The 54,954-nt window shown below is 70.6% G+C and carries 55 protein-coding genes and 2 tRNA genes (1 of these 57 running past the window's edge); 23 read left to right on the top strand and 34 right to left on the bottom strand.

What is annotated here, in order from left to right:
- Positions 1-288, bottom strand: the beginning of a protein-coding gene (locus tag ACIHIX_RS11330) for an alpha-ketoacid dehydrogenase subunit beta (protein WP_399953150.1). It extends 717 nt beyond the left edge of the window; 288 of the gene's 1,005 nt are visible here — the first part of the coding sequence; the start codon lies at positions 286-288; the stop codon falls past the left edge of the window.
- The gene (pdhA, locus tag ACIHIX_RS11335) at positions 285-1,415 is read right to left on the bottom strand and encodes a pyruvate dehydrogenase (acetyl-transferring) E1 component subunit alpha (protein WP_399953153.1); all 1,131 of its coding nucleotides are present in this window, start codon (positions 1,413-1,415) and stop codon (positions 285-287) included. The genes ACIHIX_RS11330 and pdhA overlap by 4 nt, the downstream gene beginning before the upstream one ends.
- A gap of 190 nt (positions 1,416-1,605) precedes the next feature.
- On the opposite strand from pdhA, the gene ACIHIX_RS11340 reads away from it, so the two are divergent.
- Entirely contained in the window at positions 1,606-2,091 is a 486-nt protein-coding gene (locus ACIHIX_RS11340; RefSeq protein WP_387773914.1) for an Lrp/AsnC family transcriptional regulator, read from the top strand.
- Positions 2,092-2,108: 17 nt separating this feature from the next.
- Here ACIHIX_RS11340 and ACIHIX_RS11345 read toward each other — a convergent pair whose 3' ends face one another.
- The 3 genes from ACIHIX_RS11345 to ACIHIX_RS11355 all read right to left on the bottom strand — a co-directional run bounded on the left by ACIHIX_RS11345 (position 2,109) and on the right by ACIHIX_RS11355 (position 4,577).
- Positions 2,109-2,402 (bottom strand): hypothetical protein, encoded by a 294-nt coding sequence (locus tag ACIHIX_RS11345; RefSeq protein WP_399953155.1) that lies wholly within the window; start codon positions 2,400-2,402, stop codon positions 2,109-2,111.
- 70 nt (positions 2,403-2,472) lie between these two features.
- A complete protein-coding gene (locus tag ACIHIX_RS11350) occupies positions 2,473-3,063 on the bottom strand; it encodes a TetR/AcrR family transcriptional regulator (RefSeq protein WP_399953158.1) in 591 nt (196 codons plus the stop codon).
- Positions 3,060-4,577, bottom strand: coding sequence for a 3-hydroxyacyl-CoA dehydrogenase (locus ACIHIX_RS11355; protein WP_399953160.1), 1,518 nt, complete (start codon positions 4,575-4,577; stop codon positions 3,060-3,062). Before ACIHIX_RS11355 ends, ACIHIX_RS11350 begins: the two co-directional genes overlap by 4 nt.
- Positions 4,578-4,749: 172 nt before the next feature.
- Between ACIHIX_RS11355 and paaN the strand changes: the two genes are divergently transcribed.
- Positions 4,750-6,441, top strand: coding sequence for a phenylacetic acid degradation protein PaaN (gene paaN, locus ACIHIX_RS11360; protein ID WP_399953163.1), 1,692 nt, complete (start codon positions 4,750-4,752; stop codon positions 6,439-6,441).
- Positions 6,442-6,449: 8 nt separating this feature from the next.
- Here paaN and ACIHIX_RS11365 read toward each other — a convergent pair whose 3' ends face one another.
- Genes ACIHIX_RS11365 through ACIHIX_RS11375 form a run of 3 tightly spaced genes read right to left on the bottom strand, consistent with a single transcriptional unit; the run spans position 6,450 to position 9,171 of the window.
- Positions 6,450-7,211 (bottom strand): TrmH family RNA methyltransferase, encoded by a 762-nt coding sequence (locus ACIHIX_RS11365; RefSeq protein ID WP_399953166.1) that lies wholly within the window; start codon positions 7,209-7,211, stop codon positions 6,450-6,452.
- Entirely contained in the window at positions 7,208-8,404 is a 1,197-nt protein-coding gene (locus ACIHIX_RS11370) for an HTTM domain-containing protein (protein WP_399953169.1), read from the bottom strand. Before ACIHIX_RS11370 ends, ACIHIX_RS11365 begins: the two co-directional genes overlap by 4 nt.
- Complete coding sequence (locus ACIHIX_RS11375) at positions 8,401-9,171, bottom strand: DUF5819 family protein (protein ID WP_399953172.1); 771 nt, start codon at positions 9,169-9,171, stop codon at positions 8,401-8,403. Before ACIHIX_RS11375 ends, ACIHIX_RS11370 begins: the two co-directional genes overlap by 4 nt.
- Positions 9,172-9,439: 268 nt before the next feature.
- Here ACIHIX_RS11375 and paaA point away from each other — a divergent pair, with 268 nt between their 5' ends.
- From paaA to ACIHIX_RS11405, 6 genes are all read left to right on the top strand, one after another.
- Positions 9,440-10,426: a 1,2-phenylacetyl-CoA epoxidase subunit PaaA gene (gene paaA, locus ACIHIX_RS11380; protein WP_399953175.1), complete on the top strand. Its 987-nt coding sequence runs from the start codon at positions 9,440-9,442 to the stop codon at positions 10,424-10,426.
- On the top strand, positions 10,423-10,710 hold the full coding sequence (gene paaB, locus ACIHIX_RS11385; RefSeq protein WP_329337005.1) for a 1,2-phenylacetyl-CoA epoxidase subunit PaaB: 288 nt from the start codon (positions 10,423-10,425) through the stop codon (positions 10,708-10,710). Before paaA ends, paaB begins: the two co-directional genes overlap by 4 nt.
- Positions 10,707-11,441, top strand: a complete 735-nt coding sequence (paaC, locus tag ACIHIX_RS11390; RefSeq protein WP_399953180.1) for a 1,2-phenylacetyl-CoA epoxidase subunit PaaC — start codon at positions 10,707-10,709, stop codon at positions 11,439-11,441. The genes paaB and paaC overlap by 4 nt, the downstream gene beginning before the upstream one ends.
- Positions 11,435-11,956 carry a 1,2-phenylacetyl-CoA epoxidase subunit PaaD gene (gene paaD, locus ACIHIX_RS11395; RefSeq protein WP_399953183.1) on the top strand — a complete coding sequence of 174 codons (522 nt, stop codon included), beginning with the start codon at positions 11,435-11,437 and terminating at the stop codon, positions 11,954-11,956. The genes paaC and paaD overlap by 7 nt, the downstream gene beginning before the upstream one ends.
- Entirely contained in the window at positions 11,956-13,014 is a 1,059-nt protein-coding gene (locus tag ACIHIX_RS11400) for a 2Fe-2S iron-sulfur cluster-binding protein (RefSeq protein WP_399953186.1), read from the top strand. Before paaD ends, ACIHIX_RS11400 begins: the two co-directional genes overlap by 1 nt.
- A gap of 96 nt (positions 13,015-13,110) precedes the next feature.
- Positions 13,111-14,244, top strand: a complete 1,134-nt coding sequence (locus tag ACIHIX_RS11405) for an acyl-CoA dehydrogenase family protein (RefSeq protein ID WP_399953190.1) — start codon at positions 13,111-13,113, stop codon at positions 14,242-14,244.
- Positions 14,245-14,267: 23 nt separating this feature from the next.
- Here ACIHIX_RS11405 and ACIHIX_RS11410 read toward each other — a convergent pair whose 3' ends face one another.
- The 5 genes from ACIHIX_RS11410 to ACIHIX_RS11430 all read right to left on the bottom strand — a co-directional run bounded on the left by ACIHIX_RS11410 (position 14,268) and on the right by ACIHIX_RS11430 (position 18,068).
- Positions 14,268-14,615, bottom strand: a complete 348-nt coding sequence (locus ACIHIX_RS11410) for a rhodanese-like domain-containing protein (protein WP_399953193.1) — start codon at positions 14,613-14,615, stop codon at positions 14,268-14,270.
- Positions 14,616-14,707: 92 nt separating this feature from the next.
- A complete protein-coding gene (locus tag ACIHIX_RS11415; RefSeq protein ID WP_399953196.1) occupies positions 14,708-15,553 on the bottom strand; it encodes a J domain-containing protein in 846 nt (281 codons plus the stop codon).
- A gap of 49 nt (positions 15,554-15,602) precedes the next feature.
- Positions 15,603-16,076: a hypothetical protein gene (locus ACIHIX_RS11420; protein WP_399953199.1), complete on the bottom strand. Its 474-nt coding sequence runs from the start codon at positions 16,074-16,076 to the stop codon at positions 15,603-15,605.
- Between the two features lie 19 nt (positions 16,077-16,095).
- Positions 16,096-17,502 carry a DUF2252 domain-containing protein gene (locus tag ACIHIX_RS11425; RefSeq protein WP_399953202.1) on the bottom strand — a complete coding sequence of 469 codons (1,407 nt, stop codon included), beginning with the start codon at positions 17,500-17,502 and terminating at the stop codon, positions 16,096-16,098.
- A gap of 203 nt (positions 17,503-17,705) precedes the next feature.
- The gene (locus ACIHIX_RS11430; RefSeq protein WP_399953205.1) at positions 17,706-18,068 is read right to left on the bottom strand and encodes a winged helix-turn-helix transcriptional regulator; all 363 of its coding nucleotides are present in this window, start codon (positions 18,066-18,068) and stop codon (positions 17,706-17,708) included.
- 132 nt (positions 18,069-18,200) lie between these two features.
- On the opposite strand from ACIHIX_RS11430, the gene ACIHIX_RS11435 reads away from it, so the two are divergent.
- Positions 18,201-18,854 carry an FMN-dependent NADH-azoreductase gene (locus tag ACIHIX_RS11435; RefSeq protein ID WP_399953208.1) on the top strand — a complete coding sequence of 218 codons (654 nt, stop codon included), beginning with the start codon at positions 18,201-18,203 and terminating at the stop codon, positions 18,852-18,854.
- Positions 18,855-18,940: 86 nt separating this feature from the next.
- Here ACIHIX_RS11435 and ACIHIX_RS11440 read toward each other — a convergent pair.
- A tRNA-Leu gene (locus ACIHIX_RS11440) sits at positions 18,941-19,027 on the bottom strand.
- Between the two features lie 489 nt (positions 19,028-19,516).
- On the opposite strand from ACIHIX_RS11440, the gene ACIHIX_RS11445 reads away from it, so the two are divergent.
- The 7 genes from ACIHIX_RS11445 to ACIHIX_RS11475 all read left to right on the top strand — a co-directional run bounded on the left by ACIHIX_RS11445 (position 19,517) and on the right by ACIHIX_RS11475 (position 28,810).
- Positions 19,517-20,395, top strand: coding sequence for an FhaA domain-containing protein (locus ACIHIX_RS11445; RefSeq protein ID WP_399953211.1), 879 nt, complete (start codon positions 19,517-19,519; stop codon positions 20,393-20,395).
- 10 nt (positions 20,396-20,405) lie between these two features.
- A complete protein-coding gene (locus tag ACIHIX_RS11450) occupies positions 20,406-20,918 on the top strand; it encodes an FHA domain-containing protein (protein WP_399953214.1) in 513 nt (170 codons plus the stop codon).
- A gap of 95 nt (positions 20,919-21,013) precedes the next feature.
- Positions 21,014-22,579, top strand: coding sequence for a Stp1/IreP family PP2C-type Ser/Thr phosphatase (locus ACIHIX_RS11455; protein ID WP_399953787.1), 1,566 nt, complete (start codon positions 21,014-21,016; stop codon positions 22,577-22,579).
- 16 nt (positions 22,580-22,595) lie between these two features.
- Positions 22,596-24,038: an FtsW/RodA/SpoVE family cell cycle protein gene (locus tag ACIHIX_RS11460; RefSeq protein WP_399953217.1), complete on the top strand. Its 1,443-nt coding sequence runs from the start codon at positions 22,596-22,598 to the stop codon at positions 24,036-24,038.
- Entirely contained in the window at positions 24,035-25,510 is a 1,476-nt protein-coding gene (locus tag ACIHIX_RS11465; RefSeq protein WP_399953219.1) for a peptidoglycan D,D-transpeptidase FtsI family protein, read from the top strand. The genes ACIHIX_RS11460 and ACIHIX_RS11465 overlap by 4 nt, the downstream gene beginning before the upstream one ends.
- Before the next feature lie 169 nt (positions 25,511-25,679).
- A complete protein-coding gene (gene pknB, locus ACIHIX_RS11470) occupies positions 25,680-27,659 on the top strand; it encodes a Stk1 family PASTA domain-containing Ser/Thr kinase (protein WP_399953222.1) in 1,980 nt (659 codons plus the stop codon).
- Between the two features lie 119 nt (positions 27,660-27,778).
- Positions 27,779-28,810 carry a restriction endonuclease gene (locus ACIHIX_RS11475; RefSeq protein WP_399953225.1) on the top strand — a complete coding sequence of 344 codons (1,032 nt, stop codon included), beginning with the start codon at positions 27,779-27,781 and terminating at the stop codon, positions 28,808-28,810.
- A gap of 94 nt (positions 28,811-28,904) precedes the next feature.
- Here the strand turns inward: ACIHIX_RS11475 and ACIHIX_RS11480 are convergent, their stop codons facing one another.
- Genes ACIHIX_RS11480 through ACIHIX_RS11505 form a run of 6 tightly spaced genes read right to left on the bottom strand, consistent with a single transcriptional unit; the run spans position 28,905 to position 33,028 of the window.
- Positions 28,905-29,645: a class E sortase gene (locus ACIHIX_RS11480; RefSeq protein WP_399953228.1), complete on the bottom strand. Its 741-nt coding sequence runs from the start codon at positions 29,643-29,645 to the stop codon at positions 28,905-28,907.
- Between the two features lie 14 nt (positions 29,646-29,659).
- Complete coding sequence (locus ACIHIX_RS11485) at positions 29,660-30,682, bottom strand: class E sortase (RefSeq protein ID WP_399953231.1); 1,023 nt, start codon at positions 30,680-30,682, stop codon at positions 29,660-29,662.
- Positions 30,679-31,317, bottom strand: coding sequence for an aminodeoxychorismate/anthranilate synthase component II (locus ACIHIX_RS11490; protein WP_329337028.1), 639 nt, complete (start codon positions 31,315-31,317; stop codon positions 30,679-30,681). The genes ACIHIX_RS11485 and ACIHIX_RS11490 overlap by 4 nt, the downstream gene beginning before the upstream one ends.
- Positions 31,314-31,511 (bottom strand): hypothetical protein, encoded by a 198-nt coding sequence (locus tag ACIHIX_RS11495; protein WP_165951216.1) that lies wholly within the window; start codon positions 31,509-31,511, stop codon positions 31,314-31,316. Before ACIHIX_RS11495 ends, ACIHIX_RS11490 begins: the two co-directional genes overlap by 4 nt.
- 16 nt (positions 31,512-31,527) lie before the next feature.
- A complete protein-coding gene (locus ACIHIX_RS11500; protein ID WP_399953234.1) occupies positions 31,528-32,229 on the bottom strand; it encodes a class E sortase in 702 nt (233 codons plus the stop codon).
- A 19-nt stretch (positions 32,230-32,248) separates the two neighbouring features.
- Positions 32,249-33,028: a DUF881 domain-containing protein gene (locus ACIHIX_RS11505; RefSeq protein ID WP_399953237.1), complete on the bottom strand. Its 780-nt coding sequence runs from the start codon at positions 33,026-33,028 to the stop codon at positions 32,249-32,251.
- Between the two features lie 141 nt (positions 33,029-33,169).
- On the opposite strand from ACIHIX_RS11505, the gene crgA reads away from it, so the two are divergent.
- Positions 33,170-33,424: a cell division protein CrgA gene (crgA, locus tag ACIHIX_RS11510; protein WP_059194346.1), complete on the top strand. Its 255-nt coding sequence runs from the start codon at positions 33,170-33,172 to the stop codon at positions 33,422-33,424.
- Between the two features lie 254 nt (positions 33,425-33,678).
- Here crgA and ACIHIX_RS11515 read toward each other — a convergent pair whose 3' ends face one another.
- The gene (locus ACIHIX_RS11515; RefSeq protein ID WP_399953241.1) at positions 33,679-34,566 is read right to left on the bottom strand and encodes a rhomboid family intramembrane serine protease; all 888 of its coding nucleotides are present in this window, start codon (positions 34,564-34,566) and stop codon (positions 33,679-33,681) included.
- Positions 34,567-34,671: 105 nt separating this feature from the next.
- Positions 34,672-35,205, bottom strand: a complete 534-nt coding sequence (locus tag ACIHIX_RS11520) for a peptidylprolyl isomerase (protein WP_399953244.1) — start codon at positions 35,203-35,205, stop codon at positions 34,672-34,674.
- Positions 35,206-35,486: 281 nt separating this feature from the next.
- On the opposite strand from ACIHIX_RS11520, the gene ACIHIX_RS11525 reads away from it, so the two are divergent.
- Positions 35,487-36,188, top strand: a complete 702-nt coding sequence (locus ACIHIX_RS11525; protein ID WP_399953246.1) for a DUF5324 family protein — start codon at positions 35,487-35,489, stop codon at positions 36,186-36,188.
- A 100-nt stretch (positions 36,189-36,288) separates the two neighbouring features.
- On the opposite strand, the gene ACIHIX_RS11530 is transcribed toward ACIHIX_RS11525, so the two are convergent.
- The 9 genes from ACIHIX_RS11530 to ACIHIX_RS11570 form a co-directional block, all read right to left on the bottom strand.
- Complete coding sequence (locus ACIHIX_RS11530) at positions 36,289-37,089, bottom strand: hypothetical protein (RefSeq protein ID WP_399953249.1); 801 nt, start codon at positions 37,087-37,089, stop codon at positions 36,289-36,291.
- Entirely contained in the window at positions 37,089-38,618 is a 1,530-nt protein-coding gene (locus ACIHIX_RS11535) for an MFS transporter (RefSeq protein ID WP_399953252.1), read from the bottom strand. Before ACIHIX_RS11535 ends, ACIHIX_RS11530 begins: the two co-directional genes overlap by 1 nt.
- A gap of 70 nt (positions 38,619-38,688) precedes the next feature.
- Complete coding sequence (locus tag ACIHIX_RS11540; protein WP_399953255.1) at positions 38,689-39,387, bottom strand: HAD family hydrolase; 699 nt, start codon at positions 39,385-39,387, stop codon at positions 38,689-38,691.
- Positions 39,384-40,352, bottom strand: coding sequence for a pseudouridine-5'-phosphate glycosidase (locus ACIHIX_RS11545; RefSeq protein WP_399953258.1), 969 nt, complete (start codon positions 40,350-40,352; stop codon positions 39,384-39,386). The genes ACIHIX_RS11540 and ACIHIX_RS11545 overlap by 4 nt, the downstream gene beginning before the upstream one ends.
- An 11-nt stretch (positions 40,353-40,363) precedes the next feature.
- Positions 40,364-41,062, bottom strand: a complete 699-nt coding sequence (locus tag ACIHIX_RS11550) for a transglutaminase family protein (protein ID WP_399953261.1) — start codon at positions 41,060-41,062, stop codon at positions 40,364-40,366.
- 14 nt (positions 41,063-41,076) lie between these two features.
- Complete coding sequence (locus ACIHIX_RS11555) at positions 41,077-42,204, bottom strand: acyl-CoA dehydrogenase family protein (RefSeq protein ID WP_399953264.1); 1,128 nt, start codon at positions 42,202-42,204, stop codon at positions 41,077-41,079.
- Between the two features lie 25 nt (positions 42,205-42,229).
- Positions 42,230-42,604, bottom strand: coding sequence for an ectoine synthase (locus ACIHIX_RS11560; protein WP_399953267.1), 375 nt, complete (start codon positions 42,602-42,604; stop codon positions 42,230-42,232).
- 42 nt (positions 42,605-42,646) lie between these two features.
- A complete protein-coding gene (locus ACIHIX_RS11565; RefSeq protein ID WP_399953268.1) occupies positions 42,647-42,925 on the bottom strand; it encodes an acyl carrier protein in 279 nt (92 codons plus the stop codon).
- Positions 42,922-44,394, bottom strand: coding sequence for an AMP-binding protein (locus ACIHIX_RS11570; protein ID WP_399953270.1), 1,473 nt, complete (start codon positions 44,392-44,394; stop codon positions 42,922-42,924). The genes ACIHIX_RS11565 and ACIHIX_RS11570 overlap by 4 nt, the downstream gene beginning before the upstream one ends.
- A 384-nt stretch (positions 44,395-44,778) precedes the next feature.
- Between ACIHIX_RS11570 and ACIHIX_RS11575 the strand changes: the two genes are divergently transcribed.
- Complete coding sequence (locus ACIHIX_RS11575) at positions 44,779-46,023, top strand: IS701 family transposase (RefSeq protein WP_399953272.1); 1,245 nt, start codon at positions 44,779-44,781, stop codon at positions 46,021-46,023.
- 85 nt (positions 46,024-46,108) lie between these two features.
- Here ACIHIX_RS11575 and ACIHIX_RS11580 read toward each other — a convergent pair whose 3' ends face one another.
- Positions 46,109-48,088, bottom strand: a complete 1,980-nt coding sequence (locus ACIHIX_RS11580; protein ID WP_399953274.1) for a helix-turn-helix domain-containing protein — start codon at positions 48,086-48,088, stop codon at positions 46,109-46,111.
- 257 nt (positions 48,089-48,345) lie between these two features.
- On the opposite strand from ACIHIX_RS11580, the gene ACIHIX_RS11585 reads away from it, so the two are divergent.
- The gene (locus ACIHIX_RS11585; protein WP_399953275.1) at positions 48,346-49,077 is read left to right on the top strand and encodes a methyltransferase domain-containing protein; all 732 of its coding nucleotides are present in this window, start codon (positions 48,346-48,348) and stop codon (positions 49,075-49,077) included.
- 51 nt (positions 49,078-49,128) lie between these two features.
- On the top strand, positions 49,129-51,279 hold the full coding sequence (locus tag ACIHIX_RS11590) for a chorismate-binding protein (protein WP_399953277.1): 2,151 nt from the start codon (positions 49,129-49,131) through the stop codon (positions 51,277-51,279).
- On the opposite strand, the gene ACIHIX_RS11595 is transcribed toward ACIHIX_RS11590, so the two are convergent.
- Both ACIHIX_RS11595 and ACIHIX_RS11600 read right to left on the bottom strand, forming a co-directional pair.
- Positions 51,211-52,203 (bottom strand): transaldolase family protein, encoded by a 993-nt coding sequence (locus ACIHIX_RS11595; RefSeq protein WP_399953279.1) that lies wholly within the window; start codon positions 52,201-52,203, stop codon positions 51,211-51,213. The genes ACIHIX_RS11590 and ACIHIX_RS11595 overlap by 69 nt on opposite strands.
- 147 nt (positions 52,204-52,350) lie before the next feature.
- A tRNA-Ala gene (locus ACIHIX_RS11600) sits at positions 52,351-52,426 on the bottom strand.
- Positions 52,427-52,608: 182 nt separating this feature from the next.
- Between ACIHIX_RS11600 and ACIHIX_RS11605 the strand changes: the two genes are divergently transcribed.
- Both ACIHIX_RS11605 and ACIHIX_RS11610 read left to right on the top strand, forming a co-directional pair.
- A complete protein-coding gene (locus ACIHIX_RS11605) occupies positions 52,609-53,157 on the top strand; it encodes a DNA-binding protein (protein WP_079312260.1) in 549 nt (182 codons plus the stop codon).
- A gap of 199 nt (positions 53,158-53,356) precedes the next feature.
- Positions 53,357-54,937 carry a protein kinase gene (locus tag ACIHIX_RS11610; protein WP_399953283.1) on the top strand — a complete coding sequence of 527 codons (1,581 nt, stop codon included), beginning with the start codon at positions 53,357-53,359 and terminating at the stop codon, positions 54,935-54,937.
- Positions 54,938-54,954 lie beyond the last annotated feature (17 nt).

The raw sequence follows: 54,954 nt of genomic DNA on the forward strand, positions 1-54,954 counted from the left end.
GAACGCCGGGTAGGCGAACGCGTCGAACTGCATCTCCACGACCGGCCTGAGCCCGTACATCGCCATGCCGACGGCCGTGCCGAGGATGCCGGCCTCGGCGAGCGGGGTGTCGGTGCAGCGGTCCTCGCCGAACTCCTTGGCGAGGCCGTCGGTGACGCGGAAGACACCGCCGAGGGTGCCGACGTCCTCGCCCATGACATGGACGGTGGGGTCGGCGGCCATCGCGTCGCGCATCGCGCGCGTGAGGGCCTGCGCCATGGTGGCGGGCTTCACCGCGACGGTGGTCATGGAGTCTCCCCCTCTGCTTCGAGCTCGGCCCGCAACTGGGCCCGCTGCTCGCGAAGTTGCTGGGTCTGTTCGGCGTAGACGTGGTCGAACAGGTCCATGGGGTCGAGCGCCGGGTCCTGGTTCATGCGCTCGCGCAGGTCGGCGGCCATGGTCTCGGCGGCGTCACGGGCGGCCTGTATGCCGGCGTCGTCGAGGAGCCCGCGCGTGGTCAGCTCCTGCTCCAGGAGCTTGATCGGGTCGTGGTCGCGCCAGGCGTCGACCTCCGTGTCACCGCGGTAGCGGGTCGCGTCGTCGGCGTTGGTGTGGGCCTCCACGCGGTACGTGATGGCCTCGACGAGGGTGGGTCCGCCGCCCTCACGCGCGCGGCGTACGGCGTCGGCGAGGACCTCGTGCACGGCCGCCGCGTCGTTGCCGTCGACCAGCCGGCCGGGCATGCCGTAGCCGACGGCCTTGTGGGCCAGCGACGGGGCCGCGGTCTGCTTGGCGAGCGGGACGGAGATGGCGAAGCCGTTGTTCTGGACGAGGAAGACGACCGGCGCCTGCCAGACGGCGGCGAAGTTCAGCGCCTCGTGGAAGTCGCCCTCGCTGGTGCCGCCGTCGCCGACCATGGCGAGCGCGACCACGTCGTCGCCCTTGAGGCGGGCGGCGTGCGCGAGGCCCACGGCGTGCGGGAGCTGGGTGGCCAGCGGGGTGCACAGGGGCGCCACACGGTGCTCGTGCGGGTCGTAGCCGGTGTGCCAGTCACCGCGCAGCAGCGTCAGCGCCTGCACGGGGTCCAGGCCCCGGGCGACGGCGGCGAGGGTGTCCCGGTAGCTGGGGAAGAGCCAGTCACGGTCCTGAAGGACCAGCGCGGCGGCGACCTCGCAGGCCTCCTGGCCGGTGCTGGAGGGGTAGACGGCGAGGCGGCCCTGCTTGGTGAGGGCGGTCGCCTGCGCGTTGTACCGACGGCCGCGCACCAGTTCCCCGTAGAGGCGGCGCAGCAGGCCGGGGTCGGCCTTCCCGGCGGCCTCTGTGCCGAGGACGCGGTACGGCTCCGCGTCGGGCAGCAGCGGCGCGGGGTCGGTACGGGGCTGCCAGGCGGGCGGCGGTGATGGCCGGTACGCGCCCCGCTGCTCCATGACCGTCATGACGGCACCTCCTCGTGGGAGCGGCTTCAGACGCGTCACGGGTTGTGATGCGCCTCACCTACCGATTGTTCGGTCGTCGGCACATTTTGGCTACAGGCACCCTCAGGCTGTGGACAAACGGTTCTCCACAGCCTGCAATGAACGCAGTACGTCCATGGTAGGGAGGCGGGGGGACATGGCACCTGAACAAATGGCCGAAGGCCCGGAGGGCGGCACCCCCCTGCCACCGCCGCGCCCCCTCGACGCCATCGACCAGGACATCCTTCAGATGCTCCAGGTCGACGGCCGCGCGTCGATAAGGTCCGTCGCCGAACGGGTCCACGTCTCCCGCGCCAACGCCTACGCGCGTATCAACCGCCTCATCGAGGACGGCGTCATCCGCGGCTTCGGCGCCCGTGTCGACCACGAACGCGCGGGTCAGGGCACGTCGGCGTACATCACCCTGAAGATCGTCCAGAACACCTGGCGCACGGTCCGCGAACAGCTGCGCCAACTTCCCGGCGCCTCCCACATCGCCCTGGTCGGCGGCGACTTCGACGTGCTGCTCCTGGTGCACACGCCGGACAACAGATCCCTGCGCGAACTGGTCCTCACTCGCCTCCAGGCGATCCCGGAGGTACTGAGCACGCGCACGCTCCTGGTCTTCGAGGAGGAGGATCTGGAGCCGCAGGGCTGAGCGGCCGGCCCGATCGGTCAGGCCCCGGACGTCGCCACGATCGCGAGCATCACCCACAGCATCGGCAGCAGCGCGAACCCGAGTCCGGCCCCGGCGGCCATCATGCGTGTCGCCCGCAGGGCCCGGCGGTGCGGCAGAGCCCACGCGAACACGAGGAGAGCGGCGGCCCAGTAGAGCACGCCCCCGAAGGCGCCGGTCTCGTGATGGGACGCGAACCAGCGGTACTCCAGGACGAGGAACGGCAGGCCGAGCAGGGAGGCGGCCAGGGGCGCCTTCCACCAGGTGGGGTGGCGATGAGCGGTCCGGATCATGTGCCCAGCTCATCAGCGTGAGGCCGGTCCGGCATCCGGAGCCGTACTCACCCCGCCCGCGCGCGGGTACTCAGGCGCCCCGCCGCAGCCCCCCGAACACCAACTGCACCACCGCGTCCGCCACTTCCCGCTCGTTCATCCCCCGCCCGTCCGGCCGGTACCACTCCACGATGGAGTTGATCATTCCGAAGACGAGCCGGGTCGCGAGACGTACCTCCACGTCGGCGCGTACGTCACCCTCCGCGGCCGCCGCCTTCAGCAGTTCGGCGACCCGGTGGTCGAAGTCGCGGCGGCGCTCCAGGGCCCAGCGCTCGGTGCCGGTGTTGCCGCGCACGCGCAGCAGCAGGGTGACGTAGGGGAGTTCGGCGATCAGGACCTCGACCATGCGCCGGACCACGTACTCCAGGCGCTCGGCGGCGTGCCCCTCGCGCGCGTGCTCCTCGTCGAGGATGCCGAACAAGCCGTCCAGCGCGCGGCTGACCGCCCTGCGCAGCAGCTCCTCCTTGCCCGCCACGTGGTGGTAGATCGAGGACTTGGAGATCCCGGCCGCCTTGGAGAGGTGCTCCATGGAGGTGCCGTCGTAGCCGCGCTCGTTGAAGACCTGCACGGCGACGGACAGCAGCGTCTCGGGGGTGTACGTGTCGCGCTTGGCGGTGGTCATGACGTACTGCCCTCCCTCTTGTCGGTGGCGTACGCGTGGCGGTACAGCGCGAGGGACGGGGCGTAGCGGCCGCTGGGGTCGCGCAGGTGCAGGTCGTCGAGGAGGGCGTAGGCCCAGTTGCGGCCGAGCCTGCGGCTCCATTCGAAGGGGCCCAGCGGGTAGTTGACGCCGAGTCGCATCGCCGTGTCGATGTCCTCCTCCGTGGCCACGCCCTTGGCGACCGCGTCGTGCGCGAGGTCGACGATCCGGGCGACCGTGCGGGCGACGATCATGCCGGGGACGTCGCCGATGACGCTGACGTCCTTGCCGAGCGCCTGGAAGAGGCCGATGGCCTCGGCGAGGGTCTTCGGGGCGGTGTCCTGGGAGGCGGACAGGGCGATGCGGGTGGCGCGGCGGTAGTCGAGGGCGAGGTCGAAGTAGACGACGTCCCGGAACTCCACCGACGTCTGCCCGTCGGCGAGCGCCAGCTGGCCGCCGCTGGGCAGCACCAGCCGCGTCCCGTGGTCCTCCTCGTCCTCGCGGACCTGGATGCCGGCCTCGCGGATCAGCGCGAGCAGTTCGGAGGCAGGGCCCAGGTCGCCCTCGGCGACGACGTACGCGGGCGCCTGGGCCGGTTCGGCGGTGTGCGGCTCGGCCGGCTCGGCGTCGGGGCCGTGGTCGTACCAGCCGTGCCCGCTCTTGCGGCCGAGGCGGCCCGACTCGACCAGGCGGCGCTGGGCGAGCGAGGGCGTGAAGCGGACGTCCTGGAAGAAGGACTGCCAGACCGAGTGGGTGACGGACTCGTTGACGTCCTGCCCGATGAGGTCGGTGAGCTCGAAGGCGCCCATCTTGAAGCCGCCCGACTCGCGCAGCACCGCGTCGATGGTGGCGGGGTCGGCGCCCTGGGCCTCGTAGACCGCGAAGGCCTCGGCGTAGTACGGCCGGGCGATGCGGTTGACGATGAAGCCGGGGGTGTCGGCGCAGGCGACCGGCGTCTTGCCCCACGCGCGTGCCGTCTCGTACGCGCGCGTGGCCGACGTGACGTCGGTGGCGAACCCGGAGACCACCTCGACGAGCGGCAGCAGCGGGGCCGGGTTGAAGAAGTGCAGGCCCACCAGGCGGCCGGGGTTGCGCAGGGCGCCACCGATGGCGGTGACCGACAGGGACGAGGTGTTGGTGGCGAGCAGACAGTCCTCGCCGACCACGTCCTCCAGCGCGCGGAACAGCTCCTGCTTGACGTCGAGCCGCTCCAGGACGGCCTCGACCACCAGGGAGCAGTCGGCGAGGTCGGAGAGCTCGGCCGCGGCCGTCAGACGCGCGCGTGCGGCATCGCGGTCTGCGGCGGAGAGACGGTCCTTCTCGACGAGCCGGTCGAGGCGGGCGCCGATCGCATCGGCCGCGTCCTGGGCGCGCCCGGGGGCGGCGTCGTACAGCCGTACGAGGTGGCCGGCGACCAACGCGACCTGGGCGATGCCCTGGCCCATGGTGCCGGTGCCGACGACGGCCACGGGGCTGCTGAGGTCGAGTGCTGTCATGTGCGCGATCCTCCCGCACGGGGTTTTCCACAGATGCGGCGGACCCCCTTGTCCCGACCGATCGTTCGGTTACTCTAACTCTGACTGGCCGTTCCTGCCCATGGTTCCGACCATGGTCGTGCCCAGGTCATGAGCTCGACGAAGAGTTCTCCAGACGAGGAGTTGGTCCCGCATGGCCGCCGAACTGACCGCCCACGAGCTGATCGCCCAGCACCGGCCCACCCTCGACCAGGCGCTGGAAGCGATTCGCACGCGCGCGTACTGGTCCCCGCACCCGGAGCACCCCAAGGCCTACGGCGAGAACGGCAGCCTGGACGCGGCGGCGGGCAAGGCGGCCTTCGACGCCCTCCTCGGCACCCGCCTGGACCTCGGCCAGCCCGGCACGGACGGCTGGGTGGGCGGCGAGGTCTCCCCGTACGGCCCACAGCTGGACGTCGAGTACCCGCACGCGGACGTGGACGTGCTGCTGCCCGCCATGAAGGCGGGCCAGAAGGCCTGGCGGGAAGCCGGCGCGGAGATCCGCGCGGTGGTCTGTCTGGAGATCCTCAAGCGCATCAGCGACCGGACCCACGAGTTCGCGCACGCGGTCATGCACACCTCCGGCCAGGCCTTCATGATGGCGTTCCAGGCAGGCGGCCCGCACGCGCAGGACCGCGGCCTGGAGGCGGTGGCGTACGCGTACGTGGAGCAGGTCCGCACCCCCGACACCGCGGAGTGGAGCAAGCCCCAGGGCAAGCGCGACCCGCTCGCGCTGACCAAGCAGTTCACGCCGGTCGCGCGCGGGATCGCCCTGATGATCGGCTGCAACACCTTCCCGACGTGGAACGGCTACCCGGGCCTGTTCGCGTCCCTGGCCACCGGCAACGCGGTCCTGGTCAAGCCCCACCCGCGCGCGGTGCTGCCGCTCGCGCTCACCGTCCAGGTCGCGCGCGAGGTGCTGGCCGCCGCCGGCTTCGACCCGAACCTGGTGGCGCTGGCCGCCGAGCGGCCGGGTGAGGGCATCGCCAAGACCCTCGCCACGCGCCCGGAGATCCGGATCATCGACTACACCGGCTCGACGTCGTTCGGCGACTGGCTGGAGACCAACGCCCGCCAGGCGCAGGTCTACACGGAGAAGGCCGGCGTCAACACGGTGCTGGTCGACTCCACGGCGAACTACAAGGGCATGCTCTCCAACCTGGCGTTCTCGCTGTCCCTCTACAGCGGCCAGATGTGCACCACCCCGCAGAACTTCCTCATCCCGCGCGACGGCATCCGCACCGACGAGGGCCCCAAGACCTTCGACGAGGTCGCCGCCGACCTGGCCCGCTCGGTCGACGGCCTGCTCGGCGACGACGCGCGCGCCAACGCCCTGCTCGGCGCGATCGTCAACCCGGACGTCAAGGCCCGCCTGGAGGCCGCGGCCGGGCTCGGCGAAGTCGCCCTCGCCTCCCGGGAGATCGCCAACCCGGAGTTCCCGGACGCGGTCGTGCGCACCCCGGTCATCGTGAAGCTGGACGGCGCCAAGCCGGATGACGAGGCCGCCTACATGAGCGAGTGCTTCGGCCCGGTCTCCTTCGCCGTCGCGGTCGACTCGGCGGCGGACGCGGTGGAGCTGCTGCGGCGGACCGTGCGCGAGAAGGGTGCGATGACCGTCGGCGCCTACACGACCGACGACGAGGTCGAGCGCGCCGTCCAGGAGGTCTGCTTCGACGAGGCGGCGCAGCTGTCGCTGAACCTGACGGGCGGGGTGTACGTCAACCAGACGGCCGCGTTCTCCGACTTCCACGGCTCGGGCGGCAATCCTGCGGCCAACGCGGCCCTCACCGACGGCGCGTTCGTCGCCAACCGCTTCCGGGTCGTGGAAGTGCGCCGGGAGGCGTAGCGCCTGCCCTAGAAGTCCGCCGTGAGGCTCCAGTGGTACAGCGTCATCCCCACGCTCGTCGCGAGGTTGTAGCTGGAGACCTGGGGCCTCATGGGCAGCGCCACCAGATGGTCGGTGCGGGCGCGCAGCTCGGCGGAGAGCCCACTGCGCTCCGAGCCGAACGCGAGGACGGCGTCGTCCGGAAGCTTCACGCCCCGGATGTCGTCGCCCTCCGGGTCAAGGGCGAAGAGCGGGCCCGGGGGCAGCTCCTCGACCGCCACCCGCTCCACCGCCGTCGCGAAGTGCAGCCCCGCGCCCCCGCGCACCACCGTCGGATGCCAGGGGTCGAGCGTGCCCGTGGTGATCACACCGGTCGCCCTGAATCCCGCCGCCAGCCGGATCACGGCTCCCGCGTTGCCGAGGTTGCGCGGGTTGTCGAGGACCACCACGGGCGCGGGACGGGGGACGCGCGCCAGCGCCGCCAGGTTCGCCGCGCGGGACGGCCGTACCGCCAGGGCGGCCACGCCGGTCGGATGCGGGCGAGGCACGAGCTTCTCGTACGCCCCCTGCGCCACCTCCGTCAGCAGCGGCTCCAGCGTCTCGCGCACGTCGGCGGCCAGGTCGGCGGCGAGGGCGAGCGTGGCCGCACGGTCGGTGGTGACCGCCACCGGCACCTCGGCCCCGAAGCGCAGCGCGTGCTTGAGGGCGTGGAAGCCGTCGAGCAGGACGGCGGAGTCGGCGAGCCGGTGCCAGACGGACACAGAGCCTGCGGGGTCGGCGGGGTCGGTCATGCCGTGAAGCCTACGTGCGGCTCCTCGGCGCTCTCGGGGGCGCGGGGCTGCGGCAGCGTCGTCCGGCCCCGCCCGGCCGTGAGGCGCTCACGCGCGCGTGCCGCCCAGCCGCCCAGCCGGCGCAGGAACGGCGTCGGCAGGAACACGGCGTCGGCGGCGATCATCGCGAGTGAGAAGAACGGCAGCCCGAGGACGACGGCGATCACGGCGTGCTCGGTCATCATGGCCGCCAGCAGGACGTTCTTGACCCGCCGGTTGAACAGCGTGAACGGGAAGGCGACCTGCACGACGACGGTGCCGTACGTGATGAGCAGCACCATCGTGGAGTTGGCGGCCAGCGCGTCCGCGAGGCCGGGCCAGGGGGAGAAGTAGTCCAGGTGCAGCGGGTAGTAGACGGCGGTGCCGTCCTGCCAGCGGGAGCCCTGGATCTTGTACCAGCCCGCGGTGGCGTAGATCAGACAGGCCTCGGCCATGATCACGAGCAGGGCGCCGTTGTGCACGAGGTTGGTGACGACCTCCAGCAGGATGCGGGGCTGATCGGTCCGCGCCAGCCGTCCGACCGCCCACCACACGCCCAGCGACAGCCAGAGCGCCCACAGCAGCGAGGGGACGAACGGGTCGCCCTCGAAGAGCCTGCCGGCGCCCGTCGCCGCGATCAGCACCAGCCCGAGCACCACCCACAGGACGGGCCCGACCCGGTCCGGGACGTGCTCCCCACGCGTGCGTGCCCGGCGCTCGTCCAGCGACCACACCTGGCCGCAGCGGGTGAACACCAGGTAGAGGCACATCAGGTGCAGGACGTTGTCACCGCCGTCGCCCATGAAGATGCTGCGGTTCTGCAGCGAGAGCACGCCGACCATGAAGAGCACGGACATCGTGCGGGTGCGCCAGCCCACCAGCAGCAGGGCGCTGGAGAACACGGCGAGGGCGTAGACGAGCTCGAACCAGACCTGTCCGTCGGACCACATCAGCGCGGTGAACGCGCCGTTGCCGGCGATCAGCTGCTCGGCGAGGTCCCAGCTCCACGGGCCGTCGGGGCCGTACAGCTCACCGCGGTGCGGCAGCTCGCGCAGCAGGAAGAGCAGCCAGGTGGCGCTGAAGCCGATGCGGACCACGGCGGCCTGGTACGGGCCGAGGGCCGACTCGGTGACCCGGGCGATGGCCCGGGAGAGTGCCAGGGAGAGCCGGTTCATCGCTCGCCTCCCACCTGGTCGGCCCGCGTGACCGACCACCAGGGCAGTTCGCGGTGGACGGGCTTGTCGGAGACCTGTTCCTGGCTCCACTCGGGCGGCCGCACGTTCGTGGACACGGACCGGACCTGCACCCGCTCGACGCTCCCGCCGGGCCCCGCAGCGTCGTCCCGGTCAAGGCGCATGACCACGATCCGGCGCAGATACGTCTCCGACAGTGCGCCGCGCAGCCCCACGGGCCGGTTGTCGGTGCCGTGGGTGGCGGAGAAGAAGTCCCAGGCCCGGCGCAGCTCGTTCTGCTGGGTGTGGCTGGGCAGCAGATTGCCGTCGATGGCCCGGCCGTCCTCGGCGGACAGGTCGTACCAGTCGGTGGTCCGGACGGTGCCGTCCGCGGCCAGGATCTGGGCGCGCACCTGGACGGCGATGTTCTGCTGGAGCGGGTTCGGCGCGAACAGCTTCCAGTTCTGCTCGAACTCCGGGTAGATCCAGTCGTCGATCGCCCTGCCGTGCTGCTTGGTGACCGCGTTCGCGGGCGCGACGTGCAGGAACGTCATCCCGAGGTGCACGCAGACGGTGACCGCCACGATCGCCAGGGCCAGCGCGGCACCGATCTGGTAGCGGAGGGACAGCGCGGCGACGCCGGTGCGGGGGTCGGCGGGCGCGGGCGGGGGGTGCGGCAACAGCAAGGGGGCCGGTTCGGCGGGAGGCACGGGGGCACGCGGCTCGTCGGCCCCCTGCCGGGCCTCCGAGCCTGTGTCGTACGTGTCCATTCCGCCCCGTTTCCCGATGTCCGGTCCCTGCCCCGGCCGCCCGTGTCGCCGCGCCGCACGGCACTCGCAGGCGAACGGTACTCAGGCCCGCCCGCCGGGCACAGCCCATCGGCCGACCCGAGTCGCTCGGCCCCTGTCGTCCACAGGGACCCCGGCAGGTTATCCACAGCGGTTGACACCTTACGGCGCCCGGCACACCATGGATGCGACGAACCGAACGATCGGTCGGGAGCAGGTTCCGGGCAGCGACCGGGGTCGAGGGGGCCACATGGCAACAGCAGCACAGGCGTACGACAGGACGGACGCCGCCGGTCAGGACGGGTACGAGCGCGCCTTCGACGCCGCCGTGGCCGCCGACGAGCGCATCGAGCCGCGTGACTGGATGCCGGACGCCTACCGCGCGACGCTGGTCCGCCAGATCGCCCAGCACGCCCACTCCGAGATCATCGGCATGCAGCCGGAGGCCAACTGGATCACGCGCGCGCCGAGCCTGCGCCGCAAGGCCATCCTGATGGCCAAGGTCCAGGACGAGGCCGGGCACGGCCTGTACCTCTACAGCGCCGCCGAGACCCTCGGCACCGGCCGTGACGAGCTGCTCGACAAGCTCCACTCCGGCCGCCAGAAGTACTCCTCGATCTTCAACTACCCGACCCTGACCTGGGCGGACGTCGGCGCGATCGGCTGGCTCGTGGACGGCGCCGCGATCACCAACCAGGTCCCCCTGTGCCGCTGCTCCTACGGCCCCTACGCGCGCGCGATGGTGCGTATCTGCAAGGAGGAGTCGTTCCACCAGCGCCAGGGCTACGAGCTGCTGCTGGCACTCAGCAAGGGCACACCCGAGCAGCACGCGATGGCGCAGGACGCGGTGGACCGCTGGTGGTGGCCGTCGCTGATGATGTTCGGCCCGCCCGACGACGAGTCGGCGCACTCCGCGCAGTCGATGGCCTGGAAGATCAAGCGGCACTCCAACGACGAGCTGCGCCAGCGCTTCGTCGACATCTGCGTCCCGCAGGCCGAGTCGCTCGGCCTCACCCTCCCCGACCCGGACCTGAAGTGGAACGAGGAACGGGGACAGCACGACTTCGGCCCGATCGACTGGACCGAGTTCAAGAACGTCCTCAAGGGCAACGGCCCTTGCAACGAACAACGGATCACCCAGCGCAGGCGGGCCCACGAAGAGGGCGCCTGGGTACGGGAGGCGGCAGCGGCCTACGCCGCCAAGCACGGCACCGGGACGGGAGAGCAGCAGGCATGACGAACACCGACTGGCCCCTGTGGGAGGTCTTCGTGCGCTCACGCCGCGGCCTCTCGCACACCCACGCCGGCAGCCTGCACGCCCCGGACGCGGAACTCGCCCTGCGCAACGCCCGCGACCTGTACACCCGGCGCGGCGAGGGCGTCTCGATCTGGGTCGTCCCGTCGACCGCGATCACCGCGTCCTCCCCGGACGAGAAGGACCCCTTCTTCGAACCGGCCGCCGACAAGCCGTACCGCCATCCCACGTTCTACGAGATCCCGGACGGGGTGAAGCACCTGTGACCGCCGATGTGACCCTCGACGCGATCCCGCACGCCGCCGCCCTGGCCCTCGGTGACGACGCGCTGATCCTCTCCCACCGCCTCGGCGAATGGGCGGGCCACGCACCCGTGCTGGAGGAGGAGGTCGCCCTCGCCAACATCGCCCTGGACCTGCTCGGCCAGGCCCGCCTGCTGCTGTCGATGGTCGGCGACGAGGACGAACTGGCGTATCTGCGCGAGGAGCGCGCCTTCCGCAACCTCCAGTTGGTGGAGCAGTCGAACGGCGACTTCGCCCACACCATCGCCCGCCAGCTGTACTTCTCCACCTACCAGCACCTGCTGTACGCCGAACTGGCCTGCGGAGAGGGCCCGTTCGCGCCGCTCGCCGCGAAGGCCGTCAAGGAGGTCGCCTACCACCGCGACCACGCCGAGCAGTGGACCCTGCGGCTCGGCGACGGCACCGAGGAGAGCCGGGAGCGCATGCGGCGGGCGTGCGACGCGCTGTGGCGGTTCACCGGCGAGATGTTCCGGCCCCTGGAAGGCCTCGACGTCGACGGGACGGCCCTGGACGCGGCGTGGCTCGCCTCCGTCACGGCCGTCCTCGGCCGCGCCGGCCTGACGGTCCCCGACGGACCGCGCACGGGCGCGTGGACGGCCGGTGCGGGCCGACAGGGCCTGCACACCGAGTCCTTCGGACGGATGCTCGCCGAGATGCAGCACCTGCACCGCAGCCACCCGGGGGCGTCATGGTGACCGCGACCCCGCTGGAGGCGGAACTCCTGGAGATCGCCGGCGCGGTCCCCGACCCCGAACTGCCGGTGCTCACCCTCCAGGAGCTCGGCGTCGTCCGCGCGGTCCACGCTCACGGCACCGACTCCGTCGAGGTCGAACTCACCCCCACCTACACCGGCTGCCCGGCCATCGAGGCGATGTCCCTCGACATAGAGCGAGCCCTGCACGCCCACGGCATCCAGGACGTCACCGTCCGCACGGTGCTCGCGCCCGCCTGGTCGACGGACGACATCACCCCCGAAGGCCGCCGCAAACTCCAGGAGTTCGGCATAGCGCCCCCGCGCGTGCAGCGGACGCCGGGCCCGGTTCCCCTGTCCCTGGGCACCACCCGCACCCTCACCGCGCCGCCCGTCCACTGCCCGCACTGCGGCTCCGCCGACACCGATCTGCTCAGCCGCTTCTCCTCCACCGCGTGCAAGGCGCTGCGCCGCTGCCTCGCCTGCCGTGAACCGTTCGACCACTTCAAGGAGTTGTGATGGCCCGCTTCCACGCGCTCCCGGTGGCGGCGGTCGACCGGCTCACCGACGACTCCGTCGCCCTCACCTTCACCGTGCCGCCGGAACTCGCCGAGGAGTACCGCCACGCCGCGGGCCAGCACCTCGCCCTGAGGCGCCGGGCCGACGGCACGGAGATCCGCCGCACCTACTCGATCTGCTCCCCGGCCCCGGACGACGAGGCTCCCCGTCAACTCCGCGTCGGCGTAAGGCTGGTGGAGGGCGGCGCGTTCTCGACGTACGCGCTCAAGGAGATCAACGTCGGCGACGAGGTGGAGGTGATGACCCCGGCGGGCCGCTTCACGCTCGCCCCCGCGCCCGGCCTGTACGCCGCGGTCGTCGGCGGCAGCGGCATCACCCCGGTGCTGTCGATCGCCTCGACGCTGCTGGCGCGTGAGCCGAAGGCCCGGTTCTGCCTGATCCGCAGCGACCGCACGGCCGCCTCGACGATGTTCCTGGACGAGGTCGCCGACCTGAAGGACCGCTACCCCGAGCGGCTCCAGTTGGTGACGGTGCTGTCCCGGGAGGAGCAGCAGGCCGGCCTGCCGTCCGGGCGGCTCGACCGGGAGCGGCTGACCGGACTGTTGCCCGCGCTGCTGCCGGTGGCCGATGTGGCGGGCTGGTTCCTGTGCGGGCCGTTCGGTCTGGTGCAGGGCGCGGAGCGGGCCCTCAAGGAGCTCGGTGTCCCGCGCGCCCGGATCCATGAGGAGATCTTCCACGTCGACGCGGGCGCCCCCGCCGCACCGACGGCTCCCGCGCCCGCGCACAGCACGGTCACCGCCCGCCTCGACGGCCGCGGCGGCACCTGGCCCGTCCAGGACGGCGAGTCCCTCCTGGAGGCGGTCCTGCGCAACCGCCCCGACGCCCCCTACGCCTGCAAGGGCGGGGTGTGCGGCACCTGCCGGGCCTTCCTCGTCGCCGGTGAGGTCCGCATGGACCGCAACTTCGCGCTGGAGCCGGAGGAGACGGAGGCCGGCTATGTGCTGGCCTGCCAGTCCCGTCCGGCGACGGAGAAGGTGGAGCTGGACTTCGACCGGTAGCCGTAAGGGCGGACGGCGCCGCCCCGTTCCCTTCTTCTAGAACCTGTTCTATCTTGACGCACCGTCAGACCAGTGGCCGTCGGGAGGACAGGGACCGTGGACTTCACCTTCACCGAGGAGCAGCAGGCGGCGGCCGAGGCGGCACGCGGGGTGTTCGCCGGGGTCGCACCGGACGCGGTTCCCAGTCCCGCGCTCGCCGTGGGCGCCGTCGCCGACACCTTCGACCGCGCGCTGTGGAAGAAGCTCGCGGACGCGGACCTGCTCAGCCTGCTGCCGGACGCCGAGCACGGCGGGGCGGGCCTGGACGCCGTCGCCCTGTGCCTGGTGCTGAGCGAGTCGGCGAGGGTGCTGGCCCGGGTGCCGCTGCTGGAGAGCAGCGCCGCCATGGCCGCCGTACAGGCCTACGGCAGCGAGGAGTTGAAGTCCGCCTTGCTGGAGCGGGCGGGCCGCGGTGAGGTGGTCCTCACGGTCGCCGCGAGCGGCCGCACCGGCCACGACCCGGCCGAACTCGCCGTGACCGCACGGCAGGAGGACGCCGAGTGGATCCTGGACGGACTCCAGACAGCGGTGCCTTGGGCGTACGACGCCGACCTCGTCGCCGTACCCGCGCACACCGCGTCGGGTCACACGGTGCTCGCACTGGTGGCGCCGGGGAGCGAGGGGGTGGCCCTCGCCGAGCAGTTCTCCACGACGGGGGAGCGGCTGGGCGAACTGCGCCTGGAGTCGGCGCGGATCCCGGCGCGAGACGTCCTCGACGCGGACGGCGCCTGGGAGTCGCTGCGCCGGCTGCTGACCGTCGGCACCTGTGCGCTGGCGCTCGGGCTCGGGCGCCAGGTGCTGCGGATGACCAGCGAATACACGGGCAAGCGGGAGCAGTTCGGGTTCCCGGTCGCGACGTTCCAGGCGGTCGCCGTGCAGGCCGCCGACCGCTACATCGACCTGAAGGCCATGGAGGCCGCCCTGTGGCAGGCCGCCTGGCGGCTGGGCTCCGGCACGCCCGGGACGCTGCCCGTCTCCGCCGAGGTGGCCGTCGCCAAGATCTGGGCCGCGGACGGCGTACGACGGGTCGTGCAGACGGCACAGCATCTGCACGGCGGCTTCGGCGCCGACGTCGACTACCCGCTGCACCGCTACCACGCCTGGGCCAAGCATCTGGAGCTGTCCCTCGGCCCGGCCGCGGCCCACGAGGAAGCCCTCGGCGACCTGCTGGCGGCCCACCCCCTGGGCTGACGCGGCCCCGGGGCCCGGGTCGGCTACAGGACGAAGGCGGGCGAGCCGTTGTCCGTCACCATCGGCCGGCCCGCGCCTTCCCAGGCCAGCATGCCGCCGTCGATGTTCACCGCGTCGATGCCCTGCTGCACCAGGTACTGCGTGACCTGCGCGGAACGGCCGCCGACGCGGCACATCACATAGGCGCGCCGCCCCTCGGCCACCGCCTCGGTGACCTCGCCGAAGCGGGCCACGAAGCCGCTCATGGGGACGTGCAGAGCGCCCTCGACATGCCCGGCGGCCCATTCGTCGGCCTCACGGACGTCCAGGACGAGGGCGTCGGCCGGCACACCGGCGACATCGACCGTGGGCAAAGCAGCTCCGAAACTCATGAGCCCGAGGCTACCTGAGCGCTCCCGTCCCCCAGCCGCCCCGCCCGCCCGTCTCCGATGCCGGGCCACGCCGGGTGCACCGCCCACGCCGGCTACTGCCCCCGCAGCTCCACCAGCTCCCGCTCCCGGTCGGCTACCTGCGTCAGCAGCTGCTCGGCGATCTCCTCCAGGAGCCGGTCGGGGTCGTCCGGGGCGAGACGCAGCATCGCGCCGATCGCGCTCTCCTCCAGCTCCCGGGCGACGACGGTCAGCAGTTCCTTGCGCTGCGCGAGCCATTCGAGGCGGGCGTAGAGCTCCTCGCTCTCCGACGGCTGCTGCTCGGGCGGCTTGGGGCCGGCCGCCCACTCCTCGGCGAGCTCCCGCAGCAGCGGCTCGTCGCCTCGGCCGTAGGCGGCATTCACGCGGGTGATGAACTCCTCGCGCCGGGCCCGCTCGGTCTCGTCCTGGGCCAGGTCGGGGTGGGCCTTGCGGGCCAGCTCGCGGTAGAGCTTGCGGGCCTCGTCGCTGGGCCGCACCCGCTGCGGGGGCCGCACCTGCTGGTCCGTGAGCATCGCCGCGGCCTCCGGGAACAGCCCGTCGCCGTCCATCCAGCCGTGGAACAGCTCCTCCACGGCCGGCATCGGCATCACCCGGGCCCGGGCCTCGTCCGCCTTGCGCCGGTCCTCGGGGTCACCGCTGCGGGCGGCCCTGATCTCGGCGATCTCCGCGTCCAGCTCATCGAGCCGGGTGTACATCGGCCCGAGCTTCTGGTGGTGCAGCCGGGAGAAGTTCTCGACCTCGATCCGGAAGGTCTCCACCGCGATCTCGAACTCGATCAGCGCCTGCTCCGCGGCCCGCACGGCCCGCTCCAGCCGCTCCTCGGGCCGCGCCGCACCGTCCTCGGGCACCGCCCGCGTCCCGCCGGCGACACCACCCTGCTCAGCTTCCGGGGTCGTCACCCGACCAGCGTAGGCCACGCCCGCAGCGACGCTCCCGCCACGGCGTACGTCAGCCCCCACGCGCGTCCGGACAATCCGCCGGCACCCACCGCGCCACCAGATCCCGGCACACGACGACCAGCGTCCCCGGCCGGCACGCCATCTCATGAGTGCAGCCGTTCTCGTGCGGCAGCACCTCGTCGAGGATCACGTCGCCCAGCGCGGCCACGTCACAGACGTCCAGGACGTCCACCTGGAACCGCGAGACACCCACATACCGCACGAGCAGGTCCTCGTCGTGTTTCCAGCAGTTGTGCCGGAAGCGGATCTCGATCTCCCCGTCCCCGATGCGCCGCACCCGCTCCGGCCCGAGGTCCTTCACACACCGCTTGCCGGAGAAGTCGTAGTGCCCCGGGTCGGTGGCGAAGGCGCGGGCTCCCGGCGGAAGGTCATCCGCCAGCTCGGGCAGCCGCGCGAGGTAGGGCCGCGGATCGATGATGCCGGTGACGTCCCCGTCCCGCCCGTCGAGATCGACGTACTTCATCACCGGCCCCCGAAGCCCCTCAGACCCCCATCTCCGCGGCGATCCGCCCCGACCGCACCGCCGCCACCAGCTCCGCGTGGTCCGCCTCCGTGCGGTCGGCGTAGGTGACGGCGAAGGTCGCCATCGCCTCGTCCAGTTCCTCGTTCTTGCCGCAGTACCCGGCGACGAGGCGCGGGTCGGCGCTGTGGGAGTGGGCGCGGGCCAGGAGGGCGCCGGTCATCCGGCCGTAGTCGTCTATCTGGTCGGCGGCGAGCGCGGCGGGGTCGACGCTGCCCTTGCGGTTGCGGAACTGCCGTACCTGGAAGGGGTGGCCCTCGACCGTCGTCCAGCCCAGCAGGATGTCGCTGACGACCTGCATGCGCTTCTGCCCGAGCACCACCCGGCGGCCCTCGTGCCCCTCGGCGGGCGCCTCGAAACCGGCGGTCACCAGGTGCGGCAGCAGCGCCGAGGGGCGGGCCTCCTTCACCTGGAGGACCAGGGGTTCGCCGCGGTGGTCGAGGAGCAGGACGACGTAGGAGCGGGTGCCCACACTGCCCGTGCCGACGACGCGGAACGCCACGTCGTGCACCGCGTGCCGGGCCAGCAGTGGCAGGCGGTCCTCGGAGAGCGTGGCCAGGTACTCCTCCAGGGCGCCGGCGACGGCCGCGGCCTCCGCGTCCGGCACCCGCCGCAGCACCGGCGCGGCGTCCACGAAGCGGCGCCCGCCGTCCTCGGTCGGCTCGGTCGACTTCGCCGCGAACCGCCCGCTGGTGTTGGCCCGCGCCTTCTCCGAGACCCGTTCCAGCGTGCCGACCAGGTCGTGGGCGTCGCTGTGGGAGACCAGTTCCTCGTCCGCGATGGCGTTCCACGCGTCCAGCGCCGGGAGCTTGGCGAGCAGCCGCATGGTGCGGCGGTAGGAGCCCACCGCGCCGTGCGCCGCCTGACGGCAGGTGTCCTCGTCGGCGCCCGCCTCCCGGCCCGCGAGCACCAGCGAGGCGGCGAGCCGCTTGAGGTCCCACTCCCAGGGGCCCGGCACCGTCTCGTCGAAGTCGTTGAGGTCGATGACGAGGTCGCCGCGCGCGTCCCCGTACAGACCGAAGTTGGCCGCGTGGGCGTCGCCGCAGATCTGGGCGACGATCCGGGTCATGGGGGTGCGTGCCAGGTCGTACGCCATCAGACCGGCCGAGCCGCGCAGGAAGGCGAAGGGCGTGGCCGCCATCCGTCCGACACGTATCGGGGTGAGTTCGGGCAGGCGCCCGCGGCTGGACTCCTCGACCGCGCTGACCGCGTCGGGACGGGATCCGTCCAGGTCGAGCGCGGCATGCGCGCCGCGCGGGATCCTCGCCCGCAGCGACTTGCCCTCGTCCTTGGGCGAACCCTGCGCGGGCCACGCCGCGAAACCCTGTGCGCGGGGCAGTCTGCGCCCCGCCTCCGTGGCAACCCGCACGGCAGTTTCCGCACCGACCTCGGTCACACCGACCGCCTCCCCCGAACACGCACGCGCCCGAACATCAACTCGTGCAGACCGTACAGCCGGTGGCCGAAACGCGTCAGACCCTGTGGACAACTCCACAGCTGTGGAAAATTCACGCCGCCGCCCTCACAGCCATCCGCACCGAGCGGCGCTCGGCAACCGGCCCGGGCCCGACCTCAGCAACCGCCCCCCGGTCCGACCTCCGGCAGATACCGCTCCGCCCACCGCCCCAGCTCCGCGAACGCCGGCTCCAGCGCCGCCCCCGCCTCCGTCAGCCGGTACGACACCCGCAGCGGCGGCCCCTCGTCGACCTCACGCACCACGAGTCCCGCGGCGGCGAGCTCGGTGAGGCGGTCGGACAGCATCCGTTCGCTGATGCCGGGGATCGCCCGGCGCAGATCGACGAAGTACGCGGGTCCCGGGGTGAGGACGGCCACGATCGGCCCGGTCCAGCGCTTCCCCAGGAGTTGGAAGACGCGGGTGATCCCGTCGTCGACCCGTTTGCACGCCTCCGTGCCGTGACTCCGCTCACCCGCCATGTCCCCAGGGTACTGCCCTCACCGTAGGGAGGTGAAAAAAAGTAAGTCCCTGTGTTATTCATAGTCGAGTATGAATTACTAGCCGCTTACGACTTGCCGCTCACGGCTCGCTTCCCCTGCTTGGAGACCCTCATGGCCACGCTGCTCCACATCGACTCCTCCGTGTTCCCGCACGGCGCCTCCGCCTCCCGCACCGTCACGGACGCCTTCCGCAGGACCTGGCAGGAGCAGCACCCGCAGGGCACGGTCATCTACCGCGACCTCTCCGCCGACCCCGTGCCGCACATCACCGCCGACGCCCACACCGCCGGCTTCTCCGATCCGACGTCGCACACCCCCGAGCAGGCCGCCGCCTTCGCCGCACGCCTGCGGCTGATCGAGGAGCTGGAGGGGGCGGACGCGGTGCTGATAGGCGCCCCGATGTACAACTTCGCGATCCCCTCGACCCTGAAGGCCTGGCTGGACAACGTGATGCTGGCGGGCCGCACGTTCATGGCGGAGGACTCGAGGATCAAGGGCACCCCCGTCACCGTCGTGGCCAGCCGCGGCGGCTCCTACGCGCCCGGCACCCCGCGCGAGGGCTACGAGTACGTGCAGAACTACCTTCAGGCGGTGCTCGCCGACTCCCTCGCCCTGGACCTCGACTTCATCGTCCCGGAGCTGACCATGGCCCCGCAGAACCCGGCGATGACCGAACTGGTCCCCCTCTACGAGACCTCCCGCGAGCGCGCCCTCCAGGACGCGGAGACCAAGGCGAAGGCCGTCGCCGAACGCCTGGCCGCCTAGGTTCAGATCATGTGATTGTCCTCACCACGAAACGCGGCCGAGGACAACGAGAAAGCCCCCAGGTCCGAGACCTGGGGGCTTTCATCTGGTGCGCGAGGGGGGAGTTGAACCCCCACGCCCTTGCGGGCACTGGAACCTGAATCCAGCGCGTCTGCCTATTCCGCCACCCGCGCATTGGGTGTGTCCTCGGGCCCTGCTCCCTTTCGGGCCTGGCGCCTTCCGACACCCAGAACATTAGCACGCTGGCAGGGGTGGATTCACATCCCTTTCCCCAGGGCAGCAGCCGACCAGGAGCTTCACCGAACGGCACCGAACCCCCGCCCCTCCGGCTACGTATCAACGTCGACCGGTTCACGTATCAACCTCGTACCGGTCCCGTCCGTCTCCCCAGGAGCCGGTCGGGGTCCACAGTCAGGTGCGGGACACTGGTCCACGGCCGCCTCTACGATCCTTGACAAGGAGGAGTCGGCCGCGGGAGTTCGAAGAGGAGCTCCACAGGGAACTTCGGAGGCGTCGACACCCGTCGACGGTGCCGACAGGGGGAACCAGCCGATTCACCGGCGCGTGGATACGATCAGTAAGCAGTACCAGGTGCAGTACCAGGTAAGGCAGTACCCGCTCTGCGGGGTGCAGGACGGCAGCAACTACGGAGGAGGTGCCCCATGGGAGTCCTGAAGAAGTTCGAGCAGCGTCTCGAAGGTCTGGTCAACGGCACCTTCGCCAAAGTCTTCAAGTCCGAGGTCCAGCCCGTGGAGATCGCCGGCGCGCTCCAGCGCGAGTGCGACAACAACGCCACGATCTGGAACCGCGACCGCACCGTCGTACCCAACGACTTCATCGTCGAGCTGAGCACACCGGACTTCGAGCGGCTCAGCCCGTACTCCGGCCAGCTCGGCGACGAGCTCGCCGGCATGGTGCGCGACTACGCCAAGCAGCAGCGCTACACCTTCATGGGCCCGATCAAGGTCCACCTGGAGAAGGCCGACGACCTCGACACCGGCCTGTACCGCGTGCGCAGCCGAACGCTCGCCTCCTCCACCGACCAGCAGGCCCCCGGAACACCGGGAGCGCCCGCCGCACCGGCCGCCCGGCCCGCGGCGCCGAGCGGCTACGGCTACCCGCAGTCCGCCGCGCCCGCGAGCGCCCCGCCCATGCCGGCCGCACCGCCCCCCGGCGGACGCCCCGGAGGCTACGGCTATCCGCAGCCCGCCCAGGCCCCGCGCTCCGGCGGACCCGTCGGCGCTCCGGCGCCCGGCAGCCGTACCCGCCACTGGATCGAGATCAACGGCGCCCGCCACCAGATCTCCCGCGCGACACTCGTGCTGGGCCGCAGCACCGAGGCCGACGTGCGGATCGACGACCCCGGCGTCTCCCGCCGGCACTGCGAGATCCGAACCGGAACGCCCTCGACCGTCCAGGATCTCGGATCCACCAACGGCATCGTGGTGGACGGACAGCACACCACCCGCGCTACGCTCCGCGACGGCTCGCGGATCGTCGTGGGCAGCACCACCGTTATCTATAGGCAAGCCGAAGGGTGAAGCGGGGGCAATGTCAGAGCTGACCCTCACGGTCATGCGGCTGGGTTTCCTGGCCGTACTGTGGCTGTTCGTGATCGTGGCCGTGCAGGTCATCCGCAGCGACCTGTTCGGTACGCGCGTCACCCAGCGCGGCTCCCGGCGCGAGGCCAACCGGCCCCAGCAGGCCCAGCGGCAGCAGGCGCCGCCGCAGCAGCGCCAGCAGAGCGCCGGCGGCCGACGGGGCCGCAACGCCCCCACCAAGCTGGTCGTGTCCGAGGGCATCCTCACCGGCACCACCGTCGCGCTCCAGGGCCAGACGATCACGCTCGGCCGGGCGCACGACAGCACCATCGTGCTGGACGACGACTACGCCTCCAGCCGCCACGCGCGGATCTACCCGGACCGGGACGGCCAGTGGATCGTCGAGGACCTCGGCTCCACCAACGGCACGTACCTGGACCGGAGCCGGCTGACGACCCCCACACCGATTCCGCTGGGCGCGCCGATCCGCATCGGCAAGACCGTCATCGAGCTGCGGAAGTAGTGCTACATCATGAATAGGCGCGAGCGGAGCGAGCACGCAGCGGCCCCCACCCCGGGCCCCGGCGCGCTCCCGACCGGAGGGTGGGCACCGTGCGGATGTATCCGGAGCCGACGGGCGAGGTGCGCATGAGTCTGTCACTGCGCTTCGCCGCCGGATCGCACAAAGGCATGATCCGGGAGGGCAACGAGGACTCCGGATACGCCGGACCCCGACTGCTCGCCATCGCCGACGGCATGGGCGGCGCCGCCGCCGGTGAGGTCGCCTCCTCCGAGGCCATCTCCACGATCGTCGCCCTCGACGACGACGTCCCCGGCTCCGACGTCCTCACCTCCCTCGGCATCGCCGTACAGCGCGCCAACGACCAACTGCGCTCCATGGTGGAAGAGGACCCGCAGCTGGAGGGCATGGGTACGACGCTCACGGCCCTCCTCTGGACGGGCCAGCGCCTCGGCCTCGTCCACGTCGGGGACTCCCGGGCGTACCTGCTGCGCGACGGCGTCCTCACCCAGATCACGCAGGACCACACCTGGGTGCAGCGCCTGGTCGACGAGGGCCGCATCACCGAGGAAGAGGCCACCACCCACCCCCAGCGCTCCCTCCTCATGCGGGCACTGGGCAGCGGCGAGCACGTCGAGCCCGACCTCTCCATCCGCGAGGTCCGCGCCGGCGACCGCTACCTGATCTGCTCCGACGGCCTCTCCGGCGTCGTCTCCCACCAGACGCTGGAAGACACCCTCGCCAGCTACCAGGGACCGCAGGAGACCGTGCAGGAGTTGATCCAGCTCGCCCTGCGCGGCGGCGGCCCCGACAACATCACCGTCATCGTCGCCGACGTCCTCGACCTCGACACCGGCGACACCCTGGCCGGCCAGCTCTCCGACACCCCCGTCGTGGTCGGCGCCGTCGCCGAGAACCAGCTCCAGCTGCACGACAACGGCATCATGCAGACCCCCGCCGGACGCGCCTCCGGGCTCGGCCGCCAGGTGCCGGGACAGGGCGGCGGCGGCGAGTTCGGCCCGCCCGGCTCCGGCGACGTGACCGGTTTCATCTCCACCGACGGCTTCGGCGGCTACTCCGACGACGACTTCGTCAAGCCCCGCAAGGGCCGCAAGTGGCTGAAGAGATCCCTCTACATCGCACTCGCCCTCGGCGTCATCGGCGGCGGCCTCTACGGCGGCTACCGCTGGACCCAGACCCAGTACTACGTGGCCGCCAACGGTGACCACGTCGCCCTCTACCGCGGCATCAGCCAGGATCTCGCCTGGGTCTCGTTGTCGAAGGTGGAGAAGGACTACCCGAAGATCGAACTCAAGTACCTGCAGCCGTACCAGCAGGAGCTCGTCGAGAACACCATCGCGGAGGGCGGTCTGAAGACCGCTCAGAAGAAAATCGACGAACTCTCCGTGCAGGCCTCCGCGTGCCGCAAGGTGGCCGAGGCGCAGGCGACCGAGAGCGAGAAGAACTCCAAGACCGGTGAGGGCGAGGCCGGCGGGACCACGGGAACCACCCGCTCCTCCCTGACGTCCAAGGCGTCGCCCAGTCCGACCACCTCGACCTCACCGTCCCCGAACGCGTCCGCAACCCCGACCGCGCCCACTCCCAGCCCCGGCCCCACGCTCTCCGACCAGGAGAAGCAGGTCGCCGGCAAGTGCGGTACGTGAGAGGCCCCGTCACACGATGAGCAGTACCACCAACTCGCCGACGCACCACACGTCCACGATCGGCTCGATCGGCACGCCGAGCCGGCGCAACACCGAGCTCGCGCTGCTGGTGTTCGCCGTCGTCATCCCGGTGTTCGCCTACGCCAACGTAGGCCTCGCCATCAACGACGAACTCCCCGCCGGTCTGCTGGGCTACGGCCTCGGCCTCGGCCTGCTCGCGGGCGTCGGCCATCTCGTCGTACGCAAGTTCGCACCGTATGCGGACCCGCTGCTGCTGCCGCTGGCGACGCTGCTGAACGGGCTGGGCCTCGTCATCATCTGGCGCCTTGACCAGTCCAAGCGCCTGCAGCAGAGCAACACCTTCGTCGAGGCGGCACCGCGCCAGCTTCTCTACTCGGCGATGGGCGTCGCCCTGCTGGTGGCTGTACTGATCTTCCTCAAGGACCACCGCGTCCTTCAGCGCTACACCTACATCTCCATGGCCGGAGCCATGCTCCTGCTGGTGATGCCGCTGATCCCCGGTCTCAGCGCGCCCACCTACGGCGCCAAGATCTGGATCAAGATCCCCGGCCTCGGCACGCTCCAGCCCGGTGAGTTCGCGAAGATCGCCCTGGCGATCTTCTTCGCCGGCTATCTCATGGTCAAGAGAGACGCCCTGGCCCTGGCCAGCCGACGCTTCATGGGTCTCTACCTGCCGCGCGGACGCGACCTCGGCCCGATCCTCGTGGTCTGGGTGATGTCGATCCTCATCCTGGTCTTCGAGACCGACCTCGGTACATCCCTGCTGTTCTTCGGGATGTTCATCATCATGCTGTACGTCGCCACCGAGCGGACCAGCTGGATCGTGTTCGGTCTCCTGATGTCCGCGGCCGGCGCCGTGGGTGTCGCCTCCTTCGAACCGCACGTCCAGCAGCGCGTCCAGGCCTGGCTCGACCCCATGAACGAGTTCCTGCTCAGCAGGAAGGGCGTCTACGGCCACACCGAGCAGTCCATGCAGGCCCTCTGGGCCTTCGGCTCCGGCGGCACCCTCGGCACCGGGCTCGGGCAGGGCAACTCCGACCTCATCGGCTTCGCCGCCAACTCCGACTTCATCCTCGCCACCTTCGGCGAGGAACTCGGTCTCGCCGGCGTCATGGCGATCCTGCTGATCTACGGGCTGATCGTGGAGCGCGGCGTGCGCACCGCCCTCGCCGCCCGCGACCCCTTCGGCAAGCTGCTCGCCGTCGGCCTGTCCGGCGCCTTCGCACTCCAGGTGTTCGTCGTCGCCGGCGGTGTCATGGGTCTCATCCCCCTGACCGGTATGACGCTGCCGTTCGTGGCCTACGGCGGTTCGTCCGTCATCGCCAACTGGGCCCTGATCGGCATCCTGATCCGCATCAGCGACACCGCGCGCCGCCCGGCCCCGGCCCCCGCCCCGAACCCCGACGCCGAGATGACCCAGGTGGTCCGCCCGTCATGAACAAGCCCCTGCGCCGGATCGCCCTCTTCTGTGGCTTCCTCGTCCTGGCCCTGCTCGTCCGCGACAACTGGCTCCAGTACGTCAAGGCCGACGACCTGCGGACCGACACCGACAACCGTCGCGTCGCCATCGAGCGGTACGCCACCCCGCGCGGCGACATCATCGTCGACGGCAAGGCCATCACCGGGCACAAGGAAACGACCACCGGCGACTTCAAGTACAAGCGCACCTACAAGGACGGCGCCATGTGGGCGCCCGTCACCGGGTTCGTCTCCCAGGCCTACGGCGCCAACCAGCTCGAGTACATCGAGGACGGCATCCTCACCGGCAACGACGACCGGCTCTTCTTCCGCAACACCCTCGACATGATCACGGGCAAGCCGAAGGAGGGCGGCAACGTCGTCACCACCCTCAACGCCGCCGCCCAGAAGGCCGCCTACGAGGGTCTCGCCAAGCGCGGCAAGGGCGCGGTCGTCGCCCTGGAGCCGTCCACCGGCAAGATCCTGGCGCTGGCCTCCTACCCGTCGTACGACCCGGGAACGATCGCCGGCGGCGGCGACTCCGACGCGGCGGCCTGGAAGAAGCTCGACAAGAAGAACAACCCCGACGACCCGATGCTCAACCGGGCCCTGCGCGAGGTCTACCCGCCCGGCTCCACCTTCAAGGTCGTCACCGCGGCTGCGGCCCTGGAGAACGGCCTGTACGGCGACGCCGACGAGAGGACCGACTCCCCGCTGCCCTGGGTCATGACCGGCACCCGGACCGAGCTGAAGAACGAGGGCAACATCCCCTGCAAGAACGCCACCATGCGCGTCGCCCTGCAGTGGTCCTGCAACACCGTCTTCGGCAAGATCGGCGCCGACCTCGGCAACGACAAGATGCTGGACGAGGCCAAGAAGTTCGGCTTCGACGAGGAGCAGTTCACCCCCGTCCGCTCCAGCGCCTCCGTCTTCTCCGACGACATGGAGCCCTCGCAGGTCGCCCTGTCCTCCATCGGCCAGTACAACACCGCCGCCACCCCGCTGCAGATGGCCATGGTCGCCTCCGCGGTCGCCAACGACGGCAAGCTGATGAAGCCGTACATGGTCGACGAGCTCCAGGCCCCGAACCTGGACACCATCGCGAAGAACGACCCGGCCGAGCTCAGCCAGCCGCTGTCGCCGGAGAACGCGCAGGTCCTCCAGTCGATGATGGAGACCGTGGTCCAGAAGGGCACCGGCACCACCGCCCAGATCGGGGGCGACGTCACCGTCGGCGGCAAGACCGGTACCGCCCAGCACGGCGAGAACAACAGCAAGAACCCGTACGCCTGGTTCATCTCGTACGCCAAGCTCGCCGACGGCAGCAAGCCGGTCGCGGTCGCCGTGGTCGTCGAGGACGAGAGCGCGGTCCGCGAGAACATCTCCGGCAGCGGCCTCGCGGCACCGATCGCCAAGAGCGTCATGGAGGCGGTCATCAACTCCAAGAAGTGACCCCCATCACGTCCCCTTCACATCGGTGCACGTTGCGATACCGGTCCTGTATCGGGTGACGGGCTTGGCCAGGTCACACAAAGCCAGCCGGGTACGGTAGGCCCGGACGGCAGCCTCCGACCGCACACCAGTGCCGGTCGGGACCGACGGAGAGGGCTGGTAGGTAGCTATGGAAGAGCCGCGTCGCCTCGGCGGCCGGTACGAGCTGGGCCAGGTGCTCGGCCGTGGTGGCATGGCGGAGGTCTACCTCGCCCATGACACCCGGCTCGGCCGCACCGTGGCGGTGAAGACGCTGCGCGCAGACCTCGCACGCGACCCGTCCTTCCAGGCCCGGTTCCGCCGGGAGGCCCAGTCGGCCGCCTCGCTCAACCATCCCGCGATCGTCGCGGTCTACGACACGGGCGAGGACTACATCGACGGGGTCTCGATCCCGTACATCGTCATGGAGTACGTCGACGGCTCCACGCTGCGCGAACTCCTGCACTCCGGCCGCAAGCTGCTGCCCGAGCGCGCGATGGAGATGACGATCGGCATCCTCCAGGCCCTGGAGTACTCCCACCGCAACCAGATCGTCCACCGCGACATCAAGCCGGCCAACGTCATGCTGACGCGCAACGGCCAGGTCAAGGTCATGGACTTCGGCATCGCCCGCGCCATGGGTGACTCCGGCATGACGATGACCCAGACGTCCGCGGTGATCGGCACGGCGCAGTACCTGTCGCCGGAGCAGGCGAAGGGCGAGCAGGTCGACCAGCGTTCGGACCTCTACTCGACCGGCTGCCTCCTCTACGAACTCCTGACGGTCCGCCCCCCGTTCGTGGGCGACTCCCCGGTGGCCGTGGCCTACCAGCACGTCCGCGAGGAAGCACAGCCCCCGTCGGTCTTCGACCCCGAGATCACGCCCGAGATGGACGCGATCGTGCTGAAGGCCCTGGTCAAGGACCCGAACTACCGCTACCAGTCCGCCGACGAGATGCGCAACGACATCGAGGCGTGCCTGGACGGCCAGCCGGTCGCGGCCACGGCGGCGATGGGTTCGGTCGGCTACGGCTACCCCGACGACCAGCCGACGACCGCGCTCCGCTCGACGGACGCCGGCGCCACGTCGATGCTCCCGCCGATGAACCCGGACGACCCGAACTACGGCGGCTACGACGACCGCCCCGACCGCCGCCGCCAGAAGAAGAACAACACCTCCACAATCCTGCTGGTCGTGGCGGCTGTCCTGGTCCTGGTCGGCGCGATCCTGATCGGGAAATGGGCGTTCAGTGGCAACAACGCCGCCGATGACAAGGTGGCGGTGCCGACGTTCGTCGGCGAGACGCAAGAGAACGCCAAGACCATGGCGACGAACAGCGATCTGAAGCTGTCCTTCACCAAGAAGGAATGCGAGAACCAGCCCAAGGGCAACATCTGCGAGCAGAACCCCGAGGCAGGCACCAAGGTCGACAAGAAGTCGACCGTCGAGCTGGTGGTCTCGACGGGCGCCCCGAAGGTCACCGTGCCGAGCGTGATCGGCGACCAGTTCGACGACGCCAAGACGAGGCTCGAAGGCGACGAATTCGGGCTCATCGTCAAGAAGAAGGAGAAGGAGTCCACAGAGGAAACCGGCTCCGTTCTCGACCAGACTCCGGTCTTCGGCAAGGAAGTCGAAAAGGGTACGACGATCACCCTCACGGTCGCCGTCGAGGTCCAGAAGTCCACGGTGCCGGACGTCGCGGGCAAGACCTGTGACGAGGCCAAGGCCCTGATGACGTCGAGCAACCTCACCGGCAACTGTGTCACCGACACGGAGACCGACGACGCCAACCTGGTCGACAAGGTCATCAGCACCGACCCCGGTATCGGCAACTCGGTCGACAAGGGCTCGACGGTGACGATCCACCTCGGCAAGGCCAAGGAGAAGCAGCAGGTTCAGGTTCCGCAGGACATCGCGGGCAAGAAGCTGAGCGAGGTCACGAAGACGCTCCAGAACCTGGGCCTCCAGGTACAGGTCCAGGGCTCCCAGGACGGCAACGCCACGGTCGTCACCTCCAACCCGACCCCGGGCAGCACCGTCAACCAGGGCGACACCATCACCCTGTTCACCACCGACCAAGGTGGCAACAACAACGGCGGCACCAACTTCTTCGGCGGCACGACCGGATAGGCGTCCCGCACACCGAGCCCCGGTTCCCTGAATCCCAGGGGGCCGGGGCTCAGTCGTGCTCGTGTCTTTACATACGACAACTCGTTGATCAGTCCAAACCCCGAACTGAAAGGCGAGTCATGATCAACGAATCCGCGCTGCTGGAATCGAAAAGCCTGCGCGACAGCGTGCTGGAACGGACCGACGTACTCGACAGAGTCAAGGCACTGTCGCTGCTGCCGGACGGGATGCATGTGACCACGGCAATGGTGGCGGCGTACTTCGGAGTGGGTCTGACCGCCATCACCTCTCTGGTGCATGATCACCGCGAGGAACTGGATGCCAGCGGCTACCGAGTTCTGACAGGTACAGAACTGAATTCCTTTAAGGAAGTCAGTGGAATCCAGTCACGCTCCCGATCCCTCGCGCTCTTCTCCCGCCGAGCCGTCCTCAACGTCGCCATGCTCCTCCGCGACAGCAAAGTCGCACGTCAGGTTCGTGTGTACCTCCTGGACATGGAATACCTTGTCCGAACCCAGCCTGTGGAAAACTCGGCCCCCACAGCCCCCGACGACCTCGACACCCGCATCGACCAACGCATCACCCACATCCTCGGCAAGACAATCGTCCCCATGTTCAACGCCCTGATCGAAAGCTCGGGCGAACACCGACGCGAACTGATCGCGCTGCGCACCGGAGTCCAGCGCATCGAGCGGAGTCTCCGAAGGCACAGCATTCGCTTGCAGAGGTTGGAAGGACCACATGGTGACGGGGCCAACACCGACGTCATGTCCTCCATCGACGCCATGTCCGGCCGCGAGTTCGAGCAACACGTCGCCGAATTGCTGCACCTCGACGGCTGCACCGACGTCGTCGTACAAGGCGGCTGCGGAGACAGAGGCGTCGACATCACGGGACGCACACCCGACGGTCGGCGCGTCGCCGTCCAGTGCAAGCGATTCGCCCCCGGCCTCTCCATCACCAGCTCTGACATGCAGAAGTTCGTCGGAGCGGCCAAGGTTCTGCACGTCTCGGAAGTAGCCCTCTTCGTGGCGACTTGCCACTTCACCCGTGAAGCTCTCAAAGTCGCCACCGCCGGCGGCGTCACCGCCGTGCAGCGCGGCATGCTGGCGGAGTGGAGCACCGGAAAACCGCTTCAGATTCTCCTGTAGCCCCGCCTGAACAACAAAGGCCCGAAGCCGCAAAAGGAAGTTGCGGCTTCGGGCCTTCGTCATGCTAGCGACTGACCTCCTGCAAGGAGGTCAGTCAGCGCAGTTCCTTGGGCAGCGTCCGCTCCCCATCCACCTTCTCCACCCGCACCAGCTCCCCCCACACCACATACCGGTACCGGGACGTGTACACCGGCGTGCAGGTCGTCAGGGTGATGTACTTGCCGGCCTTCTTCTTCCCCGACTCCTTCGGGATGGCCCCAAGCACCTTCACGTTGTACTTCGACGTCTCCGGGAGGATCGCGTACGCCTTGTAGACGTACCACTTGTCCTTCGTCTCGAAGACGATCGGGTCGCCCTTCTCGATCTTGTCGATGTTGTGGAACTTGGCGCCGTGGCCGTCGCGGTGGGCGGCGAGGGAGAAGTTGCCGTCCTTGTCCGACGTCGGGAGCGTGGCCTTCACCGGGTCCGTGTAGTAGCCCGCCACACCGTCGTTGAGGATCTTCGTCGACGTGCCCTTCTCGACCAGGACCTCGCCGTTCTTCATCGCAGGGACGTGCAGGAAGCCGATGCCGGCGCCGGTGTCCAGCGCTCCCGGCCCCGTGTTCTGGGCCCAGTTGTCGCGGACCTTGTCGGCCTGTTTGTCGGCCGCGCGATCCGCGATGACGTTCGTCCACCAGAGCGAGTACACGACGAACAGGCCCAGGACCAGGCCCGCGGTGATGAGGAGTTCACCGAAGACACTGACCGCCGTCGCGATCGGGCCCATGCCGCGGCGCCGACGCGCAGCGGGAGGGGTCGTGTCGGTGTGCTCCTGGTGGTCGGTGGTGGCTGCCACTTGGTCATCTGCCCTTAATTGACGAGCGCATCCGGCTTGCCCTTGCTGCGCGGCCGTTCCTCGACCATCTTGCCCCAGACGATCAACCGGTACTTGCTGGTGAACTCCGGCGTGCAGGTGGTGAGCGTGATGTAGCGACCCGGCTCCGTGAAACCCGAGTTCGGCGGCACCGGGTTCAGCACACTCGTGTTGCTCGGCGACGTCACCGGAAGCGACGACGTCATCTTGTACACGAAGTAGTCGTCCTGAGTTTCGACGACGATCTCGTCGCCCTTGGTCAGACGGTTGATGTACCGGAACGGCTCGCCATGCGTGTTGCGGTGACCCGCCAGCCCGAAGTTGCCGCTCTTCGCGCTCGGCATCGCCGTCTTCAACGCGCCCTCGGAGTAGTGACCCACCATGCCCCGGTCGAGCACCTTCTTGTTGCTGACGCCCTCCGCTATCGGCACCACCACATCCAACTTGGGAATGTGGAGGAGGGCGAAACCCTGCCCGGGCTCGAACTCGCCCGGCGCCCGCTTCCCGCTCTCCCACTCCTCCTGGAGGTTGCTCGCCTCCTTGCCGGCCTGCGCATGCGCCCGGACGTTCGTCCACCACAACTGGTACGTGACGAACAGCAGCATCAGCACGCCGGTGGTGATGAACACCTCACCGATCGCCCGGCTCGCGAGCACCCCAGGACTGGGCTTGCGGGCCTTCGCCCTGCGGCGGGCCTCGACCCGGGAGAGCGGGGAGGCGGACTCCTCCGGCGCTTCCTCCGAGACGGCCGGCTCCGCCGGTCTGCCCCCATGACGCCCACCGCGCCGCTTGGCGGCCTTTCTCCGGGCCGCACGGCCACCCGGAGTGGTTCTGGATGCTGCTGATGCGGACGAGACGCCAGAGGGCGACGTAGCCTCGCCTATTCGCTCCGGCAGGTCGGAGAGCCTGAGTGCCACCGTCTCCTCGTCGACGGGCGGCACATAAGGCTCGTAGGACTCGTACGGCTGCTGCTCCCCGTACGAGGCCTCCGACTCGCGCTCGGGGCGCAGCGCGGTCACGCCGTGGCCCTGCCCACCACCGGGGCCAGCCCCGCAGATCGCGCCACCGCACCCTGGTCGCCGCACTCCACCAGCCAGTTGGCCAGCATCTGGTGACCGTGCTCGGTGAGCACCGACTCGGGATGGAACTGAACGCCCTCGACGGGCAGTTCGCGGTGGCGGAGGCCCATGATGATGCCGTCGTGCGTCCGGGCCGTGACCTCCAGCTCGGCCGGGACCGTCTCCGGCTCCGCCGCCAGCGAGTGGTAGCGGGTGGCCGTGAACGGGGTCGGCAGGCCCGCGAACACACCCTTGCCCTCGTGCTCCACCAAGGACGTCTTGCCGTGCAGCAGCTCAGGCGCCCGGTCCACGACCCCGCCGTACGCCACCTGCATCGACTGCATGCCCAGGCAGACTCCGAACACCGGCACCCCGGTCGCCGCACAGTGGCGGACCATCTCGATGCAGACGCCCGCCTCCTCCGGCGTGCCCGGACCCGGCGAGAGCAGAACACCGTCGAAACCGTCCTGGGCGTGCGCCGTCGACACCTCGTCGTTGCGCAGCACCTCGCACTCGGCGCCCAGCTGGTACAGGTACTGCACCAGGTTGAAGACGAAGCTGTCGTAGTTGTCGACGACGAGAATCCGCGCACTCACTGGTTGTCCACCGTCACATCGTTGAAGGGCAGCAGCGGCTCCGCCCACGGGAAGACGTACTGGAAGAGGACGTAGACCACAGCAAGCGCCAGCACGAGTGAGAGCAGCGCCTTCACCCACGCGTTCCCCGGCAGATGCCGCCAGATCCAGCCGTACATGCCGTCCCTTCCGTCGCACCACGGCACCAGACTCACGCCGTACCGCACCAGACTAACGGCGCAGGGCCGCTGGTTTCCCTGCCTCCACAGGCTGTGTGGAGTCCAGATGTGCCCACACGATCAGGCGGTGGCTGTGACCCCACTCCGGATCGCACGTGGTCAGGGTGAGATAGCGGCCCGACCTCTTGTACCCCGACTTACGTGGCACAGGATCGATCACCTCAACGTCCGTGGGAACGGTTTTGTAGGGCCCTTTGTCGATCCGATACGTGAACCAGGTCGTCCCGTCCGTCAGCACCACCGCGTCCCCGCGCCGCAGCTTCGGAAAGTCCTTGAACGGGTCGCCGTACGTCCGCCGATGCCCCGCCACCGAGAAGTTGCCCTCCCCACCCAGCTGCGCGGTGCGCGCGTAGTGACCGAGGCCCTTCTTCAGCGTGCCGACGCCGGTGCCCTCCAGCACCGGCTTGTTCCACGTGAAACCAAGACGCGGGATGTACATGATCGCGAACGCCTTGCCGTTCTTGTACGGCGCCGGGGCGGGCGGACTCGCCGACGACGGGGAACCCCCCGTGCCCTTCGGCTGTTCGACACTCCCCTTCGACCACTGCTCCTGGAGCTGGTCGATCTGTTCACCCATGACGTCGTCGGCCTTCACGCCGGTCCAGAAGAGCACGTAGACCACGAAGAGGACTATGACCGCGCCGACGGTGATGCAGAGTTCGCTGAGGGTCCTGATGACGAGACGTACACGCACCGGCGGCTCCCGGAGAGACCTACTCCACAGGCTTGGCGTACTGCAGATCCACTGTGCCCGAGTAGCCGGGCAGAGTCACCGTGCCGTCGTCCTCGACTTTCCATCCGAGGCCGTAGACGTTGACGTAGACCATGTAGTTCTGGATCGCCTTGCTGGCGGCCAGCGACTGCCTCAGCTTCTCCGGGTCCCCGACCGCCGTGATCTTGTACGGCGGTGAGTAGACCCGGCCCTGGAGGATGAGCGTGTTGCCCACACAGCGCACGGCGCTGGTGGAGATCAGCCGCTGGTCCATGACCTTGATGCCCTGGGCGCCGCCCTGCCACAGCGCGTTCACCACGGCCTGGAGATCCTGCTGGTGGATGACCAGGTAGTCGGGCTGCGGCTCCGGATAGCCGGGGAGCTTGGCCGTCGCGTCCGGCGGGGCGTCGTTGAGCGTGACGCTGACCGCCTCGCCCTCCAGCTTCTGGGTGCCCGCCTTCTTCTCCAGCGCCGCCAGCTTCTCGTCCTCGGCCCGCGTGGAGCCGTCGTCCCGCTCGGCCAGCGCCTCCACGTCGTCCCGCAGGGCACCGTTGGACTCGTCGAGCTGTCCGTTCTTGTGGCTGCGCTCCAGGATCAGGTCGGAAAGCTTCAGCAGCGAGGCATCCGTGCGGATATTGGTGCCCTTGGCCGTATTGAAGCTCGTGAAGAAAATGAGGCCGGCGAGCGCGAAGACGGCCACCGTGAGCAGCCGGACGGGCCGGAAACGTCGGCCGCGGACAGGGGTGGATTCCATCCCCTGGGGGTTGGCAGAATTGCTCAACGTACCCTTATCTCCTTCGGCGCCGCGGAAGCACTACGCTAACGGACGCCCGGGGGAGCACTAAGTGTCCCCTTGTACGCTGCCCCGAGCCCGACCCAGCTACCTGCGCGGCCACGCAGCGCATCGACAGGAGAGACCCTCGTGCCGAAGTCACGTATCCGCAAGAAGGCCGATTACACGCCGCCGCCGGCGAAGCAGGCGACCAGCATCAAGCTGAACAGCCGCGCCTGGGTCGCGCCCGTCATGCTGGCCCTGTTCGTCATCGGGCTGGCCTGGATCGTCGTCTTCTATGTGACGGACGGCTCGCTGCCCATCGACGCGCTGGACAACTGGAACATCGTGGTGGGCTTCGGCTTCATCGCCGCCGGATTCGGCGTCTCCACGCAGTGGAAGTAGCTCTGCCCAGGGCTGTTCACTGAGTTATCCACAGATCGAAAAAATATCCACAGGCTGCCTGGGGACAAAAGAACGACGATCTGTGGATAACTCACAGAGGGTTGACGCCGGTACGACTGCCACACCGGCCCCCGCATACCTGTTCGCCCCCTGCCTGACCTGCGAAAACACGGGTCAGCGACAGGGGGCACAGTTGTTCGCGCACACTGTGCACAAGATTCGCAACCCGCTGTGGACAACCGGGCTGTTCGCGCTCAGGTGAGCTGCGTGGTGCGCACCAGCGTCATGACGACGACCGCGACGAGGACCAGGGCGCAGGTGCCGTACTGGACGAGGGCGCGGCGCTCGCGCGGGGCGTGGACCATGGCGTAGCCGATGACGACGCCGCCCACGAGGCCGCCGATGTGGGCCTGCCAGGAGATGTTCGACCAGCCGAAGGTGAAGATCAGGTTGATCACCAGGAGGGCGATGACGGGTCGCATGTCGTACTGGAGCCGGCGCATGAGGACGGCCGTGGCGCCGAAGAGGCCGAAGATCGCGCCGGACGCGCCGAGCGAGGGCTGGTTGGGGGCGGCGAGGAGGTAGGTGAGGGCGCTGCCGGCGAGGCCGGAGAGGAAGTAGAGCGCGAGGTAGCGGGCGCGGCCGAGCGCTGCTTCCAGGGGGCCGCCGATCCACCACAGGCTGAGCATGTTGAAGATGATGTGGATGTAGCTGCCGTGGAGGAACATCGAGGTCAGCAGCCGGTACCACTGGCCTTCGGCCACGCCTTCGACATCGCCGAGGACGGGGACGTAGGCGCGTCCGATGAGGTCGAAGCTGTCGGTGAAGCGGTCTCCGACGGAGAGCTGGACGAAGTACGCGGCGATGCACAGGCCGATGAGGATCTTGGTGACGAGCCGTGGGTCGGTGGTGATCGTGCCGCCGGCGAGTGTGCGGGGTGTTGCCGCGTCGGGGGCGTGGCCGGTGCCGGAGCCGCCGCGGACGCAGTCGGGGCATTGGAAGCCGACGGAGGCGCTGACCATGCATTCGGGGCAGATCGGGCGTTCGCAGCGGGTGCAGCGGATGCCGGTCTCGCGGTCGGGGTGGCGGTAGCAGCCGGGCAGGCCCTGTTCCTGCTGTGGGCTGCCTGGCGCCTGGTCCATGAGGTCGTCCCCTACGTCGTCGTATGCGAGGTCGTATGCAAGGTCGTATGCAATGAAACCGCCCCGTCCCTCCTTACGGATGGACGGGGCGTTTGGTTCCCGGTGTCAGCTCTGGCGGGTCTCCACGACGACCGACTCGATGACGACGTCGTTCACGGGTCGGTCGGTGCGCGGGTTGGTCTGGGTGTCCGCGATGGCGTCGACGACCTTCTGGCTGGCGGGGTCGGTGACCTCGCCGAAGATGGTGTGTTTGCGATTGAGCCAGGTCGTGGTGCCGACGGTGACGAAGAACTGCGAGCCGTTGGTGCCGGGGCCGGCGTTGGCCATGGCCAGGAGGTAGGGCTTGTTGAAGGAGAGGTCGGGGTGGAACTCGTCCTCGAACTGGTAGCCGGGGCCGCCGGTGCCGTTGCCCAGCGGGTCACCGCCCTGGATCATGAAACCGCTGATCACCCGGTGGAAGACCGTGCCGTCGTAGAGCCTGTTGGTGGACTTCTCGCCGGTGGCGGGGTGGGTCCACTCCCGCTCGCCCTGGGCGAGTTCGACGAAGTTGCGGACCGTTTTGGGGGCGTGGTTCGGCAGCAGCCGGATTTCGATGTCGCCTTGGTTGGTCTTCAGGGTGGCGTAGAGCTGCTCGGCCACGGTCTGCCTTCCGTTGTCCTCGTGTGACCTCCCGATCCTCGCACGGTCCGGGCTGTTCGGCGCCCGTCGGCTCGGTGGAGGTCCCGTTCAGGGTCGTAGGCAGAAAATGGGGCGAGTCACCTCGGGTCGGGCGCGCTCCTCGGCGATCCGTGGCATTGTCGACGGCAAGCTCCCGTTGCCCCGTATGCCCGCCCTCACATGCCTGTCCTTCGGTTGGCATGCATGATCCGTAAAAGGGTGGAAAGTCGAATTACCGTACGCCACCGAGGAGGAGGATTCCCGTGACCCGCATCGACAGCGTGCGCGCCGCGACCGGCTCGGCGAAGGACAGCGTGCTGCACGCCGCGGAAGTGGTGGCGCCCTACGCCGACACAGCCAAGGACAGGGCCGCGTACTACGCACAGGAGGCGCGCGTACGGCTCGCGCCTAGGGTGTCGCAGGCGGCCGAGCAGGCCCGTGTTCAGTACGACGCGCATCTCGCGCCGCGGCTGGAGCAGGCCCGTACGCATGTTCCGCCGAAGGTCGACCAGGCTGCCCATGAGGCTGCTGAGCGCACCCGGAAGGCGGCCCGGCAGGCCGCCGACTACTCACGTCCGAGGATCGAGCAGGCCGTGGCCGCGGCCGGTCCGGTGAAGGACGAGGCTGCTTCTCGCAGTGTGGCCGCGTTGGCGGCACTGCGAGGGCAGGTATCGCCGAAGGAGATCGAGAAGCTGACGCGTAAGCATGCGCGGCGGGCGAGGGCCGGCCGTCTTGCGAAGGCGTTGGCGGTGACCGGCCTGATCGTGGGCGGTGCCTTCGCGGCCTGGAAGTGGTGGGACAAGCAGGCCAACCCGGACTGGCTGGTGGAGCCGCCGGCCGCGACCGAGGTGCCCGAGTCGAACGGGCTGACGTCGGTGGACGGCAGCGGTCAGTCCGTGCTCGACCCTGAAGTGCAGGCCAAGCAGGCCGAGGAGGAGGCCGCGCATCGCGACGAGCAGCGGTGACGTTGACGTCCGGCGCTGTGAGGGGTCGGCGATGTCCGGCGCTTTGAGTATCGCTGTGGGGCGGGAGGCCTGAACGGGCCTTCCGCCCCACAGCGATGTTTCACGTGAAACGTCGGCCGAAGAGGCTCCCGGCGGTTGCCTGGTGCGGGGCGCTCTCGGGTGCGGTGAGCTGGAGGCCGTACCAGAGGACTGCTTGGTTCGAGGTGATGACCGGGACGCCGAGTTCCTGTTCCAGGGGGACGACGGCTCCCCGGGAGGGGAAGCCGCTGCCGGGTACCAGGACGCTGTCGGGGCGTGGGGTGTCGGGGTCGTGGAATGCCTTGACGACCTGCTGGTGGACCTCGGTGGGGTCGATCGTCCAGTGGGCGCCCTCGTCGAAGGCGTTGTAGCGGGCTGTGCCGTCCCACTCCGGGCCGAGCTGGAACTGGACGAGGCGGGTCTCCTCGATGCCGACCTCGCCGAGGTACGCCTCGGTGGCCCGGAAGGTGGGTTCGGTGAACCAGGGCGGCATGACGAGCAGGGGGCGGCGTATGCCGGACGCCTGGAGGGCGGCGGTGATGGCTGTGGCCGCTGTGTAGACGCGGACACCGTGGGAGTGGGCGCCGGCCGTCTCGATGAACTCGGTGTCGAAGGCGGGTCCGCCGAAGAAGCTGCTCGATCCGAAGCAGAGCGCGATGCTGTGCGCACCCAGCCGGCCCAGCTGGTCCAGGCCCCGGACGACGTCGGGGGCGTGGGCGAGGGCGCCGGCGGGGCTGCCGACGTATTCGGTGTCGGCGGGGCGTGGGCATTCGAAGCGGGCGGTGTGGATCGAGACGCCGTCGGGGACCATGCGCCAGATCTCGGTCTCGGGCACGGGGTCGTTGTGGATGACGAGGATGCCGAGGCGGGCGGCGATGGTCATCAGAGGTCACCTGCCGGGGCGGGGGTGGCGGTCGGGAGGGCTTGCGCGGCTTCCGGGCCGACTCCCGCAGTCTTCGTGCCGGTTCCCGCAGCCTGAGTGCCGGTTCCCGCAGCCTGAGTGCCGGTTCCCGCAGCCTCCGTGTCGGCTTGCGTCGTCGCCGCGAAGCCGATCCACGCGATCACCGCGCCGGCCAGGGCGACGCCGCCGGCCAGCAGGAACGCCGTACGGAAGGCTCCGTCGCCGGGGTCGGTGCCGAGGACGAGGACCAGGGCCGCGACGCCGAAGGCGCCGCCCGCGTACTGGGTGGTCGTCATGAGGGCACCGGCGACGCCCTGGTTGCGATCGTCCACGTCACGGGTTCCGCCGACGAACATCGAGGTGTAGATCATGCCGTGGCCGAGTCCGCTGATCACCAGGCCGGGAAGAAGGGCGGCGAGGTAGCTGTGGTGGGTGGCGGAGACGCCCAGCAGGGCGAGACCGAGGGCGCCGACGGTGAAGGCGAGGGCCAGGGAGTGGCGTACGCCGAGGGGGCCGACGATCTTTCCGGCGATCATGTTGCCGAAGGTGATGCACGCGGCGAGCGGCAGGAAGGCGATGCCCGCGGCGAGCGGGGCGTAGTCGCGGCCGTCCTGGAGGAGCAGGGTGACCAGGTAGAACTCCACGCCCGCGACGCTCGCCATGTAGAGCGCGGAGGAGCACATGCCCATGACGAGGCTGCGAGTGCGTCGCAGGGCGGGGTCGACGAGGGGCTGGGTGCTGACGCGCTCGCGTCCGGCGAACAGCGCCAGCAGGAGGGCTCCGGCGAGGAAGCTGCCCAGGGTCAGCGGGTCGGTCCAGCCGGCGTCGGCGGCGAGGGTGAGGCCGAAGACGGAGACGAGGACCGTGGCGGTGCACAGCACGGCGTTGAGGACGTTGAGTGTGGTGGCGCGGCCGTGCTCGGACCTGCCCGGCAGGAACTTGGGGGCGGCGAGCACGCACAGTACGGCGAAGGGCAGGTTCACGAAGAACGTCCAGCGCCAGGAGAGGCTGGTCAGCAGGCCGCCGATGACGACGCCGGCGGCGAGGCCGCTGGCGCCGACCGTGCCCCAGACGGCGAGTGCCCGGGTGCGTTCCTTGCCGGCCGGGAACGTGGTGTTGACCAGGGCGAGGATCGAGGGCTGGAGGCAGGCCGCGGCGATGCCCTGGAGGGCGCGGGTGATCAGCAGCAGTGCGGCGTTGGCGGCGAGGCCGCCCAGCAGCGAGGCGACGCCGAAGAGGACCAGCGCGGCCATGAACAGCTTGCGCGCGCCGAGCCGGTCGCCGAGTCGGCCGCCGACGATCAGGAAGCCGGCGAAGAAGACGGAGTAGGCGCTGACGACCCACTGCTTGGCGGTGCCGGACAGGTCCAGGTCGGCGCTGATGTCGGGCAGGGCGACGAAGATGACGGAGAAGTCGAGCGCGATGAGGAACTGGGCCGCGGAGAGGGTGATGAGCCCGCCGAGGAGTCCGCGGGACGCCGCCGGCGTGGGGGGTGTGGTGGGTAGGGGCATGGTGGGGTGACCGCCTGGTTCTGTAGTCGTGCCGTCAGGGGTGCTGTCGGCGGCGTCGTCTGTGGTGTCGTCAGAGGTGGGGGGCGTGGTGGGCTCGTGCGGGGGCGAGTGCCTGGGCCAGTTCCTCGACCGTGTCGGCCACCGGCCCGGCGCCCGCCTCGGTCAGTTGCTGTCGCGTGGCGACGCCGTAGGTGACGCCGATCGCGGGGATCCCGGCCGCGGCGGCCATCCGCATGTCGTCGACGGCGTCGCCGACGACCACGCTTCGGCCGGGTGCGACGTCGACGGAGCGGGCCGCGAGGAGGGCCAGGTCGGGGTGGGGTTTGCCGCGTGGGGCCATGCCGTGGCAGACGACGGCGTCGAACGCGTCGAGGAGGCCCGCGGGTTCGAGGAGTTCGAGGGCGCTGGCCCGGATCTTGCTGGTGCAGATCGCGGTCCTGCGGCCCTCGGCCCGTAGTCGGCCCAGGAGTTCGGGTACACCGGGGAAGACCAGGTCGGCGGCCTTGGGGACGACCTCCTCGCGGAACAGTTCCCGGAACAGGGCGACCGCCGCACTCACGTCGGGGTGCTCCTCGGGGAGCCCGGTGAGTTCGGCGAAGACGGCGCCGAGCGGTTTGCCGACGGTGGCGCGGATCCGGTCCGCGGGGACGTCGGGTCGGCCGGTCAGCTCCAGCACCCGGGCGAGGACGCCGGCGATGGCGCCTGGGGTGTCCAGGAGGGTGCCGTCGAGGTCGAAGAGGACGGCGTCGGGGGTCTCGTGGGTGGTCATGCGTCCTCCTTCACCTGCGCGGCCAGTTCGAGGGCGAACTCGCCCGCGAACTGCCCGGCGAGGCTCGCGGTGGACAGCAGGACGGCTCGGTTGGCGGCGGAGGTGCGGCCCTCGGTCGCCTTGGAGATCGCCTTGAGGAGGTAGGGGGTGATGGCGGGGCCGCTGACGCCCGCCGCCTTGGCCTCGGCGGTGGCGTCGGCGAGGGCGGCCTCGATGTCGGCGGAGGGGATGCCGTCCGCCTCGTGGATCGGGTGGGTGATCAGGGGCGAGGTGGCGTTGCCGGCCCGCCAGTGGGCGAGGACGACGGCGGCGATCTCGCGCAGGTCGTCGAGGCGGTGCGGGTTGGGGATGCCGCTGCTGACGCTGAGATAGGCGGGGAAGTCGTCGCAGCGGTAGCCGAGGACCGGGATGCCGGCTGTCTCCAGCCACTCCAGGGTCCACGCCGGGTGCAGCATCGACTTGGCACCCGCGCAGACCACGGCCACCCTGCTGCGGGTGAACTGCACCAGGTCGGCGGAGATGTCGAAGGTGTCGGGGGCGTCGCGGTGCACCCCGCCGATGCCGGCCACGGCGAACACCCGGATACCGGCCAGTTCCGCCGCGACCAGGGAGGAGGAGACGGTGGTGGCGCCGGAGCCGCCGCGGGCCAGGGTGATGCCCATGTCCCGGGTGCTGACCTTGGGCACGGCCGGATCGGCGGCGAAGAGTTCGAGCTGTTCCTTGGTCATGCCGACGCGTATCCGGCCGTCGAGCAGGGCGACCCGGGCGGGGACGGCGCCCTCGGCGCGGACGGCGGCGTCGATGTCGAGGGCCAGGTCGAGGTTGGCGGGGTAGGGCAGACCGTGCGGAATGGCCGAGGACTCCAGGGCGACGACCGGGCGGCCCTCGTGCAGGGCCTCGCGGACCTCCTCGTCGATGTCGAGGAGGGCGGGGTCGGCGGCGAGGGCGGTGGCGGGGACGGTCATGTGGGGGCTCCTCAGCTGTTCGGGGTGGACGACGAGGCGGCGTGGGTGTCGGCTTCGAGGGCGAGCGAGCCGCCGGAGACCGTGCCGGTGCCGTCCAGGAAGCGGGGGTGCGCGCCGCGCATGGAGGCGAGTACGAACTCGTAGGGCAGGTCGTCGAAGGAGCCGTGGTCCTTGAGGAACTCCATGGCGGCGCCGCTGCCGTGCGGGTGGTAGAGGCTGTCGGTGCGCCCGTCGAACTCCAGGGGCTGCATGCCGTACAGCTTGCAGAGCACCTTGTTGAAGACGGGGGTGGCCTTCACCCAGCGGCCGTCGAGGTGGATCTGGGTGAGGCCGTGGAAGAAGACGTCGCCGCCGATGTGCTCGATGAGGCGGGGTGAGGCGAGGTGGTTGCGGACGTCGCCGTAGACCAGTTTCGAGGGGATGCCGAGGGCGCGTACGGCGGCGGCGAACAGGGCCGACTTGTGCAGGCAGAAGCCGGACCCGGCGGTGGCGGTGCTGGAGGCCTTGAGGCCCTCGCGGGACAGGTCGGCGCCGTACACCTCGTAGTGGACGGTGTCGCGGACGGCGTAGTACAGCTTCACGGCGTTCTCGCGGCGGTCGGCCGAGCGGTCGTCGATGACGGCGTCGATGAAGGTCTGGACGGCTTCGGACTCGTAGTCCAGGAACTCGGTGGGCGCGGTGAGGCTGCTGGTCACGTCAGTGGTGGTCATGACTGGTTCCCTGGTCAGAGGCCGAGAAGGCTGGCGATCCGGGTGCGCTGGATCTCACTGGTGCCGGAGTAGATGGTCCCGGCGACGGAGTCGCGCAGTCCGCGTTCGACGCCGTGGGAGGTGAGGACCCCGCGGCCGCCGTGGATGCGGACCGCGTCGAGGGCGTTCTGCACGTTCGCCTCCGATACGACGGTCTTGGTGGCGGCGAGGTCCAGGGCGGCGTCCTTGCTCGCCTGGACCTTCGCGCCGGTGTCCCGCAGCCATTTGCGGGCGGTCTCGGTCCGGATCTTCATGGTGGCGATCTTGTGGGAGATGGCCTGGTACTTCCCGATGGATTGGCCGAACTGCTGGCGGTCCTTGGCAAATCGGACCGTCTCCTCCAGTCGGCGGGTCATCTCGCCGAGCGTGATGGAGAAGGCGTAGAGCACCTCGCGCTTCATCACGTGGTCGAGGACGAGGAACCCGGCGCCCTCCCCGCCGACCCGCTGGGCGGCCGGCACCCGCAGCTCCTCGAAGGCGAGGGTGCCGATCGGGCTGGTGCGCAGCCCGATCTTGTCCATGGCCGGCCCGACCACCAGGCCGGGCGTCCCGGCCTCGACGAGGAGACAGGTCAGCCCGAACGGGCCGGGGGCGCCGGTGCGGACGTAGAGGAGGAAGACGTCGGCGACGGGGGCGTTGGTGATGAACATCTTGCCGCCGCTGACGACGTAGTGGTCGCCGTCGCGGACGGCGGTGGTGGAGATGTTCATCGCGTCGGAGCCGCCGGACTCCTCGGTGATGGCGTGGGCGGTGATCAGGTCGCCGGAGACGATCTTCGGGAGGTAGCGCTCCTTCAGGTCGTCGTTCCCGAACCGCTGGAGCGGTGTGCCCACGGACACGATCTGGGTGGAGGCGGAGAAGGACAGTCCGGAGTCGTGCGAGACGCGGCCCAGTCCTTCCAGCGCCCGCATGGTGTCGGTGAGGGACCGGCCGTGGCCGCCGTACGCGGGGGCGAAGGGGGTGCGCAGAAGGCCGGAGTCCTGGACGGCCGACCACTTGTCCCGGGGGAACTCGGCCCTGCTGTCGAGTCCTTCGAGATCGGCGTTGAGGCGGTCGGCCCAGGGGGCCATGAGGTTGAGGAGGTCGTCGGGCTGTGCGGGCATGGCTCTGCTCCTTGACTCGACGCCGTCAGTACTGGGAGAAGCCGTCCTCGGACAGGGTGTGCCGTTCGTTGCCGACGATCGGCGGGTTGAAGACCGAGACGAGGTGCAGGTCCTCGTAGTCGGAGGCTATGAGGTAGTGCGGGTCGTGCTCGTTGAGGACGTAGATCGTGCCCGGCATGATCTTGTGCCGGGTGCCGTCCTTCTCGACGACCTCGCCGGAGCCCGCGACGCAGTAGCAGGCCTCCAGGTGCTTGCGGTACTGCAGCGCGCTGGTGGTGCCCTGGCGGACCAGGGTCACGGCGAAGGCGAAGCCCATCCGGTCGGCCTCGACGAGCAGCCGGTGGCTGGTGCCGTTGCCCCACTCGACGGGGGCGACTTCGTCAATGGTGCGCGTGAACACAGGGGTACTCCTCGGTTGGTCGAAAAGGGGTGGGTGTGCGGGTCAGGCCGCTGCGGGTGCGGCGTGACGGACGATCAGGTCGGTGATCGCGGCGATGCTCCGGAAGTGCTCCGGCTTGATCTCCAGGTCGTCCACCGGGACCTGATAGGCGGTCACGATGTGGGACACCAGCCGGACCAGGCCGAGGCTGTCGATGACCCCGGCGGCGATGAGGTCGAAGTCGTCGGTGAGGTCGGAGGCGTCCTCACCGGCCAGGTACTCGGCGGCGATGTGGGCGCGCAGTTCCTCGGCTATGGCGTGGGGGGTCCGGGCGGTCGTCATGCGGTCGCGGTCTCCTTCATACGGTCGTCTCTGATCCGGTTGCGGTCCGGCTTGCCCGTGCTGGTGCGGGGCAGCGGCTGGTCGGTGATGTGGACGGAGGAGGGGATGGCGTGCCGGGGCAGCCGGGCGCCCACGTGGCTGCGCAGGCCGAGGCCGGTCAGCGCGGCGGCGGGGTGCCGGGTCACCCGGGCGTGCAGGCGGGCCCCCGCCTGGTCGTCGGGCAGGGCGACGACGACCGCCTCGCTCACGTCGGGGTGGGTGGTGATGACGGCCTCCACCTCCTGGAGGTTGGTGCGGATACCGCGCACCTTGACCTGCCAGTCGGCGCGTCCTTCGAGGTGGACGAGGCCGTCCGGGGCGCGGGTGACGAGGTCGCCGGTGCGGTAGTAGGTGTGGCCGTCGAGCTCGGTGAACGCCCGCTCGTTCAGGGCGGTTCGGAGGTAGCCGTCGGTCTGGAAGGGCGTGGCGACGACGAGTTCGCCGGTGCCGGGGCCGTCCAGCGGGGTTCCGTCGGGCGCGAGCACGAGCGCGCGTACGCCCGGCAGGGGGCGGCCGATCGGCATCCGTTCCGGCCGGCCCGGGGTGCGGGGGACCTCGTACAGGAACGAGTCGTTGGTCTCGGTGCAGCCGAACACGTTGTGGAACCGCGCCTCGGGACAGGCCGCGAACACCGACGGCAGCAGGTCGGCCGGCATCGCCTCGCCGGTGAACACGGCCTGGCGGACGGTGGGTTGGGAGGGGCCCTGCGCGAGGAGCCGGTGCAGCATCGGTACGCCCTGGACGAAGGTGACGTGCCGTCCGCTCACCAGGTCGGCGAGGCGCCCGGCGTCGGCGGCCTGCTCCTTGCCGACGAGGACGACCTCGGCGCCGAGCCGCAGGAAGGTCCATACGTCCAGCAGGGCCAGGTCGAAGTTGAGGGGGGCGTAGGAGAGGGCGACGTCGTCGGCGGTGAGGTCGAAGGCGTGGGTCGCCCAGTCGGCGAAGGCGGTGAAGCCGTCGACGGGGACGGGCACGATCTTCGGGGTTCCGGTGGAGCCGGAGGTGGTGAGCAGCAGCCGGGTGCGGGCCGGGTCGGGGATCGCGAACCCGGCCGCCTCGGACTCGTCGCGCGGCAACGGTTCGGCGGACAGCGTGCCCTGCTCGTCCACGCCGAGCAGGTGGGCGGCGCGGGCCTGCCGGCTCAGCCGGGCCAGCGCCTCGGCGCCGAGGTCGGGTGAGGGGACGAGGGCGACCAGGCCCCGGCGGAACACCGCCAGCAGCAGGGCGACGGTCTCCGGTGACTTGTGCGCCGGGACGCAGACGGTGGTGCCGGGCGCGAGCTCCAGCCGGTCCAGCTGGTCGGCGAACGTCGAGGTCAGGGCGTCGAGTTGGCGGTAGGTGACGCTTCGGTGGCAGCAGGACAGGGCCACGCGGTCGGCGCGTTTCTCACGGTGGGCGCCGACGGCGTCGGCGAGGTGGGGTGACGGCATGAACGGCCCCCGGACGATAGGGAAGGGAGCCCGGCGCGATCCGGTCGCCCGCTGTCGAGGCGGCCCGGTGCCGAGCGCTGATCATGACCATCACTGTGTGGAGCGGGCCGGGGGTGTCACAAGCACGGCCCGCGATCCTCATCAGGTCTGCGGGAATCCGTCAGGTTGCCCTTGGGTGAGGGGCCAGTCGGTCCGGCGGATGGTGGCCGGACCACCTCTCGACGTCCGTGCCGATCCCTTACGTCCGCCGTTCGAAGGCCCGTGGTGGTGGTCCGGTCACCATCCGCCGGGCCGACGGGGTTCCCCCGGCACCTCCTCCGGGCGCCGGGCCGCTCGGCAGGGTGGGAGGCGTCAGAGGTCAGCGCGTGAGAGGCAGGCGTCACCGTGAGCAGAGCCGTCTTCAGCGAAGCCGTCTTCAGCGAGACAGTCTCCAGTGGGTCCGGCGTCAGCCGGACCGGCCTCGACGGGCCCGGGGCGGACCTCGGCTGGGCCGACTTCCACCAGCCGGTGGACGTCGTCGCGGAGCTGTCCGCCGAACTGTTCCCGCGGGTGCTGCGGCGCAAGGACCAGCGCTGGTGGGCCGAGCAGTACGTGCGCGGGCTGCTCGCCGCGGACGGCCGCAAGTCGGTGCGCCGGATCGCCGCCGCGGTCGGCGGCGGGGCGGCCGAGCAGAGCCTGCACCACCTCATCGCCGCCTCCACCTGGGACTGGTCGCCGATGCGGGCGGAGCTGGCCCGCCGTCTCCAGGACACCGTCGCCCCGTCGGCGTGGGTGGTGCAGCCGATGGCCATTCCCAAGGTCGGCGAGCACTCGGTGGGCGTCGGGCGGCAGTTCGTGCCCCGCGCCGGCCGGCCGGACAGCGGACAACAGGCGTTCGGCCTGTGGTTCGCGTCGGAGCGCACCAGCGCGCCGGTCAACTGGCGGCTGCATCTGCCCGGCGGCTGGATCCGCGACGCGGAACGGCGCCGGCGGGCGGAGATCCCCGAGGGCGCGGGCGAGGAGAGCCTGGAGGAGTGCGCGGCCTCGGTCCTGAGGTCCACGCTCAAGTGGGGGCTGCCGCGCCGGCCCGTGGTCCTCGGCGCGGCGGGCCCGGACCTCGGCGCGACGATGCGGCGCTACCGGGAGGCCGGCGTCCCGCTGCTGGTGCGGGTCCCCGGCGGCACCGCGCTGGCCGTGGCCGGGCCGTCGCTGCCCGGCTTCGGCGCCGGGCAGCTCGCGGCGCAGCGGATCGCCGACTCGGTACGGGCCCTGCGCCGCCCCGTCCGGTGGGCCGATCCGCTGGGCGGCCCTGCGACCGTACGGAGTTCGCTGGTCGTGGGTGTCCCGGTGACGTTGCCGGACGGCGGGCGACCGGGGCTGCTGCTGGGTGAGTGGGCGGACCCGCGCCGGCCGCCGACGGAGTTCTGGCTGACCGACCTGGACCGTCTGCCGGTCCCGGCGCTGCTGCGGCTCGCCAAGCTGGCCCGCCGTGTGGCCCGGGACTGCGCCACGACCGGCGAGCAGGTCGGGCTGCGGGACTTCGTCGGCCGCTCCTTCAGGGGCTGGCACCGCCACACCACCCTGGCCTCCGTCGCCTACGCCGCCCGCGCCCTGGACACCTCCGGCGTCATCACGGCACGCAGCGCGTGAAAGCGGTCGTACGCCCCACGGCCAGCAGCGCGTGTGTGCGGTCGCACGCCCCACGGCCCGCAGCGCGTGCGTGCGGTCGCACGCCCTACGGCCCGCCCCCGCCCAGCAGATGCCGCGTGCGATGCAGCCGCAGTGCCAGCTGCACCTCCAGCGCCTGTGCGGGCTCCTGCCAGTGAGGGCCGAGCAGATCGGTGATCCGCTCCAGGCGCCGGGAGACCGTGTTCGGGTGGACGTGCAGCAGCTCCGCGGCGCGCGTGGGGCTGCTGCCGGAGGTGAAGTACGACTCCAGGGTCCGCAGCAGCTCGGTCGACTGCTGCTGGTCGTACTCGAGTACGGGCCCGATCGCCGACCCGACGAACCGTTCGACGTCCTGCTTCTCCGACAACAGCAGCCCCAGGAAACCGAGTTCCCTGGGCGAGGCCGTGCCACCCGTGCCGTCCAGGACGGTGAGGGCGTCCAGGCACCGGCGGGCCTCCTGGTGGACGCGCCTGACGTCGTCCGGCGCGATGGTCGGCCCGGCCGCGCCCCCGGTCACCGGATGCCCCAGCACGACGGAGAGTTCCCGCTGTACGGCCTTGGCGGCACCGGAGGGGTCGTCGCCGGGCAGCAGTAAGACGATGTGGCCGCCGTCCACGTACTTGAGCCCCGAGAGCCGGTGCGCGCACGCCGAGGCCCAGGCGTTGGCCCGGCTCTGCGAACCGCCCTCCGGCCGGACCACCACGACCACGTGCGGCTCGGCGAGGTCGACCCCGAGGCGGCGGCCCCGGGACGCCAGCTGGGCGGGCGGCAGTTGGGAGACATGGAGCAGGTCGTGCAGCAGCTCGTCCCTGACCTGGCCCTCGGCCACCGCCGAACTGCGCTGCATCAGCAGCTGCACCGCGACGGCCTGCGCGACCAGGCCCAGCAACTGCTCCTGCGCCTCGGACGCAGGCCGCGTGCCGTGCAGCAGCAGGGTGCCGAGGCTCTCCGTGCCGCCGGTGACCGGGCAGGCGGCGAGCATGCCGCCGGTGCCGTCGTCGCAGCGAACGGGGCCGTCGGCGGCCTGCGCGTCCAGGCACAGACGGTCGACCGGGGAGCCGTCCACGCGGGCGTCCCTGCCGTTGTCTATGCGGGTAGATTCGAGGCCCGACAAAAAATCCGGGAAGGCCTCTGTACACGCGAGGTCCTTGCCGACCGTGCCGCGCACGAGCAGCGCGCCGCCGAGTTCGGCGGACGCCCGCTCCAGCAGGGCGGGCAGTTCGCTGCCGCCGAGGGCCAGGTCGATCAGGCTCCGGTGGATGCTGTGCAGCCGGCGCACGGTCGCGGAGGAGTCCTTGGCCTGCGAGACGTCGCCCGTCAGCTCGGCGACCTCGGTCCGGGTCCGCTCCAGCAGCCGGGTCCGCTCGATGGCGACGGCCGCGAGGTCGGCCAGCGAGGCCATCAGCGAGATCTCGTTGGGCAGGAAGTGCCGGATGTTGCGGTCGGCGACGTACAGCACGCCGAGCGTGGAGTGCTCGTGGCGCAGCGGGACGGCCATGATGGCCCGCAGCCCCTCGGAGCGGACCACGTGGTCGATGGTCTCGTTGTGGACGAAGCTCTCGTCGTGCAGGTAGTCCGGGGTCCAGAACGGGGCGGACCGTTTCTGTGCGTGCGCTCCGACCCCGCCGGCCAGCGGCACCTCGAACCCGACGGTGATCGCGGAGGCATGACCGTCCGCGGCCCGGACCCGGGAGACCCCGTCGGCGCCGTGCAGGCTCACCCAGGACATGTCCAGGCCCATCAGCAGCCGGGCCCGTCGGGTGATCACGGCCAGCAGGGTGTCGAGGCTGTACGGATGGGTCAGGTCGCGCGCGGTGTCGACGAGCGCGGACAGTCCGGCCTCGCGCTGCTGACGCCGCGCGAAGAGCTGTCTGACCTCCAGTGAACGGTCCTTGGCCGCGGTCAGCCTGGCCAGTTGGTCCGCGGCGACGCCGGCCGCGGCCGCCTGCCGCAGCAGTTCCTCGAAGCGCTCGGCGGGCGCCTCCCCGGCCAGCAGGTCGAGCATGGCCAGCACATACGCGTCCAGCACGCCCCCACCGGTCTGCAAGCCGCGGCCCTCCCCCAGAGCATGGACCAGATCGTTCCGGAAAACCTAGTTCAGGTTTTTACCGAGGGTCAACCAGTTCTTGACCGGGTCGCATCAAAAGCGCAGGTCATCGGCAGCGACGGTGACGTGATCACCTAACCGACCGGCTCGCACTGTTGCCGGACCACCTTCCGCCCCCTCCACCCCGGCCGTCACGCTCGGCAGCACAGGCAACGCACAGTGCGACGCCGCCGACCGACCGGAACGGGTGGGAACTCATGCCGTACACACCGCGGGTGCAGGACTACGAACGCTCCCTGGAACGCAGCCGACAGTCCCTCAACCGGGCCGACCGGCCCGACGTGTTCACCCTCGCCGGCCGGCAATGGGACCTGCTGGACGAGGTGTTCGCCCCGGTGTACTCGCCGTCGACGGGCATCGCCCTGGACTTCCTGGGACTCACCGAGCCCGTCTCCGAGGAGGTGCGTCGAGGCTCGTTCCTGGAGATCGGCTGCGGTACGGGCGTCATCGCGGTGGCCGCGGCACTGGCCGGCCACGGTCCGGTCGTCGCCTCGGACATCAACGCCCGCGCGGTGGAGAACACGGCCGTCAACGCCCGCCGCCACGGCACGGCCGACCGTCTCCGGGCCGTGCACGGCGACCTGTTCGCCGGCCTCGGCGCCGACGAACGCTTCGACACCGTCTTCTGGAGCTCGAACTACGTCCTCGGGCCCGACCACTACGAGTACCGCTCCGCTCACGAACGCGCCTACGTCGACGCCGGCTACCGCACCCACCGCCGCTACCTGCACGAGGCCCCGCTGCGCACGACACCCGGCGGCCGGGCCCTGCTGCACTTCAGCAGCCGGGGCGACCACCCCCGCCTGACCCGCATCGCCGAGGAGACCGGCCGCGAACTGCGGGTGCTGGAGAGCTGCCGGGTCCGGGAGGGGGAGTACGGCAACGAGATCGTCGAACACCTGCTCCTGGAGATCGTGCCGGTCGGCTGACCGGAACCAACCGGAACCCACGGATCCGACCTGCGGAGAGACCGGATTTCCATGCGCACCCTGCTCGTCGACAACCACGACTCGTTCACCTACAACCTCGTCCACCAGCTCGCGCGCGTCACCGGCGCCGAGCCGACGGTCGTCCGCAACGACGACCCGGACTGGCACCCGGCGATGCTGGCGGACTTCGACGCCGTCGTCATCTCGCCCGGCCCCGGAACCCCGCGGCGCGCCGCCGACCTCGGCATCTGCCGGGAGATCATCGAGCGGACCGAACTGCCGCTGCTCGGCGTCTGTCTGGGCCACCAGGGCATCGGGCTGCTGAACGGGGCAAGTGTCGACCGCGCCCCCGAGCCCCGCCACGGCCGCACCTCGCCGGTGCTGCACGAGGGCGAGGGACTGTTCGCCGGCCTGCCCTCACCGTTCGAGGCGGTGCGCTACCACTCCCTCGCCGTGACCCGGCTCCCCGACCTTCTGGAGGTCACCGCGTGGACGCCGGACGGCGTGGTCATGGGCCTGCGCCACCGGGAACGGCCGCTGTGGGGCGTCCAGTTCCACCCCGAGTCGATCAGTTCGCAGTACGGCGACGAGCTGCTGGCCAACTTCCACCGGCTGGCGCGGACGGGCGAGGGCCGCGGCCACGGGACGGTGACGCTCCGCACTCCGCGACCTGATCGTCGTACGCCCACCCGCTCCCTGCGCGTACTCACCGCCCAGGTCCCCACCCCCTGCGACGACGAGACGCTCCACGACCGCCTCTTCCGCGCCGCCGACCACGCGTTCTGGCTGGACAGCAGCCGCCGCGACGGCCAGGGCCGCTTCTCCGTCATGGGCGACGCGTCGGGCCCGCTGGCCCGGGTGGCCCACGCCGACGTCGCCACCAACACGGTGACCGTGCGGTCGGCGACGGCCGAGGAAACCGTGGAAGGCCCGTTCCTGGAGTGGCTCGACCGGGACATGGCCTCCCTCGACGTCGAAGTTCCGCCGCTCCCCTGCGACTTCGCACTCGGCTGGACCGGCTACCTCGGCTACGGCCTCAAGGCCGAGTGCGGCGCCCCGCCCGGCCCTCGCGCGGAGGAACCCGACGCCGTGATGGTCTTCGCGGACCGGGCCCTGGTCCTCGACCACGAGACGGGTACGACCCACCTCCTGGCCCTCGCCGAGAACGACGCCACCGAATCCGCCCGCACCTGGCTCGACGCCACCGCCCGCCGCCTCACCGCCCTCACCGGCGCCCGCCCGGACCCGGCCCCCGAACCCCCGCCGCCCTTCGAGGAGTTGCGGCTGCGCCACGACCGCGCCGCCTATCTCCGGCTCATCGACACGTGCCAGGAGGAGATCGCCGCGGGGGAGAGCTACGAAATCTGCCTCACCAACATGGCCGAAGCCCAACTGACCAAAGAACAACCGGACGAAGCCCGACTGGACGAAACCCGACTGGACGAAGGGCCCGGCGCCTTCGACACCTGGCAGGCCTACCGCTTCCTGCGGCGCACCAGCCCGGCCCCCTTCGGCGCCCTGCTGCGCTTCGGCGAACTGTCGGTGCTCTCCACCTCCCCCGAACGGTTCCTGCGGGTCTCCGCCGACGGGATCGTCGAGTCCAAGCCCATCAAGGGCACCCGCCCGCGCGGCGCCACCCCCGAGGAGGACGCCGCCCTCGTCGCCGACCTGCGCACCCATGAGAAGGACCGCGCCGAGAACCTGATGATCGTCGACCTGGTCCGCAACGACCTGGGCCGCTGTGCCGAGACCGGCAGCGTACGGGCCGACCCGGTGTTCGCCGTCGAGAGCTACGCCACCGTCCACCAGCTCGTCAGCACCGTGACCGCCCGGCTGCGCCCCGACAGCAGCCCCGTGCGCTGTCTGCGCGCGGCCTTCCCGCCCGGGTCGATGACCGGCGCCCCCAAGCCGCGCACCATGGAGATCATCGACCGCCTGGAGAACGGCCCGCGCGGCGTCTACTCCGGCGCCATCGGCTATCTGTCCCTGTCCGGCGCCGCGGACCTCAGCGTCGTCATCCGCACCGCCGTCGTGACCCCGGGACGGCTGCGGTACGGCGTCGGCGGCGCGATCGTGGCCCTGTCCGACCCCGCGGAGGAATTCGAGGAGACGGTCGTCAAGGCGGCGCCCCTGCTAGCGCTGGCCGGCACCGGCTTCGCCGACCTCCGGCTCGGGCACGCGCTGCCGGGAGCCACCCGCTGACACCGCGGGCCCGGCTCCCCAAGGGGACCGGGCCCGCAGCAGTTCCTCTCCTACGACGTCGAGGTCGACGTCCCGCTCGGCGAGACAGCGCAGCTCGCGCAGGGACTGCTCATGACACCCCAGCAGCGTGTCTCCCTCCAGCGCCCGCCCACGCGCCGCCGCCTCCACCGTCTGCGCCGTCATCACATGCCCGGTGTTCCAGCTGACCAGGGACGGCACCTGCGCGGCCCGTGTCCCCGACCACAGCAGCATCGGCGGACGGGCACCGCGGGCCCGCAACCCCTGCCAGCGCGCGCCGCCCAGGGCCATCTCCCGCGCGCGGAACAGCAGCCGGGCGGTGGCCAGGGCGGCCGTGCCGCGCAGCCCGCTCGCCGAGGCGCCGGGCAACCGGTCGAGGCGCGCGTCCACCTCGTCCTCCAACGCCCCCAGCTCGCAGGAGGCGGCCGTGCCCAGGCCCGCCAGGTCGACACCGCGTTCCCGGGCGCGCTCCAGCCCCGTCCACTGGGCGTCGAGGACGGCACGGTACTGCCGTACCGAGAAGACCAGAGTGGACTCGACGCCGATCCCCTCGGCGAGACATGCGGCGACGGTGTCGATCCCGGCCGGTGTCGCCGGGACGCTCACCAGCAGATTCGGCCGGTCCACCCCGCTGCGCAGCACCCGGGCCGCCGCCACCCACGCCTCCGGGTCGTCGGCCCCGTCGAAAGCGGCCGCGGCGACCGATACGAAGCCGTCCCGGGCCCGCACCGCCTCACAGGCCGCCCGGACCGCTCCCAATGGCGTCCCGGACGCCATCCGAACACCGCGGAACCCGCACCGCACGGCGTCGAGCACCTCCGGCCGCTCCCCCGGACACGCCTCCCACCACGGCGCGACCCCTTCGGCGACGAGCTCCTCGATGAGCTCCCTAGCTTCAGCCGTCATCACCCCTCAACGCTAGGGGGATTGGCTGGAACACGTCACCGGTGTCATCCAGACGTTGTCAGGTCTCCGCGCACTCTGTCAGGTGCGTGCACGACAACGGACAGAAGAACCCCCTGACCGCGTTCCCGCAGGTCAGGGGGTTCATTGTGGTGGAGCCTAGGGGAGTCGAACCCCTGACATCTGCCATGCAAAGACAGCGCTCTACCAACTGAGCTAAGGCCCCGGAAAAGAAGCGACCGTCCGGAGGAGTCACACCACCGGCCGCGCCGCAGACCAGAGTACCGGGTCGCCCGGGGTATCTCGCAAAAAGATTGGGGGTCCCGATGGATGACCACTCTCCGTAAGATGCTCGGCGTGGTTCGCTACAGCGAACCACGGTATTTGGGGAAGCGATGGGGAGACGCAATGGACGCCGCACAGCAGGAAGCCACCGCAAGAGCGCGGGAACTGCAGCGGAACTGGTACGGGGAGCCGCTGGGGGCGCTCTTCCGTAAGCTCATAGACGATCTTGGCCTCAACCAGGCGCGTCTCGCGGGGGTACTGGGACTGTCGGCACCGATGCTGTCGCAGCTCATGAGCGGACAGCGGGCGAAGATCGGCAACCCGGCCGTGGTGCAGCGGGTGCAGCTGCTCCAGGATCTGGCGCGGCAGGTCGCGGACGGCAGCGTCAGCGCCGCCGAGGCGACCGAGCGGATGGACGAGATCAAGAAGTCGCAAGGGGGCTCGGTGCTCAGCAACGCCACGACGACCACGAGCAGTTCGGGAGCGCCGACGGTCAAGCGGGTCGTCCGCGAGATCCAGTCGCTGCTCCGCTCGGTCGCGGCCGCCGGCGACATCATCGACGCCGCCGACACCCTCGCCCCGACCCACCCGGAACTGGCAGAGTTCCTCCGGGTCTACGGGGCGGGACGCACCTCGGACGCCGTCACGCACTACCAGTCCCACCAGAGCTGACGCGGTGAGGCGCGAGGGGGTCGCGCCTCACTACAGAGGGACCGGAGAACGACATGCGGGGGCATGTCTCCTTCCACCGGGCCCGGGCATGAGGAGTGTCACTCATCTCTGAGGGATCGGAGGGATACGACGGGAGTCGTATCCCTCGCGGTGGGGGAAGCAAGGGGGGAGACCGAAGGGGGAGGAGCAACGCACAGCCATGGGTGAGGTCTTCGCCGGCCGGTACGAACTCGTCGACCCGATCGGACGCGGTGGCGTCGGCGCCGTCTGGCGCGCCTGGGACCACCGGCGTCGGCGCTATGTCGCCGCCAAGGTGCTCCAGCAGAGCGACGCGCACTCCCTGCTGCGGTTCGTCCGTGAGCAGGCGTTGCGGATCGACCACCCCCATGTGCTCGCGCCCGCGAGCTGGGCCGCCGACGACGACAAGGTCCTGTTCACGATGGACCTGGTCGGCGGCGGTTCGCTGGTCCACCTGGTCGGGGACTACGGCCCGCTGCCCCCGTCCTTCGTCTGCACGCTCCTCGACCAACTGCTGTCCGGGCTGGCCGCAGTGCACGCGGAGGACGTCGTCCACCGGGACGTCAAGCCCGCCAACCTGCTGTTGGAAGCCACCGGCACGGGCCGCCCCCGGCTGCGGCTGTCCGACTTCGGCATCGCGATGCGGCTGGGCGAACCGCGCCTGACGGAGACCAACCTCGTGGTCGGGACGCCGGGATACATCTCGCCCGAGCAGATGATGGGCTCCGAACCGGACTTCCCCGCCGACCTGTTCGCCGTAGGACTGGTAGCGCTGTATCTCCTGGAGGGCGCGCGGCCCGACACCAAGGCGCTCGTGCAGTACTTCGCCGCGCACGGCACACCGAGTGCTCCCAAAGGAATCCCCGAACCTCTGTGGCAGGTCGTGGCGACCCTGCTCCAGCCCGATCCGCAGGCGCGGTTCCGGACGGCCACCGGGGCGCGCAAGGCGCTCGCCTCGGCCGTGGAGCTGCTGCCCGAGCCCGGCCCCGACGACGAATTGATCGAGATCTTCGACCAACTGGGCCCGCTGCCAGCGGGGTTCGGCCCCGAGGGCCCGCTCAAACGGGCGCCCGGGGTGGAGACGGGGCAGGACAGAAGGGGGTCGGGGGCTGCCGCGGACACGCCAGGTGCCCAGGGCGGCGCGCAGGGCACACCCGCGGACTCCTCCTGGCAGAACGGCGCCTCCGCCTCCGCCTCCGACTCCGTCTGGCCCGGCACGGGTTCGGTGACGAACGGTCCGGGTCACGGCGCCGCTCGCACTCCTGATCTCACCCCACCACGCCCTCAGCACCCTCCCGCCATGGACCCGTCGGCATCCACCGGGGCGCGGCGCCCCTCGATGTCGGACACCGGCAGCTTCCACCTGCCGCCTCCCCAGACACCGGCACAGCCACAGAGCCAGGGGCCCGGACAGGAACCGGAACAGAGTCAGGGACAGCACGGCCCACCGCAGCAGCCCGCGCATCCGGCCCCGATCGCCCCCCATGACCCCACGCACGTCCTGTCCTCCCCCCGTACCCACCCGGCACCCCCTCTGGCACCACCCGTGACGCCGACGCCGACGCGTCAGCGTGCTGATGCCTCTACTGCTTCGTACACCGCTCAGGTCCCGCAGGTTCCGCCTCCGGCTCAGAAAACTTCCCGTCGCCGCGGCTCCCGGGCACGACGCCGCCCCGGCCCCCCGGCCAAGGTGGCGTTCCCCCTCCTGCTCCTCGCGCTGATCTGCTACGCCGTCGGCTTCTGGGCACTGACGCGCATCTGAGCCCTGGAGGGCGAACG

This window comes from Streptomyces sp. NPDC051913 (genome assembly GCF_044593635.1).
Lineage (GTDB): Bacteria > Actinomycetota > Actinomycetes > Streptomycetales > Streptomycetaceae > Streptomyces.

What these genes read in the sequence shown, in the direction of transcription:
- pdhA (WP_399953153.1), bottom strand. Translation starts at nt 1,415, where the DNA reads ATGACGGTCATGGAGCAGCGGGGCGCGTACCGGCCATCACCGCCGCCC.
- ACIHIX_RS11340 (WP_387773914.1), top strand. Translation starts at nt 1,606, where the DNA reads ATGGCCGAAGGCCCGGAGGGCGGCACCCCCCTGCCACCGCCGCGCCCC.
- ACIHIX_RS11345 (WP_399953155.1), bottom strand. Translation starts at nt 2,402, where the DNA reads ATGATCCGGACCGCTCATCGCCACCCCACCTGGTGGAAGGCGCCCCTG.
- ACIHIX_RS11350 (WP_399953158.1), bottom strand. Translation starts at nt 3,063, where the DNA reads ATGACCACCGCCAAGCGCGACACGTACACCCCCGAGACGCTGCTGTCC.
- ACIHIX_RS11355 (WP_399953160.1), bottom strand. Translation starts at nt 4,577, where the DNA reads ATGACAGCACTCGACCTCAGCAGCCCCGTGGCCGTCGTCGGCACCGGC.
- paaN (WP_399953163.1), top strand. Translation starts at nt 4,750, where the DNA reads ATGGCCGCCGAACTGACCGCCCACGAGCTGATCGCCCAGCACCGGCCC.
- ACIHIX_RS11365 (WP_399953166.1), bottom strand. Translation starts at nt 7,211, where the DNA reads ATGACCGACCCCGCCGACCCCGCAGGCTCTGTGTCCGTCTGGCACCGG.
- ACIHIX_RS11370 (WP_399953169.1), bottom strand. Translation starts at nt 8,404, where the DNA reads ATGAACCGGCTCTCCCTGGCACTCTCCCGGGCCATCGCCCGGGTCACC.
- ACIHIX_RS11375 (WP_399953172.1), bottom strand. Translation starts at nt 9,171, where the DNA reads ATGGACACGTACGACACAGGCTCGGAGGCCCGGCAGGGGGCCGACGAG.
- paaA (WP_399953175.1), top strand. Translation starts at nt 9,440, where the DNA reads ATGGCAACAGCAGCACAGGCGTACGACAGGACGGACGCCGCCGGTCAG.
- paaB (WP_329337005.1), top strand. Translation starts at nt 10,423, where the DNA reads ATGACGAACACCGACTGGCCCCTGTGGGAGGTCTTCGTGCGCTCACGC.
- paaD (WP_399953183.1), top strand. Translation starts at nt 11,435, where the DNA reads ATGGTGACCGCGACCCCGCTGGAGGCGGAACTCCTGGAGATCGCCGGC.
- ACIHIX_RS11400 (WP_399953186.1), top strand. Translation starts at nt 11,956, where the DNA reads ATGGCCCGCTTCCACGCGCTCCCGGTGGCGGCGGTCGACCGGCTCACC.
- ACIHIX_RS11410 (WP_399953193.1), bottom strand. Translation starts at nt 14,615, where the DNA reads ATGAGTTTCGGAGCTGCTTTGCCCACGGTCGATGTCGCCGGTGTGCCG.
- ACIHIX_RS11420 (WP_399953199.1), bottom strand. Translation starts at nt 16,076, where the DNA reads ATGAAGTACGTCGATCTCGACGGGCGGGACGGGGACGTCACCGGCATC.
- ACIHIX_RS11430 (WP_399953205.1), bottom strand. Translation starts at nt 18,068, where the DNA reads ATGGCGGGTGAGCGGAGTCACGGCACGGAGGCGTGCAAACGGGTCGAC.
- ACIHIX_RS11435 (WP_399953208.1), top strand. Translation starts at nt 18,201, where the DNA reads ATGGCCACGCTGCTCCACATCGACTCCTCCGTGTTCCCGCACGGCGCC.
- ACIHIX_RS11445 (WP_399953211.1), top strand. Translation starts at nt 19,517, where the DNA reads ATGGGAGTCCTGAAGAAGTTCGAGCAGCGTCTCGAAGGTCTGGTCAAC.
- ACIHIX_RS11450 (WP_399953214.1), top strand. Translation starts at nt 20,406, where the DNA reads ATGTCAGAGCTGACCCTCACGGTCATGCGGCTGGGTTTCCTGGCCGTA.
- ACIHIX_RS11455 (WP_399953787.1), top strand. Translation starts at nt 21,014, where the DNA reads ATGTATCCGGAGCCGACGGGCGAGGTGCGCATGAGTCTGTCACTGCGC.
- ACIHIX_RS11460 (WP_399953217.1), top strand. Translation starts at nt 22,596, where the DNA reads ATGAGCAGTACCACCAACTCGCCGACGCACCACACGTCCACGATCGGC.
- ACIHIX_RS11465 (WP_399953219.1), top strand. Translation starts at nt 24,035, where the DNA reads ATGAACAAGCCCCTGCGCCGGATCGCCCTCTTCTGTGGCTTCCTCGTC.
- pknB (WP_399953222.1), top strand. Translation starts at nt 25,680, where the DNA reads ATGGAAGAGCCGCGTCGCCTCGGCGGCCGGTACGAGCTGGGCCAGGTG.
- ACIHIX_RS11475 (WP_399953225.1), top strand. Translation starts at nt 27,779, where the DNA reads ATGATCAACGAATCCGCGCTGCTGGAATCGAAAAGCCTGCGCGACAGC.
- ACIHIX_RS11515 (WP_399953241.1), bottom strand. Translation starts at nt 34,566, where the DNA reads ATGGACCAGGCGCCAGGCAGCCCACAGCAGGAACAGGGCCTGCCCGGC.
- ACIHIX_RS11530 (WP_399953249.1), bottom strand. Translation starts at nt 37,089, where the DNA reads ATGACCATCGCCGCCCGCCTCGGCATCCTCGTCATCCACAACGACCCC.
- ACIHIX_RS11535 (WP_399953252.1), bottom strand. Translation starts at nt 38,618, where the DNA reads ATGCCCCTACCCACCACACCCCCCACGCCGGCGGCGTCCCGCGGACTC.
- ACIHIX_RS11540 (WP_399953255.1), bottom strand. Translation starts at nt 39,387, where the DNA reads ATGACCACCCACGAGACCCCCGACGCCGTCCTCTTCGACCTCGACGGC.
- ACIHIX_RS11545 (WP_399953258.1), bottom strand. Translation starts at nt 40,352, where the DNA reads ATGACCGTCCCCGCCACCGCCCTCGCCGCCGACCCCGCCCTCCTCGAC.
- ACIHIX_RS11550 (WP_399953261.1), bottom strand. Translation starts at nt 41,062, where the DNA reads ATGACCACCACTGACGTGACCAGCAGCCTCACCGCGCCCACCGAGTTC.
- ACIHIX_RS11555 (WP_399953264.1), bottom strand. Translation starts at nt 42,204, where the DNA reads ATGCCCGCACAGCCCGACGACCTCCTCAACCTCATGGCCCCCTGGGCC.
- ACIHIX_RS11565 (WP_399953268.1), bottom strand. Translation starts at nt 42,925, where the DNA reads ATGACGACCGCCCGGACCCCCCACGCCATAGCCGAGGAACTGCGCGCC.
- ACIHIX_RS11570 (WP_399953270.1), bottom strand. Translation starts at nt 44,394, where the DNA reads ATGCCGTCACCCCACCTCGCCGACGCCGTCGGCGCCCACCGTGAGAAA.
- ACIHIX_RS11585 (WP_399953275.1), top strand. Translation starts at nt 48,346, where the DNA reads ATGCCGTACACACCGCGGGTGCAGGACTACGAACGCTCCCTGGAACGC.
- ACIHIX_RS11590 (WP_399953277.1), top strand. Translation starts at nt 49,129, where the DNA reads ATGCGCACCCTGCTCGTCGACAACCACGACTCGTTCACCTACAACCTC.
- ACIHIX_RS11595 (WP_399953279.1), bottom strand. Translation starts at nt 52,203, where the DNA reads ATGACGGCTGAAGCTAGGGAGCTCATCGAGGAGCTCGTCGCCGAAGGG.
- ACIHIX_RS11605 (WP_079312260.1), top strand. Translation starts at nt 52,609, where the DNA reads ATGGACGCCGCACAGCAGGAAGCCACCGCAAGAGCGCGGGAACTGCAG.
- ACIHIX_RS11610 (WP_399953283.1), top strand. Translation starts at nt 53,357, where the DNA reads ATGGGTGAGGTCTTCGCCGGCCGGTACGAACTCGTCGACCCGATCGGA.